38 protein-coding genes are annotated in these 45,343 nt (G+C 55.8%); 16 read left to right on the forward strand and 22 right to left on the reverse strand.

Going from position 1 to position 45,343, the window contains the following annotated elements:
• Positions 1-96 precede the first annotated feature (96 nt).
• Positions 97-1,605, forward strand: coding sequence for a sigma-54-dependent transcriptional regulator (locus H8S59_RS09265; protein ID WP_187521213.1), 1,509 nt, complete (start codon positions 97-99; stop codon positions 1,603-1,605).
• Between the two features lie 6 nt (positions 1,606-1,611).
• Here H8S59_RS09265 and H8S59_RS09270 read toward each other — a convergent pair whose 3' ends face one another.
• The 3 genes from H8S59_RS09270 to H8S59_RS09280 all read right to left on the reverse strand — a co-directional run bounded on the left by H8S59_RS09270 (position 1,612) and on the right by H8S59_RS09280 (position 3,551).
• Positions 1,612-2,019 carry an NUDIX hydrolase gene (locus H8S59_RS09270; RefSeq protein ID WP_187521214.1) on the reverse strand — a complete coding sequence of 136 codons (408 nt, stop codon included), beginning with the start codon at positions 2,017-2,019 and terminating at the stop codon, positions 1,612-1,614.
• Complete coding sequence (gene ddlA, locus H8S59_RS09275; RefSeq protein WP_187521215.1) at positions 2,016-3,107, reverse strand: D-alanine--D-alanine ligase; 1,092 nt, start codon at positions 3,105-3,107, stop codon at positions 2,016-2,018. The genes H8S59_RS09270 and ddlA overlap by 4 nt, the downstream gene beginning before the upstream one ends.
• A gap of 162 nt (positions 3,108-3,269) precedes the next feature.
• Entirely contained in the window at positions 3,270-3,551 is a 282-nt protein-coding gene (locus H8S59_RS09280; RefSeq protein WP_187521216.1) for a type B 50S ribosomal protein L31, read from the reverse strand.
• A 195-nt stretch (positions 3,552-3,746) separates the two neighbouring features.
• On the opposite strand from H8S59_RS09280, the gene H8S59_RS09285 reads away from it, so the two are divergent.
• Together H8S59_RS09285 and H8S59_RS09290 are read left to right on the forward strand one after the other, a co-directional pair.
• Positions 3,747-4,112 carry a hypothetical protein gene (locus H8S59_RS09285; protein WP_187521217.1) on the forward strand — a complete coding sequence of 122 codons (366 nt, stop codon included), beginning with the start codon at positions 3,747-3,749 and terminating at the stop codon, positions 4,110-4,112.
• Positions 4,113-4,305: 193 nt separating this feature from the next.
• Positions 4,306-5,919 carry an FMN-binding glutamate synthase family protein gene (locus H8S59_RS09290; protein ID WP_095094175.1) on the forward strand — a complete coding sequence of 538 codons (1,614 nt, stop codon included), beginning with the start codon at positions 4,306-4,308 and terminating at the stop codon, positions 5,917-5,919.
• Between the two features lie 24 nt (positions 5,920-5,943).
• On the opposite strand, the gene H8S59_RS09295 is transcribed toward H8S59_RS09290, so the two are convergent.
• The 3 genes from H8S59_RS09295 to H8S59_RS09305 all read right to left on the reverse strand — a co-directional run bounded on the left by H8S59_RS09295 (position 5,944) and on the right by H8S59_RS09305 (position 8,902).
• The gene (locus H8S59_RS09295; RefSeq protein ID WP_187521218.1) at positions 5,944-7,473 is read right to left on the reverse strand and encodes a glycosyltransferase family 39 protein; all 1,530 of its coding nucleotides are present in this window, start codon (positions 7,471-7,473) and stop codon (positions 5,944-5,946) included.
• Between the two features lie 113 nt (positions 7,474-7,586).
• The gene (locus tag H8S59_RS09300; protein WP_187521219.1) at positions 7,587-8,534 is read right to left on the reverse strand and encodes a glycosyltransferase family 2 protein; all 948 of its coding nucleotides are present in this window, start codon (positions 8,532-8,534) and stop codon (positions 7,587-7,589) included.
• A complete protein-coding gene (locus H8S59_RS09305; RefSeq protein WP_187521220.1) occupies positions 8,531-8,902 on the reverse strand; it encodes a GtrA family protein in 372 nt (123 codons plus the stop codon). Before H8S59_RS09305 ends, H8S59_RS09300 begins: the two co-directional genes overlap by 4 nt.
• A 303-nt stretch (positions 8,903-9,205) precedes the next feature.
• Here H8S59_RS09305 and H8S59_RS09310 point away from each other — a divergent pair, with 303 nt between their 5' ends.
• The 4 genes from H8S59_RS09310 to H8S59_RS09325 all read left to right on the forward strand — a co-directional run bounded on the left by H8S59_RS09310 (position 9,206) and on the right by H8S59_RS09325 (position 12,962).
• Positions 9,206-10,348: an OpgC domain-containing protein gene (locus H8S59_RS09310; RefSeq protein ID WP_187521221.1), complete on the forward strand. Its 1,143-nt coding sequence runs from the start codon at positions 9,206-9,208 to the stop codon at positions 10,346-10,348.
• Between the two features lie 113 nt (positions 10,349-10,461).
• Positions 10,462-11,169 carry a hypothetical protein gene (locus tag H8S59_RS09315; RefSeq protein ID WP_187521222.1) on the forward strand — a complete coding sequence of 236 codons (708 nt, stop codon included), beginning with the start codon at positions 10,462-10,464 and terminating at the stop codon, positions 11,167-11,169.
• A gap of 215 nt (positions 11,170-11,384) precedes the next feature.
• Positions 11,385-12,089 carry a hypothetical protein gene (locus tag H8S59_RS09320; RefSeq protein WP_187521223.1) on the forward strand — a complete coding sequence of 235 codons (705 nt, stop codon included), beginning with the start codon at positions 11,385-11,387 and terminating at the stop codon, positions 12,087-12,089.
• A 213-nt stretch (positions 12,090-12,302) separates the two neighbouring features.
• On the forward strand, positions 12,303-12,962 hold the full coding sequence (locus H8S59_RS09325) for a hypothetical protein (RefSeq protein ID WP_187521224.1): 660 nt from the start codon (positions 12,303-12,305) through the stop codon (positions 12,960-12,962).
• Between the two features lie 49 nt (positions 12,963-13,011).
• Here H8S59_RS09325 and H8S59_RS09330 read toward each other — a convergent pair whose 3' ends face one another.
• Positions 13,012-13,896 carry a hypothetical protein gene (locus tag H8S59_RS09330; RefSeq protein ID WP_187521225.1) on the reverse strand — a complete coding sequence of 295 codons (885 nt, stop codon included), beginning with the start codon at positions 13,894-13,896 and terminating at the stop codon, positions 13,012-13,014.
• Positions 13,897-14,275: 379 nt separating this feature from the next.
• Here H8S59_RS09330 and H8S59_RS09335 point away from each other — a divergent pair, with 379 nt between their 5' ends.
• Both H8S59_RS09335 and H8S59_RS09340 read left to right on the forward strand, forming a co-directional pair.
• Positions 14,276-14,995, forward strand: coding sequence for a hypothetical protein (locus H8S59_RS09335; protein WP_187521226.1), 720 nt, complete (start codon positions 14,276-14,278; stop codon positions 14,993-14,995).
• 430 nt (positions 14,996-15,425) lie between these two features.
• Positions 15,426-16,145, forward strand: a complete 720-nt coding sequence (locus tag H8S59_RS09340) for a hypothetical protein (protein ID WP_187521227.1) — start codon at positions 15,426-15,428, stop codon at positions 16,143-16,145.
• 51 nt (positions 16,146-16,196) lie between these two features.
• Here the strand turns inward: H8S59_RS09340 and H8S59_RS09345 are convergent, their stop codons facing one another.
• A complete protein-coding gene (locus H8S59_RS09345; protein WP_187521228.1) occupies positions 16,197-17,120 on the reverse strand; it encodes a hypothetical protein in 924 nt (307 codons plus the stop codon).
• Positions 17,121-17,569: 449 nt separating this feature from the next.
• On the opposite strand from H8S59_RS09345, the gene H8S59_RS09350 reads away from it, so the two are divergent.
• From H8S59_RS09350 to H8S59_RS09360, 3 genes are all read left to right on the forward strand, one after another.
• Positions 17,570-20,680, forward strand: coding sequence for a biosynthetic peptidoglycan transglycosylase (locus H8S59_RS09350; protein ID WP_187521229.1), 3,111 nt, complete (start codon positions 17,570-17,572; stop codon positions 20,678-20,680).
• Positions 20,681-21,374: 694 nt separating this feature from the next.
• Positions 21,375-21,962, forward strand: a complete 588-nt coding sequence (locus tag H8S59_RS09355) for a PadR family transcriptional regulator (protein WP_187521230.1) — start codon at positions 21,375-21,377, stop codon at positions 21,960-21,962.
• A complete protein-coding gene (locus tag H8S59_RS09360; RefSeq protein WP_095094162.1) occupies positions 21,959-22,729 on the forward strand; it encodes a siderophore-interacting protein in 771 nt (256 codons plus the stop codon). Before H8S59_RS09355 ends, H8S59_RS09360 begins: the two co-directional genes overlap by 4 nt.
• A 188-nt stretch (positions 22,730-22,917) precedes the next feature.
• On the opposite strand, the gene H8S59_RS09365 is transcribed toward H8S59_RS09360, so the two are convergent.
• A complete protein-coding gene (locus H8S59_RS09365; protein WP_187521231.1) occupies positions 22,918-23,571 on the reverse strand; it encodes a Pr6Pr family membrane protein in 654 nt (217 codons plus the stop codon).
• 38 nt (positions 23,572-23,609) lie between these two features.
• Positions 23,610-23,837, reverse strand: coding sequence for a VF530 family protein (locus H8S59_RS09370; RefSeq protein WP_027899801.1), 228 nt, complete (start codon positions 23,835-23,837; stop codon positions 23,610-23,612).
• Between the two features lie 477 nt (positions 23,838-24,314).
• Here H8S59_RS09370 and H8S59_RS09375 point away from each other — a divergent pair, with 477 nt between their 5' ends.
• A complete protein-coding gene (locus H8S59_RS09375; protein ID WP_187521232.1) occupies positions 24,315-25,697 on the forward strand; it encodes a carbohydrate porin in 1,383 nt (460 codons plus the stop codon).
• 131 nt (positions 25,698-25,828) lie between these two features.
• Positions 25,829-28,243, forward strand: a complete 2,415-nt coding sequence (locus H8S59_RS09380) for a glucose/quinate/shikimate family membrane-bound PQQ-dependent dehydrogenase (RefSeq protein WP_187521233.1) — start codon at positions 25,829-25,831, stop codon at positions 28,241-28,243.
• A 489-nt stretch (positions 28,244-28,732) separates the two neighbouring features.
• Here H8S59_RS09380 and H8S59_RS09385 read toward each other — a convergent pair whose 3' ends face one another.
• From H8S59_RS09385 to H8S59_RS09420, 8 genes are all read right to left on the reverse strand, one after another.
• Entirely contained in the window at positions 28,733-29,929 is a 1,197-nt protein-coding gene (locus tag H8S59_RS09385) for an ABC transporter substrate-binding protein (protein WP_187521234.1), read from the reverse strand.
• Entirely contained in the window at positions 29,926-30,933 is a 1,008-nt protein-coding gene (locus H8S59_RS09390; protein ID WP_187521235.1) for a CobW family GTP-binding protein, read from the reverse strand. Before H8S59_RS09390 ends, H8S59_RS09385 begins: the two co-directional genes overlap by 4 nt.
• The gene (locus H8S59_RS09395) at positions 30,930-31,229 is read right to left on the reverse strand and encodes a hypothetical protein (RefSeq protein WP_095094156.1); all 300 of its coding nucleotides are present in this window, start codon (positions 31,227-31,229) and stop codon (positions 30,930-30,932) included. The genes H8S59_RS09390 and H8S59_RS09395 overlap by 4 nt, the downstream gene beginning before the upstream one ends.
• A 21-nt stretch (positions 31,230-31,250) precedes the next feature.
• On the reverse strand, positions 31,251-32,000 hold the full coding sequence (locus H8S59_RS09400; protein ID WP_187521236.1) for an SDR family NAD(P)-dependent oxidoreductase: 750 nt from the start codon (positions 31,998-32,000) through the stop codon (positions 31,251-31,253).
• Positions 32,001-32,306: 306 nt separating this feature from the next.
• A complete protein-coding gene (locus tag H8S59_RS09405; protein WP_187521237.1) occupies positions 32,307-33,068 on the reverse strand; it encodes an SDR family NAD(P)-dependent oxidoreductase in 762 nt (253 codons plus the stop codon).
• A gap of 10 nt (positions 33,069-33,078) precedes the next feature.
• Entirely contained in the window at positions 33,079-34,419 is a 1,341-nt protein-coding gene (locus H8S59_RS09410) for an MFS transporter (RefSeq protein ID WP_087264673.1), read from the reverse strand.
• Positions 34,420-34,446: 27 nt separating this feature from the next.
• A complete protein-coding gene (locus H8S59_RS09415) occupies positions 34,447-35,328 on the reverse strand; it encodes a polysaccharide deacetylase family protein (protein ID WP_095094153.1) in 882 nt (293 codons plus the stop codon).
• Between the two features lie 87 nt (positions 35,329-35,415).
• Positions 35,416-36,789: an amidase gene (locus tag H8S59_RS09420; protein WP_187521242.1), complete on the reverse strand. Its 1,374-nt coding sequence runs from the start codon at positions 36,787-36,789 to the stop codon at positions 35,416-35,418.
• Between the two features lie 351 nt (positions 36,790-37,140).
• On the opposite strand from H8S59_RS09420, the gene H8S59_RS09425 reads away from it, so the two are divergent.
• Positions 37,141-38,133 carry a GntR family transcriptional regulator gene (locus H8S59_RS09425; protein ID WP_187521238.1) on the forward strand — a complete coding sequence of 331 codons (993 nt, stop codon included), beginning with the start codon at positions 37,141-37,143 and terminating at the stop codon, positions 38,131-38,133.
• A gap of 192 nt (positions 38,134-38,325) precedes the next feature.
• On the opposite strand, the gene H8S59_RS09430 is transcribed toward H8S59_RS09425, so the two are convergent.
• From H8S59_RS09430 to H8S59_RS09445, 4 genes are read right to left on the reverse strand one after another with little or no spacing between them, the layout of a single operon-like run.
• Positions 38,326-38,745 carry a group I truncated hemoglobin gene (locus tag H8S59_RS09430; RefSeq protein WP_214658263.1) on the reverse strand — a complete coding sequence of 140 codons (420 nt, stop codon included), beginning with the start codon at positions 38,743-38,745 and terminating at the stop codon, positions 38,326-38,328.
• Positions 38,746-38,747: 2 nt separating this feature from the next.
• Positions 38,748-39,611, reverse strand: coding sequence for a DUF3034 family protein (locus H8S59_RS09435; protein ID WP_187521239.1), 864 nt, complete (start codon positions 39,609-39,611; stop codon positions 38,748-38,750).
• 3 nt (positions 39,612-39,614) lie between these two features.
• Positions 39,615-41,966 (reverse strand): bifunctional diguanylate cyclase/phosphodiesterase, encoded by a 2,352-nt coding sequence (locus H8S59_RS09440; protein WP_187521240.1) that lies wholly within the window; start codon positions 41,964-41,966, stop codon positions 39,615-39,617.
• On the reverse strand, positions 41,963-42,634 hold the full coding sequence (locus H8S59_RS09445; protein WP_187521241.1) for a methylamine utilization protein: 672 nt from the start codon (positions 42,632-42,634) through the stop codon (positions 41,963-41,965). The genes H8S59_RS09440 and H8S59_RS09445 overlap by 4 nt, the downstream gene beginning before the upstream one ends.
• A gap of 267 nt (positions 42,635-42,901) precedes the next feature.
• Between H8S59_RS09445 and lon the strand changes: the two genes are divergently transcribed.
• The gene (gene lon, locus H8S59_RS09450) at positions 42,902-45,322 is read left to right on the forward strand and encodes an endopeptidase La (RefSeq protein WP_246475155.1); all 2,421 of its coding nucleotides are present in this window, start codon (positions 42,902-42,904) and stop codon (positions 45,320-45,322) included.
• The last annotated feature ends 21 nt before the right edge of the window (positions 45,323-45,343 follow it).

The following is a 45,343-nucleotide window of genomic DNA, read 5'->3' on the forward strand; positions in this document are numbered from 1 at the left end:
TCCGGTCAGTCCCCACATCGACTGCCCTGTCTCTAATCCACAGCGCTTTTTACTGGCATAATCGCCCCCCTCTTCGCCCAGAGCCTTTAGCGCCCAATGCGTATCCACGTCAGTTTCATCGACCGCGTCGGCATCACTCAGGAAGTCCTGGCCATTCTGGGTGGGCGCAATCTGAATCTGGATGCGGTGGAAATGGTGCCGCCCAACGTTTACATCGACGCACCGACCCTCAGCCATCAGGTGCTTGAAGAACTCAAGGACGCGCTGTTCCGGGTACGTGGCGTTGAAGCCATTACGGTCGTTGATATTCTTCCCGGCCAGCGTCGCCACTTGCAGCTGGATGCATTGCTGGCGGCCATGACCGATCCGGTGTTGGCGCTGGACAGTGCCGGGCATGTGTTACTGGCCAACCCGGCACTGATCGCGCTGATCGGGCGCGAGCCTGCCGGCGAACCGGTGGCCGAGCTGTTTGCCGATCCGGGTCTGCACAGTGCGTTGCTGGAAAACGGCTTTCGCCTGCCTTTACGTGAGGTCACGCTCAACGGTGAAGCGCTGTTGCTGGACGCCACGCCGATTACCGATGCGGGTGCGCTGCTCACCCTCTACCAGCCGAGCCGTATCGGCGAGCGTCTGTCGGCGTTGCATCACGACCATGCAGAAGGCTTCGATGCGCTGCTGGGCGAGTCCACAGCTATCCGCACCTTGAAGGCCCGCGCGCAGCGGGTGGCAGCCCTGGATGCGCCGCTGTTGATCCAGGGTGAAACCGGCACCGGCAAAGAGCTGGTGGCTCGCGCCTGCCACGCGACCAGCGCCCGACACAGCGCGCCCTTTCTGGCGCTCAACTGTGCCGCCCTGCCGGAAAATCTCGCCGAGAGCGAGTTGTTCGGCTACGCCCCTGGCGCGTTCACCGGCGCACAACGGGGTGGCAAACCGGGGTTGATGGAGCTGGCGAATCAGGGCACGGTGTTTCTCGACGAGATCGGCGAGATGTCACCGTACCTGCAAGCCAAGCTGTTGCGCTTCCTCAACGATGGCAGCTTCAGGCGCGTCGGCGGGGATAAGGAAGTAAAGGTCAATGTGCGCATTCTCAGCGCGACTCATCGCAACCTGGAAAAAATGGTCAGCGAAGGCACCTTCCGCGAAGATCTGTTTTACCGCCTGAACGTGCTCAATCTGGAAGTCCCGCCCTTGCGTGATCGCGGACAGGACATTCTGTTGCTGGCGCGCTACTTCATGGAACAGGCTTGCGCACAGATTCAACGCCCGGTCTGTCGCCTCGCGACCGGTACCTATCCGGCGTTACTGGGCAACCGCTGGCCGGGCAACGTGCGTCAATTGCAGAACGTGATTTTCCGCGCGGCAGCCATCAGTGACAGCAATCTGGTAGACATCGGTGATCTGGATATCGCCGGCACGGCCGTTGCCGGTGAAATAGATGGCGAAGTCGGCAGCCTGGAACAGGCCGTCGATACCTTTGAAAAAGCCTTGCTGGAAAAGCTCTACGCTGACTATCCGTCGACCCGACAACTGGCGGCGCGCCTGCAGACCTCACACACCGCCATTGCCCATCGCTTGCGTAAATACGGGATTCCCGGGAAAGCCTGATCCAAATCAGGCTTCGGCGAGCCTGCCCCGATAGATCGGCAGGATGGTGCCCCGCGTCAGCGGTGCCAGATTAAGATCCGGGTGACTGTCGGCGCTGATCCAGACGACTTCTTCGATTTCCGCAGCGGGAACGACCTCGACATTGATGCGCACTTCGAACAGCTCGCAGCGCACTTCGAACCCTGGCTCGTTAGCGGCAGGTGCCGAGAACGAGCCGAGATAACCCGCGTTGGCCGGATCGATCCGCAACCCAAGCTCTTCCTCAAGCTCTCGTGACAACGCCTCGGCGGCAGACTCACCGGCGTCGATCTTGCCACCCGGCTGCATGAACGCCTGCGTGCCGCGCTTGCGTACCAGCAAGGTCCGTCCGTCCGGCCCGATCAACAACGCTGCAGCGATATGAATCAGCTTCATGAAAATATCTCGGTCTTGAGTTGCCGCGCCTCGTCGGCACGCTCCAGTGCCAGCTCGATCAGACGATCAATCAGACCGGCGTAGGACAAGTCTGTGGCCTGCCACAGCTTGGGGTACATGCTGATCGAGGTGAAACCGGGAATCGTGTTCACTTCATTGATGATGATGTCCCGCGCCTCGGTGACGAAGAAGTCCACCCGCGCCAGACCGGCACAGCCCAGTACTTGATACGCACGCAGTGCAACTTCACGCACCTCATCGCTGACATCGGACGCCAGTTCGGCAGGAATCGCGATACGCGCCTGATCACCGTTCAGGTATTTGGTGTCGTAGGCATAGAACTCGTCATTGGCGATCACTTCACCGCAGACACTGACTTGCGGCTGACGGTTGCCGAGCACTGCGCATTCGACTTCTCGACCCACAATGCCTTTTTCGATCAGCACCTTGTGGTCGTACTCGAAGGCCAGTCTCAAGGCCGCGCTGTAACTGGCTTCATCGGTGACTTTGCTGACACCCACCGAAGATCCCTGACTCGCTGGCTTGACGAACATCGGCAAACCAAGCTGTGCGACGACTGCGGCGTACTCCACCGACTCTCCATGACTGACCATCACGAACGGCGCCACGGCAATACCGGCGTCGCGCAGCAGGCGCTTGGTCACGTCTTTGTCCATGCAGGCCGCCGAGGCGAGAACATCCGGACCCACACAAGGAATCGCCAGCAAGCGCAACAGGCCCTGCAAAGACCCGTCTTCGCCGAACGCGCCATGAATCAGCGGGAATACGACGTCTATGCGCGGCAGCTCTACACCCGACTCTACATCTACAAATTGCCCGCCAAGACTGCCCGGCAGCAACGCCAGGCGTTTGCCCGCAGCACTGAGGCTGATTCTTGCCGGATCGTTGGCGTTGCGCAGGTAATCGCTTTCATCGAAGCGCAGCCAGCGACCCGACTTGTCGATGCCAATCAACGTCAGATCATGAGTACTGCGATCAATCGCGTTGATCACGTTCCTGGCTGACTGCAGCGAGACTTCGTGTTCGCTGGATTGTCCTCCGAAGAGGATAGCGACTGATTTTTTCAAAGCGATAACTCCCGATTTTCAGGCCGCAGAGTCAAAAGCAAATTCGCGCTTTAGTCCAGTGGCGATGCGCGCAGGTGGTCGTCGGAGTCAAAAAAAAGGCAAAAAAAACTCACGAAACGGAGGATCAGGTTCTGATCGTCCATCCCGCGAGAGCAAACCGCGTCATTCAGCGTCGACGGTGTCTTTTTTCGCGCCAGAGCCAAACGTGGCGAAGCGCTTGTTGAAGCCTGCAATTCGGCCTTCAGTGGTGGTTTTACGTTGTTGCCCGGTGTAGATCGGGTGTGAAGCGCTCGACACATCGAGGGCTACGTAAGGATAGGTTTCGCCGTCACTGTGTTTTTGCGTGCGATCTGTATCAACGGTCGAACCGATGAGGAAGAACGCATCAGCCGCCGTGTCATGGAACAGCACTGGACGGTAAGCAGGGTGGATATCAGGTTTCATGATGTCTCCGGATCGCTGGGTAGATTTGAGTTACAACATAACATATCGCCCATTCCACACCAAAATCGATTGTCGTGACTTGCATCATTCGTGAACTTGATTAGGCGGACACTAGCCGCTAAGGTTCGCCCCGCCGTTGCTGGATCAACGGTCCGGGACTGGTCTCCTGGCGCACCGGCCGGATGGAAGCAAGCCATGTCTGAACCCGATCATTATCAAATCTCTCCCCACGCCTATAACCGCCTGATCGAAGCAAGGGATTCGCTGCGTCTGCTTGACGGCTATGTCAACAAGACCGACGTGCTGTGCAACCCTTCTATGCTGATCGGCTATGTCTCGATGCTACAAAGCGCGTTGCAGGAAGTGATCGCCGCCAGTACACCCTCGCAACCTCGCGATGCGTTCATGCGCAAGGCCGATGAACTGGGTTTCGTCGCGCTGAACCCCAAGGAACAGGCACTGATCAAACATCTGCGCTGGACCAGCCATGAAGGCCGAGAAGATATCTACGAAATGGCCGAGCGCCTGCGCCATATCAAGCCCTGGATTCTGACGGACTGAATTCGCCGCCTGCCCAGCCCGATCCCTATAGTTCAACTATCCTCGATTCTGCCGATAGTCTTCAGAAGACTATTGCTCCCTGACTCCCGACCTGCTGAACGACTGCAGCGCCAGTCGCCGCAGGAACAGCGCCGAGCCAGAACCACACAAAAATCAGATCGAAAAACCACCGTCCTTAGCCCCAGGAAACCGTATGAGTCTGTCGATTCTCAGTCGTTACGCCTTCTTCGTTGGTTGTGTGCTTTTTACCCTGCTCAGCTTGCCATTCTGGCATCACGAATGGTTGTGGCCTTTCACACTGCTGACTGCCTTGCTATCGCTCGTAGGGATTATCGATTTGCTGCAGTCGCCTCATTCGGTACGGCGCAACTACCCGATTCTCGGCAACATTCGCTACGCCGTAGAAGCCATCCGCCCGGAGATCCGTCAGTACTTGCTGGAGTCCGACAGCGACGCTCTGCCCTTCTCACGGGCACAACGCTCGCTGGTGTATTCCCGAGCCAAGAACGAATCAGCGGACAAGCCTTTCGGCACGTTGATCGATGTCTACCAGACCGGCTTCGAGTTCATCAGCCACTCCATGCGCCCCGCCCCGCTGAGCGATCCGAACGCGTTCCGTGTCATCGTCGGCGGCCCGCAATGCACGCAGCCGTACTCGGCCTCCATATTCAATATTTCGGCGATGAGCTTTGGTTCGCTGAGTGCCAATGCCATTCGTGCGCTAAACAAAGGCGCGAAGCTCGGCAATTTTGCCCATGACACGGGTGAAGGCAGCATCAGCCCTTATCATCGGGAATACGGCGGCGATCTCACCTGGGAGTTGGGCAGTGGCTATTTCGGTTGCAGGACGGCAGATGGCCGTTTCGATCCGCAACGCTTCGCCGCGCAAGCACAAGACCCGCAAGTGCGCATGATAGAAATCAAGTTGAGCCAGGGTGCCAAGCCGGGCCACGGCGGCATCTTGCCGAAACACAAGGTCACCAAGGAAATCGCCGAAACACGTGGCATCCTGATGGGCGAAGACTGCGTCTCGCCGTCACGTCACAGCGCGTTCTCGACCCCCTTTGAACTGATGCAGTTCATCGCACAATTGCGTGAGCTGTCGGGAGGCAAACCCGTCGGCTTCAAGTTCTGTCTGGGTCATCCGTGGGAATTCATGGGCATCGCCAAAGCCATGCTGGATACCGGCATCCTCCCGGATTTTATTGTGGTTGATGGTACCGAAGGCGGAACGGGTGCCGCGCCCGTGGAGTTCACCGACCATATGGGCGTCCCGATGCGCGAAGGCTTGTTGTTCGTGCACAACACCCTGGTGGGCCTTAACCTGCGAGACAAGATCAAACTGGGTGCCAGCGGCAAGATCGTCAGCGCCTTCGATATCGCCAGCGTATTGGCCATCGGCGCAGACTGGGCCAACTCCGCACGAGGCTTCATGTTCGCCATCGGCTGCATTCAGTCGCAAAGCTGCCACACCAACAAATGCCCCACCGGAGTCGCGACTCAAGATGCGCTGCGCCAGCGCGCACTGGTGGTACCGGACAAAGCCGAGCGGGTGTTCAACTTCCATCGCAATACGCTCAAAGGTCTGGCCGAAATGCTCGCAGCCGCTGGTCTGGATCACCCTTCGCAGTTAGAGGCTAAGCATCTCGTGCGCCGCATGTCGGCCACCGAAATCAAACTGTTTTCACAGTCTCATGTGTTCCTTGAGCCGGGGCAATTGTTGACTGGAGAGGTGGACGGCAGTTTCTATTCAACGATGTGGCAGATGGCGCGGGCTGATAGTTTTGAGCCTAATGCGATTCCCTGACGACCTCGATTTTGCTGCTGAGACTTAGCGAGGCGACACGGGTTCAAGTGAATATAGCCATAGCTGAGTATCACCAAAAGCAACATGACTAATGGAACGCCAATGGGCAGGAACATCGAGTTTGTGTCGATTGGTTTCATAGACAAGCCAAACGCGTTGCGTATCAACGGGGATCAATGCGTAGCTATCGATGTATAAAGCGTCAGCGTCCTGGCTCCAAAGGGAGCCTGGCCCCCGCTTGTCAGGGCGTCCTTCCAAGGCTTGGCCGGGTGTGTAAAGCAACAGTGTGGTGGGTGTCCGGTTGTAATAGGTAGCCCCTAAATAGAGGTACCGACCATACACCAGGACCCTATCGCCCGAGGCCCAATGCTCGTTCAGATAATTCATGACCTTATCAGTGCCGGCCTCCTCGGATTGATAGGGATTATTAAGCCTGTGTACACCCGTATAGACACTGTAAAGACCACATGCTTCTACCATGACAAGCGTAATCAGGCAGACAATTCCGAGCCGAAAATAGCGCTCCATCAACTTATCGAGCACAAGTGCTATCAACAAAGGCAACCCCATCGCGGAAAACACAAAATAACGCGTCCAGAACAGTGGTAATTTTAGTGACACCAAGGCCATCAGCAAGATGGGAGTAAATGTGTACAGAACCATTAGAAGATTAAACCTGTGGTCGCGGAGGTCTGATTTCAGCAGCGTCACCGTTGTGACGGTGGCGATGAGCGGCGCACCTACATAGGCCATAAACGGTCGGCTCGGACCGGATTCAAGCGCTAGGAATTCCCAGATCATTGAAATAACGGAGGAGAAACTGACCTGCGGAATCCAGCCAATCGCGTTGGTATGGCCCAATTGTGCAATCAACGAAGGGATCCACGGGAGGTAAAGCACCGCGATCGCAAGATTACTCATCCACCATGCTTGCTTCCTGACAAACAGCTGACCGTTATCGTGAATGAACAACAGATATACCCAATGGGCAAACAGGCAAGGCCCCGCAAAATAATGCGTGTAAAAACCTGCCGCCATGAGCAGCGTATAGACGAATAAATACCGGTGATGCGTTGGGTTTTTTACCCAGTAGACCAGTGCCAACGTCGCGGCTACACAGCACAGAGCCAGCAACGCATACATCCGCGCCTCTTGACTGTATCTAACAGCAATCGGTAATAAAGCCGATAGAAATCCTGCAAGAATGGCAGCTCGCCTGGAAGCAATCATCCCCACAAGCCACACACTGATAGGAACTGTCAGAGTACCAATCAACGCACTCATCACGCGAACTGAGAATACGCTATCGCCAAAAAATCTCATCCAGAAGTGAAGTAAAAAATAGTAAAGGGGAGGATGAACATCTTGCGCACTATGAAACCAGATCAAGGAGGGCGTCGTTTCACTTACCAACACACTGTAAGCTTCATCAAACCAAATAGATGAATTGATGATACCGTATGAACGAACTGCAGCTGCAAGCACCACAATGGGCAGAATTTGATAAGTCTGAATGATAGTGCCTAGCAAGGCTAAGCGAGAAGCAGGTTGCATAGTGCTCTCCTTTTGTAGGACAGTGCCTTTAAAGCTATATCCATTCTTCTCCATCAAAACGGTGCGTTATCATTTTCCAGAAACTCATTATCTCAAGGTACTCTTGACTGTCTTCACGAATCGCCAAGTAAATTTGACTGAATCCCCACGGTGCTTCCCACCACATAACGCGGCCTGTGTTTGGCCTCCATGTATATGCGTCCCACATACTCACCTAAAACACCAATTCCGATAAGTTGAATACCACTGAAAAACAGCAGCGCCGCCATCAGCGGTGAATAGTCCGGGATATCGTTACCCATCACCAACCGGTCCACCGTACGAAAAATCCCGTAGCACACCGCAAACAGCGAAAGCGAGCAGCCTATATAAGTCCAGATTCGTAGCGGTACGGTGCTGAAAGAAGTAATGCCATCCAATGCCAAATGCCAAAGCTTTCGGGTGTTGAATTTGGTCTGCCCGGCGACCCTACTGGCTCGATCGTAGTCCACAATCACGGTATGAAAACCCGCCCAGGAGAGTAATCCCTTCATAAACAATTCATGCTCTGGCAGTGCTTTTATAACGTCCACGACTTTGCGATCCATCAAACGGAAGTCACCCACGTTTGCTTCGATCCGTGTACTGCCAATGACATTCATGACCCGATAAAAAAAAGCGGCTGCGTATCGTTTCAAACGGCTGTCAACCGAGCGGTCCTGGCGTCGGGCCAAGACCACATCAGCGCCTTTTTTCCACTCACTGATCATCCGTGGAATGACACTAATCGGGTCTTGCAAATCGACATCAATCGGAATGACTGCATCACCACTGGAGTACTCCAGCCCCGCCAACAAAGCAGCCTCCTTGCCAAAGTTGCGGGACAGATTAATCAGCAGCACCTCGTTGTCATCAGCAATGAGCCCCCGAACCACCTGCTCAGTTTGATCAGTGCTGCCATCATTGATAAAAACAATCTGCAGAACACTCCCCTGCAATAAAGGCTCCTGCCTGACAGCCTGGTAGAACAGCGGAATAGCCAACGCTTCGTTAAAAACAGGCGCTATCAAAGAGATTTTCAAGAGGGCCTCCTGAAAATCAAATACCTGGAACAGCAATAGCCAAGGCTCAGGCTAAGCCCTGAAGAAACAACAAGCGTCACCAGCAGAGGTGTCTCTTGCCCATCCGATATATGGCCAGCGATAAAACTCATCGCCCCCATGAAGGACATGAAAAGCAGATAGCCCGACCATGACAGTCGTGCGCTGAAGGTATAAATAGCATTGGCGTAAAACGAGAACGACGCAGCCGCACCAAAGCCAGCTAAATTGGCCAACGATTGAGGAGCGTGCCAACCAAGGCACAGGGCGAAAAACACCGTCCAATGGATGACCGTGTTGCAGATGCCCACTACTAGATACCGTGAGATGCCTTTTAGATCAGGTGTCATGCGTGCGTCATCCTGACTGTACTCGATGCACCGGTTTCCCTGCCAACCGACAGCACACCTGGATGACACCCTAAGTAAAGGACACGCTCTTGAATAGCGCATGACCAATAGTCGGAGACCCCAACGAAATCACCCGAGCGTGTCGAGACATTCTGTAATTAGCCTGCCTTTGCATTTGCCTTGAAAATCCTCCACCCTGCCGCGCCGCCAAACCTGCCAGGACACCCTGATTGACCGGCGGCGCGGAACCTAGAGTCCTTGCGGCTGATCTTTATCCCTTACGACATTAAAGAGCCTACCGTTATGACTAACGGACGCGACCTGCGCATCGACTTCTTTCGGGGCCTGGCGCTGATCTTCATTTTCTGGGATCACGTGCCTGACAACCCCCTTGCTCAACTGACCGTACGCAACTTCGGCTTCAGTGACGCTGCGGAAATTTTCGTCTTCCTGGCGGGTTACGCTGCCATTCTTGCCTACGGCCGTATTGCCCGACGTGACGGCTTTGTTGTTTCTACTGTAAGAATTCTGCGTCGCACCTGGGTGCTTTATGTCGTGCACATCTTTCTGCTGACGCTATTGATGGGCATTGTTTTCGTTGCCAATCATTACGTAGAAACCCGGGACATGATTCAGGAAATGGGTTTGCAACATTTTGTCGCTGACCCGCAGCAAGCTCTGGCCGATCAACTGCTGCTGCGCTTCAAGCCCAACCTGACAGACCCGCTGCCGCTGTACATCCTGTTGTTATTGGCATTGCCGCTGATCCTGCCAATGATGCTGCGCAACCTGACCCTGACGGTAGGCTTGTCGATTGGGCTGTATCTGATGGTGCCGCTGCTGGGCTGGAATATTTCGGCTTATGAAGGCGGTGGTGTCTGGTACTTCAACCCGGTGGCCTGGCAATTATTGTTCGTACTTGGCGGCGCGTGTGCACTGACTTCCGAAGCGAAACCCTCGACCGATATCGAACCGCGGCCTCTGACCAGACAACCCCTGTTCATGATCTCGGCGATGTATTTGCTGGTTGCAGCAGTCATGGCGTTCTCGTGGAAATTCCCGTTACTACACCCGGCTCTGATGCCGCAGTTCGTTGCCGATGGGCTTTACCCGATCAACAAGACCGATCTGGGTCCGCTGCGTTTGCTGCACTTTCTGGCCTTGGCGTATTGCGTCGCCAAACTGTTACCCGCACACAACACATGGGTGCAGAGCTGGCCTGCGCGACAAGCATGCCGAATGGGTCGCTACTCGCTGGAAATCTTCTGCCTGGGCGTGCTGTTAGCGCCAATGGCCGACATGGTCAACGCGCTGGCTGGTGACACCTGGCCAATGCAAGTCTGCACCGCCCTCCTCGGCTTGGTGCTAATGATGCTCATGGCCGCCTGGCTCGACCTCAACAAACGCCTCGGCCGACCAAAACCCGCAAATGCGGTCGCGGTTTGAGACCAGCGTCACAATAAGACCTCCTCTCAGAAGTTTCCTACGACCTTATCAGGCCAAGTTTTTTCTTCATTGGCCGCTAAGAAAGAGGTAGGGAAACTCAAGAGGAAGTCATTTTGGAAATCAATTCTGCAGTCAAAGTCAGCAACCTTTATTCGGTGGTGCCTGGCAAGGTCAAGGCTATTGAAAAGCCCACCACAGAGGTGGACACCCTGGTGGCGGGCAAGACCAATAGCGTGGAGAAATCCGTCTTGGCCACAGGCGTAAAAGCGCCCGAGAAGGTTGAAGAAATTGAGCATTACGTCTATGAAGAAGCGCCTTGGCTAAAGCTCAGCTTTGATGATCCACTGATGGAAATGTCTAAAAAATCATTATATCTAATCGATATAACACTGGAATCCATTGGACAAACCGAAAAAATAAACTCTGCATTCAAAGAATTCTCCGAGCGCCTCAAAAACCTCCGGCCCGATATTGCTTCAACAAACTACAGCTTCACCCTGGACGAAAACGCGAACATAAAGATACTTGACGGACAACAGCCATTAAGTGACGCGAACAAAGTCTGGCTGACCGACGAAATCAATAAATTCAAAAATTTTAGAAATACTGTTCACGCCCACTCTAAAACACTGATGGCGCTCGTAGATCACACAAAAGATTTTGGTGGAAAATACAATTTGAACAGATATAACTTTCAATCAGTCATTGACTACAAGGACATTCTTAACACGTCCCACCATGACTTCTATGAAAGATCTTTAAGTACGGTGCAGAGCCATGCACCGATAAGATCAGAACCGCGGATCAATACGTACGCATAGCGTAAAAGGCTACCCGCCGGGTAAAGCTTGAGGCCGGCGCTTTTTCTGACAATAAAAAGTGCAACTCTCAGGAAGCGGCACCACAAACAAAAACTCATTTATGAGAACGGCGTATCAAAACAATCTACTCCGGAAATTTCCTACAAACTAATCAGGACAAGTTTCTACTCCCTTTGTCGTTAAAGAAAGGGTAAGACAATTGAGAGGAAGCAATCGTGAATATTAATTCTGCAGGGATCGTTAGCAACCTTTGTTCATGGGTGCCAGGCAAAGTCAAAGAAATGAGGCCCACCACACAAGTGGACACCCTGGTGGAAGGCAAGACCAATAGCGTAGAGAAAGCCGTCTTGGCCCCAGGCGAAAAAGCCCCCGAGAAGGTTGACGACATTGAGCATTACGTCTATGAGGAAGCCCCATGGCTAAAGCTCAGCTTTGACGACCCGATTATGGAAATGTGTAAGGATGGAATCTATTTACTTGGCATAGTCTCTGAATCATCCGGAAAACTAACCAAAATAAACTCTGCATTCGAAGAATTCTCCGAACACATCAAAGACCTACGGCCCGATATTGCCTCGTCAAACTACAGCTTCACCCTCGACGAAAACGCGAACATAAAGATACTTGACGGACGACAGCCATTGAGTGAAGCGGACAAACTGTGGTTAACCGACGAAATCAACAAATTCAAAGACTTCAGGAATACCGTTCACGCTCACTCCAAAGCGCTGATGGCGGTAGTGGATCACACCAAGAACTTTGGTGGCAAGTACAACCTGAACAGGCACAATTTCCAATCGGTCATTGATTACAAAGACATCCTCAATATATCTCAATATGATTTTTATAAAAGAGCCTTAGATTTGGTAAAGAGCCATGCTCCGATGAGGTCAGAACCGCGAATCAATACGTACGCATAGCGAAACTAAGCTGCCCGCCGTCTGGTGGGACGGGAGTTTTTCTCTCAACAGTTTTGCAGTCTATATGTCGCTATCGATGGGCTGGAGGTAATGTCAATCTGAGAACAGCTTCTCACTATAACCCCCTCCAAGAAGTTTCCTACAACCTTCTCAGTCCAGGTTTTTACTCACTTGGCCGTTAAAGAAAGGTGAAACTACTGAAAGGACGCATTCGTGAATATCAACTCCGCAATGAGACTCAACCATCTTCAACCATCCGCTTCGATCATCAACGAGCAGGAACGCTCCGCCAAGCGCACAAAAAATACGGGCCATAGAGATGTCGTAGATCACCAAAAATATAATGCAGAGCCTCTGCAAACCGAAAATTCACTTCAGCACGTCTCCACGGAGTGCAAAGATGATGTTTTAGAACTTGCTTGCTTGACCATCGACGCTGCACTCAGACAAATCGACATTTGCCGACAGTACGGTGAGTTTTACGAACGCCTTAAAGACCTGCGCCCTGATATCGCTTCAGCAGGATTCGGATTCACGCTGGATGAGAACTCGAAAATAAAAATATTGGACTCAGGGAAATTGGGCGAGGCTGATAAATCCTGGCTAACTGAGGAAATCAATACATTCAAGGACATCAAGCACCACGTCTACAAGCATTCCAAACTATTGATCCAACTGGTAGAAAAAGACACCCAAAGATTTGGTGGGAGATTTAACCTTAATAGTGAGAACTTTCAGAACACTGTCGATTATGGAGATATACTTAATAAAAAATGGGGAGGCATCGGGGCATCTCTCGATAGTTTCTTTACTAGGCAGATTTTAGAGAACGCGGAAAAACGCGCGTCCCCCTTGCTTGACACTTATGCATAGTAAGAAAAACGGCCTGCCAGAATATCTGACAGGCCGCTATTCTATGGATTCAGGATCGTCTACTGCTAATTAGACGCTGATTACAGATATGTCCGAATGCGTAGGTTGCAGATTGATCTCTGCCTGCCAATTCATTCACGACAACATATTGACCAATTCGGTAGTGAGTCCTCCACGTATTATTGTAGCCCTTACTGTAATTAACAAAGTCTCTTGCTTCATTACCTCCTTCACATCGGCCAAGCTCTACCAATTTCAATGCCCTTCCGTCCTGGTCCGAAGATAGGACAAAACTGATCAAAGGTTTATAGTTTCCATTAAACCCAAGTACGAAACCAACAGTACCACCCTCAAGGGGAGCACCTGCGGTGTCGGTAAACTGCACCTCTAGCGTGGCCTCCTTATGAGCTTGACCTGGCAGCCATTCAGGAATGGAATAGCCATACGGAATCCTTAACACATTCTCCTCACCTTTTAGATTGAAGTCCTTCAAAACCGGATAGGACCCAAATACCAGTGAATATTGCCCACCATTAAATGCCACCGCTTGATTATGCGTGACCCTGATGATGATCTCCTCACCCGGCTTCAGGTTTTTTAGGACACTCATACCTTTAACGGTAACCAGCTCCCACGCCCCGCCTACATGCCGCTCAACCTTGATATGCTGCTGACTCTTCAAGTCCAGTATTACATCCTGCCCTCTTACAGCGGTAAAACCGTAGTAGTGCTCGGAGACAGCGCTGTTTAAGCGCGTGCCAAGAGTGTGAACCTTATCCGTCAACACATTGAATACCGGCTCTTCCATTTCCGGTGTGGTGGTAGTTTGTGTCGCACTGCCCTCTGGGACCGCTTGTGCCCATGCTGAATGAGGGCCCGCCGAAATAACAGCGGACACAACCATACCCAAAAGCAGCTTTTTATTTTTACGCATCTGAAACTCCTAAATAGACTCAATAGTTTTAATTCGTTTATGCCAAGTGGTCTAAGCACTGACAAACCGGACGTAATCACTGCTTTAAACCCGAGTCAACAAGGCTGTTTAAATTTCAGAAGCTTCCTACTTTTAACTTAATTTGTAATACATCCCCTACAAATAACACGTATCATTTCTTACGCCGAACACCAGAGAACTCATGACTTACTCAACGCTTTCGCGCCGACCGACCAAAACTTAAAAATACGGTCGCGAGTTGAGAACAGCATCTCAAAAAGAGACCCTCTCGGAAGTTTCCCACAACATTATCAGGCCAAGTTTTTTCGGACATGGCCGTTACACCGAGGGAGACCTACAACACGGAGAGGGAATACTCGTGAACATCAATTCCATTGTGTCGACCCCTTTGAAGCTTTCAGCAATTGATCAGCCTAAGATGGAGCAAGTCATGGCGACATCTGCGATTAGGTATACAAGATTAATATCCTCCGACGAAAGCGAGAACACCACACTGAAGATATTGAATTGCAACCCGTTTATGGTGGGGCCTATATTTAGAGATATCGTATTTACACGAGAAACAGACCCACTCGACAGAGGATGGGCTCCCCTTAAGAAGGATGAGTGCTGCTGGGGATGTCGCAGTGACCAAATGGATACATTAGCTTCTAATGCCAGCAGCCTGATAGAGAACATCAGCGTTGAACTGCAAAACTTCAGACAGAAAATTGCCAAAGACTTCCCAGCGCTATCAGCTACACCCTTTGATTTCACAGTCGATGCAAGTGGAAAGGTCAAAGTTTTAAATTCTGACTTATTAAGTGACCTCGAAACCGCATACCTGACAGAAGCCATGCAGGACTATGAACCACTCAGAGAGCTCATCATGGCTCACGCCGAGACGATCATTAGCTATGTAAGCTTTTTAAAACGTCCTGAAGAAGAGGAACCCTTCTCCTACAAACATTTCAGCGCTTTGGTAAATTACGCCGCGCTGCTCGCAGACACCACGGGCAAGCTTAATATTTTCGGACAACCAAAGGAAAATGATCGCACCCATACAAATAATCGAAACAGGATCGACGTAGAAGTCTGATGCGAAAAAAAGGGCAGATGTACTATCTGCCCCTCACAGCTTGAAATAGTTAGATTCTACCTCTGTTCAGAGTCTGGGTGCAGATATGAGCAAATCCGGCCATCTTGTTCATTTCACTTTTTTTACTCTCTGTGCCAATAAGCTTGTCGAATACAAACCAACGTCCGAGATTGTATGTAGACACCCAATGATGGGTTCCACCGGCATCATTGCGCTGAGCGGCCAGTTCTCCCCGATAACATCTATGTTTAGGCCGCTTGGCTGACCTTAACAGCAACGACCGACCAAAATCCGCAAATGCGGTCGCTGTTTGAGAACAGTGTCTCAATAAGTGCCCTTCTCGGAAGTTTCCCACAACATTATCAGGCCAAGTTTTCTCACACATGGCCGTTACGCCAAGGGAGACCTACAACACGGAGAGGGAATACTCGTGAACATTAATTCCATTGCGTCGAACCCTTTGAAGCTTTCAGCAATTGATCAGCCTAAGGTGGAGCAAGCCCTGACACCAATAGCAACCAAACAAACAAAATTAATTTCTTCTGAAGACAGCAAGAATCCCACGCTAAAGATATTGGATTGTTGGCCTATCATGAGGGATCCTCGTTACGAGGATATTGAGTTCACTCGAGAAACATACCCCTACAACAGCGAATGGATCCCTCTCAAGAAAGATGAATGCTGCTGGGGATGTCGCGAGCGCGAAATGGCTACGTTAGCTTCTAATGCCAGCATGCTGATAGAGAAAATCAGCGATAAACTTCAAGATTTTAGACAGACAATTGCCAAGGACTTCCCGGCGCTATCGACCACACCCTTTGACTTCACAGTCGATGCGAATGGAAAGGTCAAAGTTTTAAATTCTGAGTTATTGAGCGACCTTGAAACTGCCTTCCTGACAGAGGCCATGCAGGACTATGAGCCACTCCGAGAGCTCATCATGGCTCACGCCGAGACCATTATCAGCTATGTAAGCTTTTTGAAGCGCCCTGAAGAAGAGGAACCCTTCTCCTATAAGCATTTCAGCGCCTTGGTAAATTACGCCGCGCTGCTAGCAGATACGACAGGCAAGCTTAATATTTTCGGACAACCAAAGGAAGACGGAAACATACATGCCAACGATCGATACAGACTCGACGTAAAAGCATGATGTAAAAAAAGGGGCAGATGTACAACATCTCCCCCTCACAGCTTTAAATCGTTAGATTCGACCTCTGTTCAAAGTCTGGGTGCAGATATGGGCAAAGCCGGCCATTTTGGCTGACTCGGCCACCTTACTTTCCGTACCGACAAACCCGTCAAATACAAACCAACGTCCTACATTGTATGTAGATACCCAATGATGGGTTCCACCGGCATCATTGCGCTGAGCGACCAGTTCTCCGCCGTAACATTTGTTAAGCGTGAATGTCGCCGTGGCGATTCCACGCTCGTCTGACAGCGCGGACTGCGTCACTTCTGGGTCTTTAGACTTCAGGTTTAGATAAATCGGCAAACTGGCTGACGCGCCTTTCAATGGAATCCCTGTGGTATCGGTAAATGTTGCTTCGAACGTTAACGTACCATGAGTTTGCAAACCAGCTACCCATCCAGAGTCGGCGACAGGAACACGGTTCCTGACAGATGGAGCGTTCAGTGAAGAATCCTTGAGGACCGGGTATGATCCAAAGGCCACTTTGTATTCCGTCCGCTGGTAAGGTTTGTCTTGTTTGTAGGAAACCCTCATGACTACTTGATCACCTGGCTTCAAACCAGGTAGATCGAGCGCACTCGTGTTATTTTTTGTCTTCCACACACCATCATAATATTCGACCTGCCAAGATGGTTCAGGCTCCTCAGCTATAGCTGCAAGCAAAACTTTCTGCCCACGAATTGAAGTAAAAACATAGCAACGGACGTCGGATTTGCTTTCAAGAAAGCCCTTTGGTTCGTTAATCTGATCTAGCGTGCTCTGACAACTGGATGTATCAGGTTCTGGCAACGACACGGCCGCCATCGCCGTCTCAACTTGAGTTACATTTTGCTCAACACCATTAATTTCGGCCCGAGCATAAAACCCAAGCGAAGACATCACCAATAAAGGAGCGCACAACTGCGCAACCCTCAATTTTTTATTCTTGTTCATTTCTATCATCCTGATAATTATTAAAGTTTTAGCCAGACGCTTATGCAACTGACAAAAACGGACGTAATCACCGTTTAAAACACGAGTCAATATTCAACAATCAAAATCAGAACATTCCTACTTGACTCTTATATTTGAGGGCTTTTCCTACATAAAACATCGACTCAACTTACAAATCCAACTGACTATCGACGCATTAAACGTTTTAGGATGAGCACACACGGGCGTTTCGAAAATTCATAGCGTTAAGGGGTTTATCAAATCCCCGGTCTTGCCGATAAACCTGATGAGCCGCTGATGGACCTGCGGCCTGAGCACGCCATGGATGGGTAAGCAGCCCGCCGCCGCTCAGGATGCGTCCTACAGCCCTAGACTATTTTTCCCGCAATCCCGGTCAGCGACTAAGCTTGAGTCAGGTGCGATTAACAGGTTTAACCGGGCCAACCGAAATGGGCGTTTTACGGCATGCTGATACCAAACAAACTGTGATTACAGCGGACCGTAGCGATCGCGCTCCCATGCCAGAAGCCCCGCGCCGCAAGAGCTATGTGTGGCGCGTGTTCTGGATTTTGCTGCTGATGGGGATTGCGGCGCTAGCTGTCGCGATGGTGATCGAGTCACGTAGCTCGCGCCTGCAAGCGCTGGAGTTCAACCGCTTTGCGGCGAGTCTGAGCTATTCGATGCATACAGGTCCCAGTGATTCGATGCTCTACCCCGGCGAAGGCCCCTTCGACAAGCGCCTGGGCTACTCATCACTGAATGAATTTTTGCCGCGCCTGCTCAAACGCGACTATCTGGTTACCGAACAGGTACGGTTTTCCCCCGACTTGCTGGACTACGCCAAACGTGGCTTCTTCGTACCTTATGAAGAGAAAATCCAGGCTGGACTGTCGATCACTGATTGCCGTGGTGTCGACGTCTATCAGTTCCGTTATCCGCAGCAGTTCTACCCAAGCTTTGCCGCCATCCCGCCGCTGCTGGTGCACAGCCTGCTGTTCATCGAGAACCGCGATCTGCTTGATCCACAACAGCCAATGGCAAACCCGGCAGTGGACTGGCCGCGTTTTGCCAAAGCGGCGTTTTCTCAAGTAGCGAAGCTGCTCGGCTTGCCGGGGCAGTCGGCGGGAGGCAGCACGCTGGCTACTCAACTGGAGAAGTATCGACACTCTCCTGACGGTCTTACGCTTTCAGGCTTTGAAAAACTTCGGCAGATGATTTCCGCCAGCGTGCGCGCCTATCAACCAGGCCAGCAAACCTTAGAAGCACGTCAACGCGTCGTTCGTGATTACCTGAACAGCGTGCCGCTGTCGGCGGTGCCGGGCCATGGCGAAGTGCACGGGATGGCTGAAGGTTTGCGGGTCTGGTATGGCGCGGACTTCGTGAAGACCAACCAGTTGCTCGCGTCTACCGCCAGTGACCCGCAAAGCATCGCCGCTCAGGGACTGGCATTACGAGAAGTGCTGTCGCTGGTCATCGCCCAACGTCGACCTTCGCACTATCTGGCGAAAGGTCGTGCGGAACTGGCGGAGCTGACTGACAGCCACATTCGCCTGCTGGCACAAAATCAGGTGATCAGCAGCGCGTTGGCCGATGCCGCGCTGGAAGCGACGTTGAGTTACCGCAACTGGGCGGAGCAGCCGACCATCCAGCCCATCGAGACCAATAAAGGCATCAGTGTCGCCCGCAGTCGATTGTCGGCGCTGCTCAATCGTCCGCTGTACGACCTTGATCGCCTTGATCTTTCGGCCACCAGCACCCTGCAAAGCGAACTGCAAAACAGCGTCAGTGAGTACCTGAAAAATCTTGCGGACCCGGCTTTTGCTGCACAAGTCGGGCTATTGGGAGAGCGTTTGCTAACCCCCGCCAGTACCACCCAGGTGCGCTACAGTTTCACGTTGTTCGAGCGCGGCCCGGATGGATCACGGGTAAGGGTGCAGACGGACAGTACCGATCAGCCTTTCGATATCAATGAAGGCAGTAAGCTGGAACTGGGCTCCACCGCAAAAATGCGGGTGATGACGACCTACCTGGAGATCATTGCCGAACTGCATGATCGTTACGCCGCGCAAAGCGTCAGCGCACTGGGCAAGGAGCCGGTGGCAGATCAGGACCGCCTGACCCGCTGGGCGCTGGATTACCTGATACAGAATAAGGATCGGGACCTGTCCAGAATGCTCTCGGCGGCGCTGGACCGGCGCTACTCGGCCAGCCCGGCAGAAAGCTTTTTCACCGGTGGTGGCATGCACCACTTCAACAACTTCCGCAAAGAAGACGACAGTCGCTTGCCAACCCTGCGTGAATCGCTGCGCGAGTCGATCAACCTGCCGTTCATTCGACTGATGCGTGATGTCGTGCGTTACAGCACTTATCAAGGGCCAAACAATAGCGCCGAGCTGCTCAAGGATGACGATGACCCACGCCGTCAGGAATACCTGAGTCGCTTCGCTGACCGTGAAGGGTCGGTATTCCTGCTGCGCTTCTGGAAACGTTACAAGGACAAAACCACTCAGGAGCGGCTCGATACATTCCTGGACGGCATCAATGCCACGCCAATCAGGCTGGCGGCGGTGCATCGTTATCTGTTGCCGGGTGCCAATCAGGCCAACTTCAACACCTTCATCCGTGCGCACATGGCCGAGGACAAGGTCGGACCGAAGCTGAGCGAGAAGCGACTGGCCGATCTCTATGAAAGCTACGGGCCGGGCAAGTACAACCTGCCGGATCAGGGCTATATCGCCAAGGCGCACCCGCTGGATCTGTGGTTAGTGGGTTACTTGCTGCAACACCCGGATGCGCAGTTCAAGGACGCTGTTGCTGCCAGCCGGCATGAGCGTCAGGAAGTGTACGGCTGGCTGTTCAAGAGTCGCCACAAGAGTGCACGGGACAGCCGGATCCGGACGATGATGGAGGTCGAGGCGTTTCTTGATATTCATCAGCGCTGGCAACGTGTCGGCTATCCGTTTGATCATCTGGTGCCTTCGCTGGCCACCGCCATCGGCAGTTCCGGCGACCGCCCCGCCGCGCTGGCCGAGTTGATCGGCATCATCCAGAACGACGGTATCCGGTTACCGACTTTGCGCATCGACAGCCTGCATTTTGCTGCCGACACGCCCTACGAAACCCGACTCGCCAACAACCCGGAACTGGGCCAGCGCGTATTGCCTTCCGAAGTTGCCGCCGCCATGCGCGAAGCGCTGTCGCAAGTGGTCGACGGGGGCACCGCCAAGCGGGTGCATGGCAGTTTCAAATTGCAGGACGGCTCTATCCTCGCCATGGGCGGCAAGACCGGCACCGGCGACAACCGTATCGAAAGTATCGGTGCGGGCGGACGCGTCCTGAGTTCACGAGCGATCAACCGGACAGCCACTTTCGTGTTCTATCTGGGCGATAACCACTTCGGCACCCTGACCGCATTCGTGCCGGGCCGGGCAGCAGAAGGATTCCGCTTCACGTCAGCGCTGCCCGTGCAAGTGCTAAAGGGCATGGCGCCGATTCTGAACCCGTATCTGGAGCCTGGTGGTCATACGCTCTGCCAGCCGACCATCAGAACGCAACTGTAGCGAACTTGTTCGCGAGGGGCGTCAGGCCGGCACCACCGCGTTTAACCCTCTCGGCAACAAGTTACCTCCTACCCAGACCGCGCCACACGGTAGGAGCGAACTTGTTCGCGAGAGGCGTCAAACCGGCACCACCGCATCAAATCCTCTCGGCAACAAGTTACCTCCTACCCAGCCCGCGCCACACGGTAGGAGCGAACTTGCTCGCGAGGGGCGTCAAACCGGCACCACCGCATCAAATCCTCTCGGCAACAAGTTACCTCCTACCCAACGCGTGCCACACGGTAGGAGCGAACTTGTTCGCGAGAGGCGTCAGGCCGGCACCACCGCGCTTAACCCTCTCGGCAACAAGTTACCTCCTATCCAGCCCGCGCCACACGGTAGGAGCGAACTTGTTCGCGAGAGGCGTCAAACCGGCACCACCGCATCAAATCCTCTCGGCAACAAGTTACCTCCTACCCAACGCGTGCCACACGGTAGGAGCGAACTTGTTCGCGAGAGGCGTCAAACCGGCACCACCGCATCAAATCCTCTCGGCAACAAGTTACCTCCTACCCAGCACCGCGTTGCTCGTTGCTCCTACAACCATTTTGATAAATTTTCTCAAACCACAAACGAGAACCGTTCGTCTTTATCCCTTGCGCAATCATTAAGATATATCTTAAGGTATATCTAACTTGTAACGGGAGATGAAGAGATGCGTGATGACCCTCACGACAACGACCACCGTCCTTCGCATCGCGAGCATGGCGATGGACGAGATGGTTTTGAGAAACGACCTGGCCGGGAACGCGGTGGACGCGGACCTCGGGTGTTCGCGCCGGGCGATCTGAAACTGCTGCTGCTGGCATTGATTGCCGAGCAGCCCTGCCATGGCTATGACCTGATCCGTCAGATTGAAGGCATGTTTGACGGTGCCTATAGCCCAAGCCCCGGGGTGATCTACCCGACCCTGACGTTCCTCGAAGAAAGCGAGCTGATCGAAGGCGATGCCCAGGGCGGTAAAAAACATTACGCCGTCACCGATGCCGGTCGCGCCTCATTGGCCGAGCAGAAAGTCGCTCTGGATGGCGTAAGGATGCGTATCGACGTCAGCAAGCGCTCGTTGCGCGGTCACGACCGTCCTGCGGAAATCCATGAGGCCGTGCACAACCTTCGCCACGCCTTGCAACTGCACCACGGTCGCTGGAGCCCCGAAGAAATCCTCCGGGTTCGCGACCTGCTCAACAACACCGCCAAAGCCATCGTCGATGGCCCCCACGTCACCTCGGAGAAGCCGGTATGAATTCACAGCAATCCATTCATCGTGTCAGCCATGAGATCAAACGCCGCAGGCTTGAAGTGCTGCGAGTGACGGACATTACCCCTAAAATGCGCCGGATTACCTTGCATGGCCCTGACCTGACCGGCTTCATCAGCCTGGGACCCGATGACCATGTGAAATTGATGTTCGCCACCACACCTGAAGAACAGGCAGCGCTGGATAACTTCGTTCCGGGCTCCCCAAGCGACGGACCAAAACCGGTGATGCGTGATTACACACCGCGCCGTTACGATGCGATCAGTGGCGAACTGGATATCGATTTCGTACTGCACGGCGAAGGGCCCGCAGCAACCTGGGCAGCGCAAGCTCAACCGGGTCAGTTCCTGAATATCGCAGGGCCGCGCGGTTCGATGATCGTGCCGGATATCTTTGACAGTTATCTGCTCATCGGTGATGAAACCGCCCTGCCTGCTATCGCCCGACGCCTTGAAGAGTTACCGGCCAATCGCAGCGCGCTGGTCGTTGTCGAGGTTGCAGACCCAGGCGAGCAGCAGGTTTTTCAAAGTCAGGCTCAGGTCGACGTGATCTGGATCGTCCGTGGCGAACAGGATCTGGTGGATGTCGTCCGCCGCCTGGAAATGCCTGAAGGCAAGCTGTACGCCTGGATCGCAACCGAATCGATGCTGTCACGCAAACTGCGCCGGGTATTGCTCGGTGAGTTCGGACTGGAAGAAGAGTTTGTGAAGGCTGCGGGGTACTGGCGGCTGGACGGGAGTGATGAGGGCTGATCGGTACTTAGCTCTCATCGAACAAATTACAGCTATCTGATTTGGAATCCTTTTTCTGTAGGAGCTGCCGAAGGCTGCGAAGTATTTCTGCTGATAAACCGCGATCGCAGCCTTCGGCAGCTCCTAAAAGTCCTGTGTTTGCCGCGAAACTGTGCGGTGCGATAGAAACCGGGCCAGCTCCTGCAGACTCAGCGTCTGGCGCTGAATCTGTCCACTCCAAGCAGCACCAGGGCAATCACGATAAAACCGATCAACACCCCTCCCGCATTGGTGAACGCTTGCACATAACCGATGTTGCCGACGTTGATGAAGGGGTACATGTAATCGCCAATCGAGCTGCCACGCAGCAACACGTAGGAAAAGTAGATGACTGGGTAAAGAATCCACAGCAGTACATGCTCAAGCCGCAAGAGGCCCTTGGGTACGTAAAGCCACCAATACAGCAGGAACGCAAGCGGCATGACGTCATGCAGTAATTCGTCAGCAACAAACTGCCAACCTACCGGGTGCCAGAGATGGCGAAGCAATACGTTGTAAGCGAGTCCGACCAGAACAATGCTGGCTGCAATCCCGCTGCACACCACCGGGTGCTGGAAGAAGCGATGCGCGGCCGAGGTTCTGTTACTCAACGCGCAGGTCAGTACGACTGCTACCAGCGTATTGCTCCACACGGTAAAAAAACTGAAGAACCGCACCAGCCCACCTATCAGGCTGGCGTCATCGGCCCAGCGTGCAATGAAAACAAGGTAAAGCTGAATGGCCAGTCCTGACCACCCGAGGCAGGCGGCAATCATCGTGTAACAGCGCTGTCCTTGCGCACTTTTCATGTATTGGAAGTACATCGTTTTTCCTTGGAGCCCAGCCTTGGAACCGGGCGAAATTACCAGCCTTTGCTGCGGTGCAACTTCACGTACAACGCCTCGACCTTCTCCCTGGCCCAAGGCGTCTTGCGCAGAAACGTCAGGCTGGACTTGATGCTTGGGTCGCTCTTGAAGCAGCGAATATCAATGCGCTCAGCCAGGCCTGACCACTCGTAATGCTCAACCAGTGCGTTGAGGATCTGTTCCAGCGTTACGCCGTGCAAAGGGTTGGAGTGGGGTGTATTCATGCAAAACCTTCAAGCTCAATGGAGAGGGGCACTTCCCGGAAGCTGCGCACCTTAGCCGAGCCTTCAGACAGCGGGAAGAGCTTAGCGTGCGAAGTCTTTGTTTTGGCAGTCAGCTTCCGCCTATGAGGAGTGTAGGACGCTTCCGAAAAGCTCCGCTATTTGTCCGAAACACAGCCCCAATAGGGGAATGACGCAGAACCTGTTGGAGCGAGGCTTGCCCGCGAATGGATTGCCTCGATGTTACCGAGATGCCGCGTGATGGGTTCTTCGCGGGCAAGCCACGCTCCAACAGACCGCCCTCAACGCACTATTGCAATCTCCGCAATGATCCATGTCAATTTTATCGCTGTTCACTAACTCGTTAGCCCCCTATCATTACGGACTGCCAGCTGAACCGATTTTGCAACTGCTTTCGCATTGCAAAACCGCGGCATAGCGCCGCATGCCTTTCCTGAATAATTCAAAAGAACGATACCTATGTCTGTCGACCCGAGACGTTTTTTGGCTTTTGCCCTGCCCTTCCCTTCACGCCTTAACTTTGCCGCAAGGCTCTGTGGAATTGCCGTCGCTAGTCTGGCCAGTTGTGCACAGGCTGCACCTGCATTTGACAGTGATTCGCCATGGATGCTGGGAGACTGGGCAGGCAAGCGGACCGAGCTGTCGCAACAGGGCTATGATTTCAAACTCGATTACACCGCAGAGATGGGGTCCAACCTGCACGGCGGTTACAGCCACGACAATGCGGTGCGCTACAGCGATCAATACGCCCTCGGCGCTCATCTCGATCTGCAGAAGATCCTCGGCTGGCAGGATGCCGAATTCCAGTTGACGGTGAACAATCGCAACGGCGACAACATCAGCAATGACCGCGTCAGCGACCCGCGCACTGGCACGCTGTCTTCCTCCCAGGAAGTCTGGGGCCGTGGCAGCGTTACGCGCCTGACGCAGCTGTGGTACCAGCAGAAATTCTTTGATCAGGCCTTGAGCGTCAAGCTCGGCCGATACAATCAGGGCGAGGATTTCGGCAGCTTCCCCTGCGACTTCCAGAATCTCTCGCTCTGCGGCTCTCAGGTCGGCAACTGGGATGGCGGTACGGTGTACAACTGGCCCATCAGCCAGTGGGCAATGCGCATCAAATACCAGATCACTCCGGAGTTTTTCGCCCAGATCGGTGCGTTCGAGCAAAACCCGTCGAATCTGGAAAACGACAACGGCTTCAAACTCAGCGGCAGCGGCACCCAGGGGGCGGTCTTGCCCGTAGAGCTGGTCTGGTCGCCCAAAGTCGATGGTCTGCCGGGTGAATATCGCGCCGGTTATTACTACAGCACCGCCGACAGCCAGGACGTTTACAAAAGCAGTAACGGTCAGTCGGCAGCGCTCACCGACGGCACGTATCGCAGTGCTTCAAGCAAGCACGGCATGTGGTTGAACCTCCTGCAGCAGGTTAGCAGCCGCGACGGCGATCAAAGCCGCGGTTTGAGCGTGTTCGCCAATGGAACGATGCATGACAAGAAGACCAACAAGGTCGACAACTACGTCGCCGTCGGTGCGTTCTACAAAGGCCCGTTCGATGCCCGTCCCAAAGACGATATCGGCCTTGCTGTCTCACGCATTCACGTCAATCCGGCCTACCGCAAGAACGCCGCTGCACTTAATCAGGCCGCGGCTGTTTATGACTACAACGATCCAGCCTTCACGCCCCTGCAGGACACCGAATACAACGCCGAGCTGTATTACGGCGTGCACCTGACCAACTGGCTCACGGTGCGGCCAAATCTGCAGTTCGTGCGCCACCCCGGCGGCGTGGACGAAGTGGACGACGCACTGGTGGCGGGCCTGAAAATTCAGTCGTCCTTCTGACCGACGGCTGATTTCTGCTGTCATTAGTTCGTATCAACAACTAGTTTCAAAGTATTGCAGAGAATTCTTCAGCGAATCCTGCGCGAATAACAAAGCTTCATTACTTAAATCTGTCCTTGGAGATTCACACTATGAGCACTGACGGTGCTTTGAGTAAAAATCGCCTGCTGCCGACATTGCTCGGGCTGGTGATACTGCTGATGGGCCTTGCCCTGTTGGCCTTAGGCGTCGATCTGCTGCAAGTGGGCGGTTCGCCGTATTACTTGCTGGCAGGCATCGGCTTCGCGGTGACGGGCATCTTGCTTGTCACTGGACGCCGAGCGGCGTTCGGCTTGTACGCGCTGATCCTGTTCGCCAGCACCGTCTGGGCATTGTGGGAAGTAGGTCTGGACTGGTGGCAGCTCGTGCCGCGTCTGGCACTGTGGTTTGCCTTGGGCATCGTGATGTTGCTGCCATGGTTCCGCCGCCCGGTCCTGCGTGGTCAGCCAGGCGGTAAAGGCATCGCCGCACTGACCGTTGCGGTAGTGCTGGCAGGCCTTACGGCCCTGGCAAGCCAGTTCACCAACCCTGGTGAGCTCAAAGGCCAGCTGGACCGTGAAACTGCAGGCACCACCAACGCCGCACCCGCCATGCCTGACGGCGACTGGCAGTCCTACGGCCGCACTGCATTCGGTGATCGCTACTCGCCACTGGCGCAGATCACTCCGGCTAACGCCAGCAAGCTGGTGCCTGCCTGGACTTATCGCACTGGCGATATCCCAGGCCCGAACGATCCGGGCGAAACCACGGCCGAGAACACGCCGCTCAAAGTCAACGGCATGCTTTACGTCTGTACGCCGCATAGCCAGGTGATTGCGCTTGATCCGGACACCGGCAAGGAAATCTGGCGCTACGATCCGAAGATCAGCACTCAGAATGCTGCCAACTTCAAAGGCTGGGCACACATGACCTGCCGTGGCGTGTCCTATCACGATGACGCCGCCTATGCCGCAGCGCCAGCGCAAAGCCCGGCAACACCGGCTGTCGCTTCCGCCGGGAGCAATGTTTGCCCGCGTCGCATCTTCCTGCCGACTGCTGACACCCGCCTGATCGCGCTGAACGCCGACACCGGCAAAGTCTGCGAGGATTTCGGCAACAAAGGCGCGGTCGACCTGAGCGCCAACATCGGCACTTTCGCAGCGGGCGGTTACTACTCCACGTCGCCACCTGCTGTGACCAAGGACCTTGTAGTGATCGGCGGCCACGTGACCGACAACGTTTCCACCGACGAGCCGTCGGGCGTGATCCGTGCGTATGACGTTCACACGGGCCGTCTGGTGTGGAACTGGGACAGCGGCAACCCGGATGACACCACGCCTTTGGCTGAAGGCAAGTCCTACACGCGTAACTCGCCCAACATGTGGTCGATGTTCGCCGTCGATGAAAAACTCGGCATGCTTTACCTGCCTATGGGCAACCAGACTCCGGATCAGTGGGGCGGTGACCGTACTCCAGAGTCCGAGCAATTCAGCGCCAGCATCGTGGCTCTGGATATCGCTTCCGGCAAAGTACGCTGGAGCATGCAGCTGACTCACCATGACCTGTGGGACATGGATGTCGGTGGCCAGCCGACGCTGATGGACATGAAAACTGCTGAGGGCATCAAGCCGGCCGTACTGGTTTCGACCAAGCAGGGCAGCATCTATGTGCTGGATCGCAGCACCGGCAAGCCGATCGTACCGATTAATGAAGTACCGGTCCCGGGCGGTGCGGTAGCGGGCGATCACACTTCGCCAACTCAACCTAAATCCGACCTGAACTTCATGCCGCCACCGCTCAAAGAACGCGACATGTGGGGTGTAACGCCATTCGATCAGGCGCTGTGCCGGATCGACTTCAAGTCCTTGCGTTACGATGGCCCGTTCACCCCGCCATCGCTGCAAGGCTCGATTGTTTACCCAGGTAACTTTGGCGTGTTCGATTGGGGCGGCATCTCGGTTGATCCAGTACGCCAGATCGCCTTCGTCAACCCGAGCTACATGGCGTTCCGGTCCAAACTTGTACCTGCCGCAGAGGTTGAAGGCGGTCCTGGCCGCAAGAGCGAAACCGAAGGCGTACAGCCGAACAAAGGCGCGCCCTACGGCGTGATCCTGGAAGCGTTGCTGTCGCCACTGGGTCTGCCTTGCCAGGCACCGGCGTGGGGTTATGTGGCTGCAGTGGATCTGACCAATCATCAGACCATCTGGAAGCACAAAAACGGCACCGTGCGTGACAGCTCGCCGGTTCCGATCCCGTTGAGCATGGGCGTTCCAAGCCTGGGCGGTACGTTCACCACCGCCGGTGGCGTCGCCTTCCTCAGCGGTACGCTTGATCAATACCTGCGTGCTTACGATGTTCGTAACGGCAAGCAACTGTGGGAAGGCCGCTTGCCAGCAGGCGCGCAAACCACGCCGATGACCTACACCGGCAAGGACGGCAAGCAATACGTGCTCGTCGTCGCTGGCGGTCATGGCTCGTTGGGCACCAAGCAAGGCGACTACGTGATGGCGTTCAAACTGCCGGATTGATGGTTCGCTGATGTAATAAAAAAGGCGGCTATCGAAAGATAGCCGCCTTTTTTGTGTCAGATTTTTAAACCTGCCGGACATTGTTGCCTGGCTTATTCCCACAGAGGTTTGGCAGGTGGACCGCGTTATCGTTCTTCGCGGGCAAGCCCGGCTCCTACCGGTTAGTGGCGTGTCCGGTAGGAGGTAACTTGTTCGCGAGAGATTTGGACGCGGTGGTTCGGGCTGACGCCTCGCGAACAAGTTCGCTCCTACCGGTTAGTGACGTGTCCGGTAGGAGGTAACTTGTTGCCGAGAGGGGTGGACGCGGTGGTTCAGGCCTGACGCCTCGCGAACAAGCCCGGCTCCTACAAGGTATGCAGTACCCGTTGGAGCGAGGCTTGCCCGCGAATCAGGCGCGGTGATTTAACGGGTAGACAGCATTGTCCTTATCGCGAGCAAGCCCGGAGCCTAAAAGCACCTCGTTCGAGCAAAGAATCAAGATCCCTGTAGTTACCGCGACCTAACGCCAGCCTTGCTCCCTGCCCGCAAGATATCGCTCCAGCGCCTGACCAGATAATTGTGCTCATCCATCACCGAGTTCCACACCGCAATATGGCCCATGCGCTGTTCATAGGAGCCGCCATCACGTACTTCTCCGGCGTCAATCAAAGGCAGGCCGTCGCTGCCGAGCAGTTGCTCACGGGCAGGCAGCCCCTCGTACCAGTAATCCCATTCTGCCGCGCTCAGGTGATCGCGGCTGCGTGCCGGGTTGCCGATGTAGTAACCCTGGCGTGCCATGACTGCGCCCGGCCAGCCGGACAGCCACCAGTTGAGGTACGCGTAGGCGGCATCGAGTACCGGACCTTTGGCATGACGCGACAGCGACAAACCACCGAACCAGCCGCGATAGCCTTCACGGGGCACCGCAACGCGGTACTTCACGCCAGCTCGATGCAGCCGCACCAGGGTGGGCGACCAGAGGCTTTGGATATCGATGGTCGGGCTGAGCATCAACTCCGCGGCCTCTTCATCATCGGACCAGAACGCGCCGAAATGCCCTTCCTGCTGTTTGCGCACCAAGACATCGGCAAGTACGTCGATTTCCTCGATGCTCATGTTGCCGATGTCTTTGAACTGCGCCAGGCCTGCGCCCTGCACCGCCAGTGCTGCATCCAGCGCACCAATGGCCGCATCGCTTTGCAGGGCGATACGCCCACCCCAGGCTGGATCAAGTAGCCAGCCCCAGCTTTCATGGTCACTGTCCAGCCCGGCGGGCACGCGCTCCGGACGATAGGCAAAACTATCGGCATTGTGTGTTAGCGGCAGCATACTGATGCGCTCGCTCACCGCACTGCCCAGCGTGCCATCATGCTGCACGAACAGACGCTCGCTGGGGACGCTGCCACTGCCGAGCCGATCCGAGGGCCGCAACCGGCCGCGCTTGGGCAAGTCATTGATCTCATGCCAGAGAGCGATGCGCCGGGTATCGATGGGCTGGATGGCACGCGCCGGCCACACAAAGTCGACGTTGTGGAACCACTGATCGTAAAGGTCATAACTGTCGGGCTGCATCACCGCAATGCGTTGCGCGGTCTGCACGTCGTGCACCTGATACACCAGGCAGATACCCAGTTCCTGCTCGGCACGCTCGCGGATTGATTCAAGCAACGTGACCGATGTACCCAGGACGCGCAGCGTGATGGTCATGCTGCCGTCTCGCTGATGGCCGGAGCGAAGCAGCGGGCAAAGACATCAAACGAACGGCGCAACAGCTCAGGGTCAAGGCCGCGCAGGATAAACACCAGCCGCGAGCTGTGATCGTCCCCCGGCCAGGCCGACAGGTGCACGGGTGCATGCAGACAATGCTGCACACCATGAATCACGATAGGCGCTTGGCTGGCATTCACGTTGAGCAGTCCTTTGACTCGAAGGATTCGTTCACCGTGGCATCGTAACATCATCGACAGCCAGACCCCGAAGCCGACCCAGTCCAGTGGCTGCTCGAACCTCAAGCAGCACACTTGCGCATCACCATGCTTTGACGCGGTGGATTGCACGCGATGCAACTGCCAGCGCGCCACCTCCTGGGCTGGCTCTGCATCGAGGACTCCTTCGCCCAGCAATAACTGATCGCCGCTGTGGACCTGCGCGGTATCCATCATGAGCGCAGAGAAATTCAGGGCCTGCAGGTGTGCTCGCAACTCAGTCAGCGTTGGCTCATCCACCAGATCAGTCTTGCTCAGTAACAAACGATCCGCCGCTGCCACTTGCGCCAGCCACTCCGGGTGCAAACGCTCCTGCAAGGTGGCGTGACAGGCATCTACCAGGGTCACAATCAGACCCACATGAAAACGCCCGCGCAGTTGCGGATCGTTGCTCAGGGTCGCGAGGATCGGTGCCGGGTTCGCCAGGCCAGTGGTTTCCAGAATCACGCGACGAAACGGCGGGATCTCGCCCTTGGCGCGCCGGGCAAGCAGGCCCAGCAACGCGTCCTTCAGTTCGCCGCGAATGGAGCAACAGACACAGCCACTGGGCAGCAATACGGTGTCCGGCGCGACTTCCTCCACCAGCAGATGATCGATACCTACGTCGCCGAACTCATTGATCAGCAATGCTGTGTCACCGAGGTTTTCGTCCTGCAACAGTCGTTTGAGCAAGGTGGTCTTGCCGCTGCCGAGGAAGCCGGTAATTACGTTCAACGCAATGCTCATGATGACCTCTGCAAATGATCCAGCACGAGGGGGTCAAGCGGGTCCAGCTGTCGACCGATCAGCAGTTCGGCCTTCTCCAATAGCTGATTGAGACCTGATGCCAGCTCCTGCTTGCCGGTGGCACCAAGCAACAGGTAAGACGAGCCCTGAAAGTCCTCAACCTTGAGGCGAAACGGCGCCACCACTTTATTGATCGCCGCGATACGCCGCAGGCGTTCACGCCGCCGGGGCAATTCACCGCCCAGCGGGTCGCTCCAGTGCACGTCTTCGCCCAGCAGGCCGCACAATCCACACATCAGGTGATCCTCATTTGCTCACTACGGCATCACATCGCCAGAATTCGGCCCCAGCGTCTGGCCGACAAACAGATTGCCGCCTGGCTCACTGGCCAGAAGCACCGCTACCGGCGCGACTTCTTCGGCCATACCGAAACGTCCCAGGGGCAACTCGGCAGCCTTGGCGATTTTCCAGGCGCTGCTGATCCCCGACACCAATGGCGTTTCAATCGGACCAGGCGCGATGGCGTTGACCAGCACGTTGTCCTTGGCCACTTCCAACGCCAGCGACTTGGTAAAGCCGATCACCCCGGCTTTAGCCGCAGCGTAGTGAGTGAGTTCGGCGCCGCCCTTGATACCCAGTTGCGAAGCAACGTTTATGATGCGCCCCCACCCTTGGGCCAGCATGTGCGGCAGTGCTCGCTGACTCGCCACGAATACACTGGTCAGGTCTACACGCAACATGTCGTTCCACATCTCGATGCTCAAATCGACACAGCGCGCCTGGGTGAGCATGCCTGCGTTATTGACCAGAATGTCGATGCCACCGAAGTGCTCGACGCAGGCGTCGACACTGGCTCGCGCGCCTTCGACACTGCCCACATCGGCCACGCACTCGCGCACCTGCGCGCCCAATTGACGGCACTCCTGAGCGACTTTCGCCAGGCTCATCGGATCGCGATCGCCCAACAGCAATTGTGCGCCTTCGACTGCATAGGCGCGGGCGATGGCAGCACCAATCCCGCTGCCTGCGCCCGTGATGACAGCGCGTTTGTTGATCAGTTGTTGCATACACGGGTTCCTTTTTGAAGTGACGCGTCACCCTGTGGGACCGGATTTATCCGGGAAGAGCCCAGCCCGGCCGGCATAAAACCCACGGTGTGACCAAAATCGCCTTCGCGAATGCATTCCCACAGAACCTACGCAGGCCCGTAGGACAGGCCGGGCGGCGCTCCGTTTTAGCCGGAAGGAAGTCGGGGTGTTCGCTAAATTTTCTTTGGCGACATACCGCTCTCCCGGCTAAAGCCGGTCCTACAAGATCAAGAGCACGCTTGCAGGCCAACGTAGAATCTCCCATACCTCATCTGCGCAGCGTCATTACTCAGGCCAGCGCACCGTCAGCCCTCCGTCAATCACAATGCTTTGTCCGGTCAGGTAACTGGCCTCGTCGCTGCACAGGAAACGCACCAGTGAGGCGACTTCATCGGCCCGCCCCACTCGGCCAAGCGGGATAGCTTTGGCTGCCTGAGTGAGACCTTCCGGGCCCAGGGAGTTTTTGCTGTCCAGGGATTGCGGCGTCTCGATCAATCCGGGAATCACCGCATTGCAGCGAATACCCCGGCCAGCCAACTCCACCGCCAATGAACGGCACAGTCCAGGCACGCCGGCCTTGGCGGCGGCGTAGTGAGCATGGTCCTGCCAGCCGTAAACCCCGCCGGCAATAGACGAAATCGCCACCAGCGCGCCGCCCTCGCTCATGTGCCTGACCGCGGCGCGGAAGGTGCGCATCACGCCGGTCAGATCCACATCGAGCATCTCGTTCCAGAGCTCGTCTGTCATTTCCAACAGAGGCGCACGGCGCAGCAGGCCTGCGTTGGCCACGGCGTAATCGATTCGGCCGAAGGCCTTGAACGCCTGATCGGCCAACGCATCCACCGATTGCGTGCGGGTGACGTCCAGTGCCGCCATCAGGCACTCGCCCCCCACTGCTTCCACCAAACGAATGGTTTCCTGAGGATCGTGAGGATCGGCGGGATAAAAACCGCCCATCACTGCCACGCCCTTTTGCGCAAAAGCGACGGCCAGCGCCTGCCCGATGCCGCTGGCGGCACCGGTGATCACTGCAACTTTACGGGTCATGTGCAATTCCTTATTTCACGGTTTCCGGACGTACATGTCGGGCGGCAAACATCAGCGCACCGGAGAGGAAGCAAGGCAGCGCGCCAAAGTACAAGGCGGAGGTCTGCCAGTCGCCACCAGCGCTCAGTACAGACGTGGCGCCGAAACCGGCAATGACCGCGCCGATAGGCCCCATGGCGTGGATGATTGCGCCGCCAGTAGCGCGGATGCTGGTGGGAAAGCTTTCGCTGATGAAGAACAAGGCCGCCGAATAAGGGCCGATCAGGAAAAACAGACCCAGACTGTAAAGGCCGATCACCGTAGGCATGTTGCTCGGGCCGTAGAGCATCGCGGCGAAGGACAGCCCGCCAAGCATCCAACCCAGACCGATGACGTTGCGGCGACCAATCTTGTCGCCCATCCAGCCGTGGCTCAGGTAACCGCAGTAACCCACCAGGTTGGACAACACCAGAATGATCAGCGAGTTTTCGAAGGAAACGTGATGCACACTGACGATCACTGACGTACCGAGCACGCTGAACACCTGAATTGCTGCCCAGTTGAGCAGAATGGCCGCACCAATCACCAGAGTTGCACGGCGCGATGTGCCACGAAACGCCGCGGCGAGACCCGCAGTGCGATGCTCTTCGTAATCCACGCCATAAGTCAGCGCCACGGCTTGAGCCTGGCTCACATCACCGGCTTTACGCAGTTGGGTAATACGCTGATGGATCTGGAACTGCGGACTCTCCTTGAGTTTGCGCGCCAGAATCGCGATGACGATGGCCGGGATCGCCGCAAAAACGAAGCAGCCCTGCCAGCCGATGATAGGCAACAGCACCGCAGTCAGGCCCGCAGCAATCAATGCCCCGACCGGCCAGCCACCCTGCACCAGGCTGTAAATAAAGCCGCGACGTTTAGCCAGACGCGGGTCATCGGAGGCCGCGTAGATTTCACTCAGGTAAGTCGCGTTGACCGTTTCTTCGGCATAGCCCAGACCACCCAGCGAACGGATCAGAATCAACGGCGATTTCCCCCAGGAACCACCGATCGCCGTCAGCGCCGAACAGATTGCCGAACCGCTGACGGTGAAGATAATGCCCATGCGTCGACCCAAGCGATCTACCAACGGCCCGATGGCCAGGGCGACCACTGCAGTCCCCACTGCCACCCAAGTGGCAATCTCGGCTTGCTCGACTTCGCTCCAGGCAAAATGCCGACCGATTTCCGGCAACAACGTGCCGAACAGAATGAAGTCGTACACCGCAAAGACCCACGCGAAGAACGCGATCCAGGTAGCGAATCGCACTTCGTCTGGAGTCAGTTGCTGGGGTTTCCAGCCAGTCAGGTCAAGCTTGTTGTAAATAGACATGAGTGACGCCTCGGACAGGCCAATGAATCAGCGGTTACGTGGGTTACGGCGGATAAAGTCGTCGGCGATTTCGTCGAAGGTGACGAACTTGACGCCCTCATGGCTCTGAATGTGTTCGATCAATCGCTCCAGCATCAACAGCACCTGCGGGCGACCGGAGACGTCCGGGTGGATAGTCATGGTGAACACCGCGTGCTCGTGTTCGCGATAGACCCAGTCGAACTGGTCGCGCCACATTTCTTCCAGATGGCGGGGGTTGACGAAGCCATGGCTGTTGGGGGCTTTCTTGATGAACATCATGGGCGGCAGGTCATCGAGGTACCAGTTGGCCGGAATCTCCACCAGATCGGTTTCTTCACCGCGCACCAAGGGTTTCATCCAGGTGTCGGGATGCTGGCTGTAATCGATCCTGGTCCACTTGTCGCCAACCCGGACGTAGTACGGATGGAAATCGTTGTGCATCAGGCTGTGGTCGTACTTGATGCCTTTTTTGAGCAGCAATTCGTTGGTGACGTTGCTGAATTCCCACCAGGGCGCGACGTAACCGGTCGGACGCTTGCCAGTCATTTGCGTGATCAGGTCGATGGACTTGTCGAGGACGATCTCTTCCTGCTCCGGGGTCATCGCAATCGGGTTTTCGTGGCTGTAACCGTGCACACCGACTTCATGACCGGCATCGACCACAGCCTTCATTTGCTCTGGGAAGGTTTCCATGGAGTGGCCTGGAATGAACCAGGTGGTACGCAAGCCGTAACGCTCGAACAGCTTGAGCAGACGCGGCGCACCCACTTCACCCGCGAACAGGCCACGGGAGATGTCATCCGGAGAATCCTCACCGCCGTAGGAACCCAGCCAGCCCGCTACCGCATCAACATCGACACCAAATGCACACAAGATTTCTTTAGCCATTTTGCTACTCCTGCTTGTTGATCAGACCGGCGCTAACGCATTCAGTACTGGCTGCCGGGGTTCCAGTGCTTTTCTGTTCGAGGTCAATCAGGCCTTGGCCATTGCCGCTTCGACGGCCAGCGCGGCGCGCAGCAAACGCGCGTCTTCCCCCGCTGGTGCGCTGAGCAACAGCCCTGTTGGCAAACCGCGCTCGTCATGGCCGCTGGGCAAGGAAATACCTGGCATGTTCAGCAGGCTGCCGGGCATGGTCAGGCGCAAGGTGGCCAGATTAGTCTGGAAAAACAGCTCGTCGTCCGCCAGCAAAGGCGCCAGCGGCGGGGCCACATGGGCCACGCTCGGGGTCAGGAGAAATGCGCCGTCGAGCTCCAGGCTGATTTGTTCCTGTAATTGCTCACGGGCGCTATAAAGCTTGAGTAGCTGACTGGCGGGCATGTGCCGGGCCGTCTCCAGGCGCATGCGCACCCGAGGATCGAGCTGGCTGGCCGCATCGCTGTCGAGCAGGTTCTGGTGCAAAGCGAACGCCTCAGCAGCGCCCAGCCAGCCGTGCTGTTGAATCAGCTGCAAGGTGGCCTGAAAGGCTGCGCACGGCCGCATCTCGACCAACGCACCGGCTTCATGCAACCGCTCAACCGCCTGCATCAGGTTGTTGCGCACGGCAGGCTCGACACGTTCGTCCTGCAAAACCACCTCATCGACCCAGAAGCGCTGCCCGACCAGGCTGCGCGGTACCTGCGAAGTCGGCTTGTTACGGGCGCGCAGTACATCATCAATAACGATGACGTCACGTACGCTGCGGACCAGCGGACCGACGCTGTCCAGGGTATGGGCCAGGGGAAAAACACCCTCCCGACTGTAACGTCGAGTGGTACTGCGAAATCCTACCAAGCCATTGAAAGCGGCCGGAATGCGGATCGAGCCCGCGGTGTCGGTTCCCATGGCGATAGGCACAATGCCCGCAGCGACGGCGACCGCCGAACCGGAAGACGATCCACCAGCAATGCGAGGTTGATCATCGCTGCAAGGATTGATCGGCGTCCCGAAATGTGGGTTGAGACCCAACCCCGAATAGGCAAACTCACTGAGGTTGGTTTTCCCCAGACTGACCATGCCCGCCCGCGCCAGAAGGCCAGCGGTGGGTGCATCCAGCAGCGCAGCCCCAAGGTTGTTACGCACCGCGGCACCGGCGCTGGTGACGGTGCCAGCGACATCAAACAAGTCTTTCCAGGCAACGGGTATTCCATCGAAGGGGCTTAGAGGCTGCCCCGCCTGCCAACGAGCCGCAGATGCCTGGGCTTCACGGCGAGCACGCTCGACGCTCAGGGAGATAAATACGTGATCAGTGCCCTGGGCCTGTTGCAAGGCCAGTTCGAGTGCCTGCACCGGATCATTGCGACCCGAAGCATATTCTTCGGCCATTGCACTGGCATCCATCGCCCTGCCTTGGCTAGCACTGTTGATCATCGGCATGTCAGACCCATAAAATGTACTAATTAATAAAATGTACATTTAAATGAGGCAGAATCCATGCCAAATATGGGTCAGCTTTCCAGAGTTGTTAGGGCGGAAACTCCCCAAACCAACGCAAACGACTACGCCAGAGCTCTTGCAATGCTATGGATGACTGAATATTTGAGCGAGCACTTCGACAAAACGTATCTTCATCGCAAAAAATGTACTTTTTATAAAAGATACGTTTAGGTGCACATTGGTAACAGTGAGCCCCATGAATGTGCATCGCACGTAGCCCGAGGTGACAAATGGACTTATGTGCGAGAATCCGCCGTCGATCATTTAGAGAAACTCAGGAAACCGATGTCAGGAGACGATTCGCGCACGGCTTCACGCTATGCCACGATCCGGCAGGTGTTACGCGACGCCATTGTCAGCGGGGCGGCGAGCACAGGCCTGGTACTGCTTGAAGCACCGCTTGCCGACCTTTTCGGCACCAGCCGAGTGCCGGTGCGCAAGGCGCTCAACCTGCTGCATGACGAGGGGCTGATCTGTCGGTTTGATGGCCGCGGGTATCTGGTCAATCCGGAAGGCAGGGAGGTTGAGCCACTGCGCCTGACCCTCAGTCATAAACAGTTTGGCCTGGACAGCAGTGAAGAGCTGGTGGACACCCGCCCGCTGGGCGAACGCATTTACGATGAAATCAGCGCGGCGCTTTCAAGCTGCATGGCCTTCGGGCATTACCGGCTGGACGAAAAAAGCGCCGCGCAGCATTACGGCGTCAGCCGCGCCGTGGTGCGTGAGGCGCTGATGCGTTTGCGTGATCGCGGGCTGGTGGAAAAGGAACCCTACTCGCAATGGCTGGCCGGCCCGCTGACAGCGCGCGAAGTGACTGAAGACTACGAGTTGCGTGCCTGCCTGGAGCCCGAGGCCTTGCGCCAGACAGCTCCGGGCCTGAGCCGCGAAACGCTGGAAGCCATGCTTGAGCGGGTCGTCCGGGCGCAAAACGCCGAACACTGCAGCCTTGAAGATATCGAGCGCATAGAGGAAGACCTGCACCAGCATTGCCTGGCCGACCTGCAGAATCGCAAGATCGCCACGCTGATTCGCCAGGGGCAGAGTCCGATGATTATCAGCCGGATCTTCTACCGGTTACTGGGCATCGGTGCCGACGAGGCGATGCTGGCTGAACATCGCCTGATCATTGAACTGCTGCTGCATGGCGCATTTGACGCCGCAGCCCTGAACCTCAAGGAACACCTGCAACGCGCCCGGCAGCGCATGCTGCAACGCCTGAAAGTACTGTCGGTATTGCCGGAACAGGAAGTGCCAGGGTATTTGACGCGGTTGAGTTGAGTTCAGTAAGCCGAGCGCTGACCCCTTGTGGGAGGTTTTACGTTTGCCTGCAAGCTTGATCTTGATCACGTAGGACTGGCTTTAGCCGGGAGAGCGGTATTTCTGCCGAAAGATATCCTGCGAATGTTCTTACGCCTTCCCGGCTAAAGCCGGTTCTACGGGGTTGTGTAGCTCTGGTCGAAGCGGGGCCCACTACTTCTCGATCACTTCCCCGCGCATCGGCGCAAGCCGGGCTATCAATCGATTCTGGTTTGGCACCGAAATACCTTCGGCGTCCATGGCCTTGATCAGATCTTCAACCAGCGCATTGAAATCACTGCGTGTCAGGTTCTGGCCCTTGTGGGACTCAGCCATGGTGTCACCGGTGTACTTACACGGGCCACCCGCTTCAACACACAACTGCTCAACCAGCTTGTCGCGCAAACGTACGATATCGATTTTCTTGAAGTGCTCGCCGATGCGCTCATCTTTTACTGCAATGATGAGCATGCCTTCAACAATGCGCTGAATCCCGGCGCGCTGTCCAAGGCCTTGATAAAGACTGTCGTCCTTGAGCGGTTGCTGGGCGCAGCCAGCCAGCAGCACAATCAGAAAAAAGCCGAGCAAGCGCATGATCAGAAACTCCCCTGAATGGACAGATAAGCTCCGTTCTGGTTTTCCAGCGTCGCGATTTCACCCAGCTTCGCGTAAGCCAGTACCACGGAGAGATGTTTGTTAGGGAAGTAACCCACGAACAGGTCAGCCCAATCACTCTCACCGGCGAACGAAAGATTGTCCGGCTTCTCGCGATATTCCACACCAACCGCCCAGCGCGGGTTGAGTAGCACGGCGACCGAACCTTCCTTGAGCACGCTGCGTGTATCGCGACGATCACCGCCGAAACCCAGCAGACCGGTTTCGTTGGCGCGGCTGTAGCGCACGCCACCGTTGACCACGAGGTTGTAGCCGAACGCAGCCCCCATGAACAAGCGGCTGGCGGTCAGGTAGCCCTCGACATCAGAATCGCGTTTCGCGCCGATAAGGCTGGGGATCAGGAAATCATTCTGGTGCTTGTATTCGATGCCCAGCGAAACCTGCGGCAGGGTGTCGTAGATCAGGTCGCCGAACAGACGCACTTTCAGGCCGAAAATATCCTGCGTCAGATTGTCTTCCGGCAAGCTCAGATCCTTCTGCAACGTGCCCAGGTCGAAGCGCTGGTGAGCGTAGGACAGTTCGACGCGGTTGCCGTAAGCCACCGACATACCGGCCACATCCAGGGTGTAGTCCGGCAGGTCGACATGGGTTGCGAAAACGCTGGAGCCCCATTCGCCCTGCTCGCCATAGCCGGTCAGCACGGCCCATGGAGTAATCCCGCCGCCTGCTGCACCCTCAATGCTCGACGCCCCGCCTGTGGCAATCAAACGCCCGTTGTCAGCCTCTGCCAATTGCGTAAAAGCGCACAACGCACACCCCAGGACGATCGAAAATTTATTATTCATCACTCAATTAACCATAAGGCCAGGGGAAGACAAGGACTTGGCCATCCAGGCTTCGAAGGCAACTGCAGGCAACGGACGGCTGATCAGGTAGCCCTGAGCCGTGTCGCAGTGCCAACGCTCCAGTAACTTGAGACTGTGTTCGTATTCGACGCCCTCAGCGACCACCTTGAGCCCCAGGTTGTGGCTCATCTCGATAGTGGAACGCACGATCACCGCGTCCTCACTGGTTTCATCCAGGTTGCGAACGAATGACTGGTCGATTTTCAGCTCTTGCACAGGCATACGCTTCAGATGTGCCAGCGATGAATAGCCAGTTCCGAAATCATCCACCGACAGGCTGATACCAAGAGCGCGCAAGCGGTTAAGGACAACCAATGCCTGAGTGGGCTCGCGCATGATGGCGCTTTCGGTAATTTCGAAAATGAGTTGTTCCGCTGGCACGCCGTATAACTTGAGCAGTTTCACGACTCGGTCCACGAGTTGGTCACCGTGCAGGTCATCGGCAGAGATATTGACCGACACCTGCAAGTGCAGGCCTCGCCTGCTCCATTCTGCCAACTGGCGCATGCACTCTTCGATGACCCAGTTGGTCAGCAACTGAATGCTACCCGTGCGCTCGGCCAGCACGATGAACTCGGCAGGCGAAACATTACCGAAATGCGGATGTGTCCAGCGCAACAAGGCTTCTGCCTGATGCACTGTCCCTTGGCGAATGTCCAGCTTGGGCTGGTAATGCAGCAACAGTTCGCCTTTTTTCGCGGCATGACGCAGGTCACGAATCAGGCTGATCTGACGCTGGTGGGCAAGATCACGGCCGTCCTGATAGACCTGCAAGCGGCCTGGCAGATTCGCGGCATCCTGACGTGCGATGGCGGCTCGTTTAAGCAGTTCTTCAGAAGAATCGCCATGCTCCGGATAGCTGGCAATACCGATACTGCACTCCAGCGTTACGTCATGGTTATCCACATGCTGAGGCTGGCCCAGCAAGCGTTGCAGCTGGTCTGCTCGCCCCACCGCGCCATCACTGCCAGTCTGGTCCAGCAACAGCAGAAATTCATTGGCAGTCAGCCGCGCAAGGGTGTCGCCCGGCTGCAAGGTCTCCTGCAAGCGCTTGCCAATCTGCTGGAGCAGTTGATCAACACCGGCGGAACCACACGCATCACTGATCTCCAGATAGTTATCGATACTCAAATACAGCAAGGTCATGGCACGTTGCGCGGCGATGGAGCTGCTCAGGCGCTCCATGGCAAGTGCCCGATTGGGCAAACCGGTCAACGGGTCATGCAGCGCATTGTGAGCCAGCTGATCTTCTCGAACTGCAATGCCTTGCTGCATCGTGTTGATAGCAACGGCCAACTGACCCAGTTCATCGCTGCGCGCCAGTGTTACGGGTGTCTTGTAATCACCCTCGCCAATACGTTTGGCTGCCTCGGCCAACGCCTGCACCGGCTGTGAAACACTGCGCGCCAGGCCCAGGGTGCCGATCAGCGAAGCCAGCAGCGCGACAATGGAAATCCAGAAGATTTTTTCGTCCAGCGGCGCGAACGCCAGCATGGCTTTATCCATCGGGCTTTGCAGCAGCGCGAACACTTGCTCCTGAGTCCCGTCGATGCTGTCCAGTACCATCGTCTGACTCAGGAAACTCAGGCCACTATGCTCGGTGGTGTGCATACGGTCTTCAGCAGGGTTGAGCATCAGCGCTATCAGGCTGTCATCCAGCTCTGCCGGTTGCGTGCTGATCAAGTGTCCAGGCTTACCGTTCTCAACGGTAAGGAACGAAACTTCCAGGCCACTGAGCGAGTGCAGAGACTGGGCAAGCTCGGCGTCCATGCTGAACCCCATGACCACCCGGCCGATGGGCAGTGGCGCAAGGACAGTGCTTTCGACAAGGAGATGCGGCACCCCGCCGCCCGGGACTATCACCGTTGACTGACCTTTACGACGAGCATCGCGCAAGGTCTGGTCAAACGGGAATTTGCTGCCCTCAACAATTCCCGGCATGGTGCTAGCTATGACAGTGCCGTCCATGCCCAGCAGGAACATGTCGTTGGCATTGATCCGGCTGCCGTGATTGAGCAACACGGAGCGAATAGTCGATGCATCAGAACTGGCGACCGCATCGCGAAAGCCGAAGTCAGCCGAGACCAGTTGCACGCCGTCACGCAGACGCTTGCCACGCATGTCCATGACATCGGCAAACACACGCGTACCCACTTCCAGCTGGGTCTGGGCCTGGGATCTGACAGCATCCCCCGTTGCCGCTTTGACGGCGAGAAACACCGCGATGACTACAACCAGCAGCAATGCGATAAGTACGCAGGCAATTCGCGCCTGAAAACTGGTGCGCAGGTTCATGGGTGAGCCGCTTTATGGAAGGCATCACCAAAGGCGTCAGGGGCAGCCCCGGCGGGTTTATCGTCAGCACTGGGCTCTACTTCCAGCTTGAAATCCTTGCTCAGCCCCGCCGCAGGAACATCAAACTCTCCACCGCTGGAGGGCTGCATATCGGGGGTCTTCGGGTGCCATACCGTTGCCGAATAATGCCCGGCGGGCATGTCGTCGAATTTGATCACGCCGTTGGCGTCGCTGACCGCGAACCAGGGTTGGTCGGTGACGAAGATATAACCCACCATCCAGTCATGAATGTTGCAGCCCAATACCACTACGCCTGGCTTGTCGAACAACAGCGGCTCGGACGGCGTGCCACCGTAAAGACGCAGTTCAAAACGCTTGGCCGGAGAAAAGGAATAAACCTGATGACGGATGTTGTCGCTGTTGGGGAATTTGACTTCAGTGTTGCTGTGCACAGCCAGGACACGCGGCACAAACTCCTGATCACGCTGGTCCATGTCGGCCTTGAGCACAACAGCACTCTTGCCCGGTGGCCCTTGCAGGGTCAGGACAGCGTTTGGCAGGGGCTTGCCATCTTGATCGACGACACGAGCAGTCAGCGTGGCCGCCGGAGCAGCCACTGCGAAAGCCCAACAGCCGATCAAGACAAACAACGAAGCAAATTTATTCATAAGCTGAATCCACATCGGCAAAGCCGGATAAAACAACGCCAGCCTTGGCAATGAAGGGTCTCACTCGCAGAGTAGCTGCGGTCAGACAGAAGATCACGTATCGACGACAGGCATTTTGCCATTATCGATTTAATAATCGACGAAAGGTAGTTACGGTGCCCTGAATGGCTTGTTTTTCCTTCCTCTCAATAGGCTATCGACAGAACCCATTGAAACCTGAGCGCGACTGCCCCATCTAAGCACCATGTTCAATTGTGCAGGTGCCCCATGAGCGACCAGCAAGCAGACTCACAAGATTTGCCAGACGACGTAGAAGCAGCGCTGGAAGGAACGCTTAATTCAAGCGGCACGACGCTCGCTTTGCCTGGGCAGAACCTGCCGGACAAGGTCTATATCATCCCGATTCACAACCGCCCTTTCTTCCCGGCGCAGGTATTGCCGGTGATCGTCAACGAAGAGCCCTGGGCTGAAACCCTGGAGCTGGTCAGCAAGTCCGACCACCACTCCCTGGCGCTGTTCTTCATGGACACGCCTCCTGAAGACCCCCGGCATTTCAACACCGGCGCCCTGCCGGAGTACGGCACACTGGTCAAGGTCCACCACGCCAGCCGTGAAAACGGCAAACTGCAATTCGTCGCCCAGGGCCTGAGCCGGGTCCGGATCAAGACCTGGCTAAAGCATCATCGCCCGCCGTACCTGGTGGAAGTCGAATACCCGCATCAGCCCAATGAGCCGACTGACGAGGTCAAGGCTTACGGCATGGCCTTGATCAACGCCATCAAGGAGTTGCTGCCGCTCAACCCGCTGTACAGCGAAGAGCTGAAAAACTACCTCAACCGCTTCAGCCCCAACGATCCGTCCCCGCTGACTGACTTCGCCGCAGCCCTGACTTCAGCGACCGGTGTCGAGTTGCAGCAGGTCCTCGACTGCGTGCCGATGCTTAAACGCATGGAAAAAGTCTTGCCCATGCTGCGCAAGGAAGTCGAAGTCGCGCGTCTGCAAAAGGAAATCTCCGCTGAGGTAAACCGCAAGATCGGTGAGCACCAGCGCGAGTTCTTCCTCAAGGAGCAGCTCAAGGTCATCCAGCAGGAGCTGGGCCTGAGTAAAGACGACCGCAGCGCCGACATCGAACAGTTCGAAGCCCGTCTGGAAGGCAAAACCTTGCCAGCCCAGGCGCGCAAGCGTTTCGATGAAGAAATCAACAAACTGAAAGTGCTGGAAACCGGTTCCCCGGAATATGCGGTCACCCGTAACTATCTGGACTGGGCCAGCTCCGTGCCTTGGGGAGTCTTTGGCAAAGACAAACTGGATCTCAAGCACGCCCGTAAAGTGCTGGACCAACATCATGCAGGTCTGGACGACATCAAGACCCGGATCCTCGAATTCCTCGCGGTAGGAGCCTATAAAGGCGAGATCAGTGGTTCGATCGTCTTGCTGGTTGGCCCGCCGGGCGTCGGCAAGACCAGTGTCGGCCGCTCGATTGCCGAATCCCTCGGTCGGCCGTTCTATCGCTTCAGTGTTGGCGGCATGCGCGACGAGGCGGAGATCAAAGGCCACCGCCGCACCTACATTGGCGCTCAACCCGGCAAGCTGGTGCAGGCGCTCAAGGATATGGAAGTCATGAACCCGGTCATCATGCTCGATGAAATCGACAAGATGGGCCAGAGCTTCCAGGGCGACCCGGCCTCAGCACTGCTGGAAACCCTCGATCCGGAGCAGAACGTCGAATTCCTCGATCATTACCTGGATTTGCGTCTGGACCTGTCGAAAGTGCTGTTCGTCTGCACCGCCAATACCCTGGACTCGATCCCCGGCCCGCTGCTGGACCGGATGGAAGTGATTCGCCTGTCGGGTTACATCACCGAAGAAAAAATGGCCATCGCCAAACGCCATCTGTGGCCCAAGCAACTGGAAAAAGCGGGCGTGTCCAAGGGCAGCCTGAGCATCAGCGACACGGCGTTGCGCTCGATCATTGAAGGTTATGCGCGAGAGGCCGGCGTACGACAGTTGGAGAAACAGCTGAGCAAAGTCGTGCGCAAGGCGGTGGTGAAGTTGATCGACGCGCCCAAGTCGACCATCAAGGTTGGCCCGAAAGATCTGGAAGCCTCGCTGGGCATGCCGGTCTTTCGTAACGAGCAAATACTGGCGGGCACCGGCGTTATCACCGGTCTGGCCTGGACTAGCATGGGCGGCGCGACCCTGCCGATTGAAGCAACGCGGATTCACACACTCAACCGTGGTTTCAAACTCACGGGGCAGTTGGGTGACGTGATGAAAGAGTCGGCAGAAATCGCTTACAGCTACGTCAGCTCGAACCTCAAGCAATTCGGCGGCGATCCGACTTTCTTCGACGAAGCGTTCGTGCATTTGCACGTTCCTGAAGGCGCTACGCCAAAAGATGGCCCGAGTGCAGGTGTGACCATGGCCAGCGCCCTGCTGTCTCTGGCCCGCAACCAAGCACCGAAGAAAGGCGTGGCGATGACTGGCGAACTGACGCTGACCGGACATGTACTGCCGATTGGCGGCGTGCGAGAAAAAGTCATCGCGGCGCGTCGACAGAAGATCAATGAACTGATCCTGCCGGAGCCTAACCGGGGTAACTTCGAGGAGCTGCCGGACTATCTGAAGGAAGGAATTACCGTGCACTTCGCCAAGCGCTTTGCTGATGTGGCGAAGGTGTTGTTTTAACAGGTGATGATTTTCTTGTGG

This window comes from Pseudomonas folii (genome assembly GCF_014357575.1).
In the GTDB taxonomy this organism is placed as follows: Bacteria; Pseudomonadota; Gammaproteobacteria; order Pseudomonadales; family Pseudomonadaceae; genus Aquipseudomonas; species Aquipseudomonas folii.

Coding starts and splice junctions, on each gene's coding strand:
- H8S59_RS09265 (WP_187521213.1), top strand. CDS start 97: ATGCGTATCCACGTCAGTTTCATCGACCGCGTCGGCATCACTCAGGAA.
- H8S59_RS09270 (WP_187521214.1), bottom strand. CDS start 2,019: ATGAAGCTGATTCATATCGCTGCAGCGTTGTTGATCGGGCCGGACGGA.
- H8S59_RS09280 (WP_187521216.1), bottom strand. CDS start 3,551: ATGAAACCTGATATCCACCCTGCTTACCGTCCAGTGCTGTTCCATGAC.
- H8S59_RS09285 (WP_187521217.1), top strand. CDS start 3,747: ATGTCTGAACCCGATCATTATCAAATCTCTCCCCACGCCTATAACCGC.
- H8S59_RS09290 (WP_095094175.1), top strand. CDS start 4,306: ATGAGTCTGTCGATTCTCAGTCGTTACGCCTTCTTCGTTGGTTGTGTG.
- H8S59_RS09295 (WP_187521218.1), bottom strand. CDS start 7,473: ATGCAACCTGCTTCTCGCTTAGCCTTGCTAGGCACTATCATTCAGACT.
- H8S59_RS09305 (WP_187521220.1), bottom strand. CDS start 8,902: ATGACACCTGATCTAAAAGGCATCTCACGGTATCTAGTAGTGGGCATC.
- H8S59_RS09310 (WP_187521221.1), top strand. CDS start 9,206: ATGACTAACGGACGCGACCTGCGCATCGACTTCTTTCGGGGCCTGGCG.
- H8S59_RS09330 (WP_187521225.1), bottom strand. CDS start 13,896: ATGCGTAAAAATAAAAAGCTGCTTTTGGGTATGGTTGTGTCCGCTGTT.
- H8S59_RS09345 (WP_187521228.1), bottom strand. CDS start 17,120: ATGAACAAGAATAAAAAATTGAGGGTTGCGCAGTTGTGCGCTCCTTTA.
- H8S59_RS09350 (WP_187521229.1), top strand. CDS start 17,570: ATGGGCGTTTTACGGCATGCTGATACCAAACAAACTGTGATTACAGCG.
- H8S59_RS09355 (WP_187521230.1), top strand. CDS start 21,375: ATGCGTGATGACCCTCACGACAACGACCACCGTCCTTCGCATCGCGAG.
- H8S59_RS09360 (WP_095094162.1), top strand. CDS start 21,959: ATGAATTCACAGCAATCCATTCATCGTGTCAGCCATGAGATCAAACGC.
- H8S59_RS09365 (WP_187521231.1), bottom strand. CDS start 23,571: ATGTACTTCCAATACATGAAAAGTGCGCAAGGACAGCGCTGTTACACG.
- H8S59_RS09370 (WP_027899801.1), bottom strand. CDS start 23,837: ATGAATACACCCCACTCCAACCCTTTGCACGGCGTAACGCTGGAACAG.
- H8S59_RS09375 (WP_187521232.1), top strand. CDS start 24,315: ATGTCTGTCGACCCGAGACGTTTTTTGGCTTTTGCCCTGCCCTTCCCT.
- H8S59_RS09380 (WP_187521233.1), top strand. CDS start 25,829: ATGAGCACTGACGGTGCTTTGAGTAAAAATCGCCTGCTGCCGACATTG.
- H8S59_RS09385 (WP_187521234.1), bottom strand. CDS start 29,929: ATGACCATCACGCTGCGCGTCCTGGGTACATCGGTCACGTTGCTTGAA.
- H8S59_RS09390 (WP_187521235.1), bottom strand. CDS start 30,933: ATGAGCATTGCGTTGAACGTAATTACCGGCTTCCTCGGCAGCGGCAAG.
- H8S59_RS09395 (WP_095094156.1), bottom strand. CDS start 31,229: ATGTGTGGATTGTGCGGCCTGCTGGGCGAAGACGTGCACTGGAGCGAC.
- H8S59_RS09400 (WP_187521236.1), bottom strand. CDS start 32,000: ATGCAACAACTGATCAACAAACGCGCTGTCATCACGGGCGCAGGCAGC.
- H8S59_RS09405 (WP_187521237.1), bottom strand. CDS start 33,068: ATGACCCGTAAAGTTGCAGTGATCACCGGTGCCGCCAGCGGCATCGGG.
- H8S59_RS09410 (WP_087264673.1), bottom strand. CDS start 34,419: ATGTCTATTTACAACAAGCTTGACCTGACTGGCTGGAAACCCCAGCAA.
- H8S59_RS09415 (WP_095094153.1), bottom strand. CDS start 35,328: ATGGCTAAAGAAATCTTGTGTGCATTTGGTGTCGATGTTGATGCGGTA.
- H8S59_RS09420 (WP_187521242.1), bottom strand. CDS start 36,789: ATGATCAACAGTGCTAGCCAAGGCAGGGCGATGGATGCCAGTGCAATG.
- H8S59_RS09425 (WP_187521238.1), top strand. CDS start 37,141: ATGTCAGGAGACGATTCGCGCACGGCTTCACGCTATGCCACGATCCGG.
- H8S59_RS09430 (WP_214658263.1), bottom strand. CDS start 38,745: ATGCGCTTGCTCGGCTTTTTTCTGATTGTGCTGCTGGCTGGCTGCGCC.
- H8S59_RS09435 (WP_187521239.1), bottom strand. CDS start 39,611: ATGAATAATAAATTTTCGATCGTCCTGGGGTGTGCGTTGTGCGCTTTT.
- H8S59_RS09440 (WP_187521240.1), bottom strand. CDS start 41,966: ATGAACCTGCGCACCAGTTTTCAGGCGCGAATTGCCTGCGTACTTATC.
- H8S59_RS09445 (WP_187521241.1), bottom strand. CDS start 42,634: ATGAATAAATTTGCTTCGTTGTTTGTCTTGATCGGCTGTTGGGCTTTC.
- lon (WP_246475155.1), top strand. CDS start 42,902: ATGAGCGACCAGCAAGCAGACTCACAAGATTTGCCAGACGACGTAGAA.